Genomic DNA, 57,671 nt, shown 5'->3' with positions numbered 1-57,671 from the left:
CTTAATATTAAAGGACTTGCTGTAAAATCTTACGTCGAAGACGAAAAGACAATTGAACTTGATGTCCAAGGTCCAGCTGAAGTTACTGCTGGAGACATCTTGACTGATAGCGACATTGAAATTGTTAACCCTGATCATTATCTTTTCACTATCGCTGACGGCGCTTCTTTGAAAGCGACTATGACAGTAGCTACAAACCGTGGTTATGTTCCAGCAGATGAAAACAAGAAAGACGATGCACCAGTGGGAACATTGGCTGTAGATTCAATCTACACACCAGTGAAAAAAGTCAATTATCAAGTTGAACCTGCCCGTGTAGGTAGCAATGATGGTTTTGATAAATTGACAATCGAAATCATGACAAACGGAACAATCATCCCTGAAGATGCCCTCGGTCTCTCGGCTCGCGTTTTGATTGAACACTTGAACTTGTTTACTGACCTTACTGATGTTGCTAAAGCTACTGATGTAATGAAAGAAACTGAAAAAGTGAACGATGAAAAGGTGCTTGACCGTACCATCGAAGAACTTGATTTGTCTGTACGCTCATATAACTGTTTGAAACGTGCCGGTATTAATACCGTTCATGATTTGACAGAAAAAACTGAGCCTGAAATGATGAAAGTCCGTAACCTAGGTCGCAAATCTCTTGAAGAAGTCAAAGTTAAGTTGGCTGATCTTGGACTTGGACTCAAAAACGATAAATAATAATATAGGAGGATAACATGGCTTACCGTAAACTTGGACGCACAAGCTCACAACGTAAAGCGGTTCTTCGTGATTTGACTACAGATCTTATCATTAACGAAGCAATCGTTACAACTGAAGCACGTGCTAAAGAAATCCGTAAAACAGTTGAAAAAATGATCACTCTTGGTAAACGTGGTGATTTGCATGCACGTCGTCAAGCAGCTGCATTTGTACGTAACGAAATTGCATCTGAAAGCTATGATGAAGCAACTGATAAATATACATCAACAACTGCTCTTCAAAAACTTTTCTCAGAAATCGCACCTCGTTATGCTGAACGTAACGGTGGATACACTCGTATCCTTAAAACAGAACCACGTCGTGGCGATGCTGCCCCAATGGCAATCATCGAACTTGTTTAATTTTTATCAATTTTGTTGAGTGTTATGATGATGGAATAGCTTAGCTTTTCTTAGTCTAGCTCTGGTCTACCGCTGGGCATACGCCTAGCGGGAACACTCATCATAAAATGGGAATAAATAAGCATGTAACGCTTGTTTACGAAAGGTAATACGGTTATTTTTCGTAAGCAGGCGTTTTTTTGTCTATAAATCGTCTGAATATTTTGATATAATGGAATAAGCTTATTTTAAAAAGGGGGACATTATTTTGACAACAGCCAAGAAACTGCTTAAGCAAAGGTACTATGAGCCAATTAAGGAGCAACCCGAATTATTTGTGGGGATTGAGTTGGAATACCCAGTTGTTAATTTGAGTGGTAATGCTACAGATGTCTCTCTTACAAAACAGTTACTAGTCCATCTCTTGGATAATTTTGATTTTCAAGCTGATAAGTATGATTCTGATAATAATCCTATTCAGCTTATCGATAAAGCTTCTGGAGACATGATTCTTTTTGAAGTTTCGTACAATACGATCGAGTTTGCTTTTGCAAAGGCTGAGAGAATTTCTGAGGTTGAGGAACGTCTGGATACTTACCTCAGTATAATCCAACCCTATCTTCAGAATCATAATCATGAGTTGCAAGGTTGGGGAGTGAATCCAAACTGGGCAAAAAATGACAACAGACCTGTTAAATCTCCTCGTTATGAAATGCTTATGGATTTTCTCGAACTATCTAAAGCAAAGAACGATCCTTTCTTTCATGATTATCCAGAATATGCTTCTTTCATCTGTGGGAGTCAGGTACAATTAGATGTTTCAAAAACGTCCTATTTAAGAGTCTTAAATGCTTTTAACCAAATAGAGGGACCCAAGGCAGTATTATTGGCAAACTCTGAGTTTTGTGGTTCTGATTGGGATTTAGCGCTTTCCCGTGATGTTTTCTGGGAGAATTCCATGCATGGTGTGTTTGAGGAAAATGCAGGAGTATTTCCTAAGGTATTTAAGAATGAAGATGACTATTTTTCTTACTTGTCTGAGACAGCCATTTTTACTGCTAAGCGTGGTGACGAAACCTACTATTTTGAACCAATACGTGCTAAAGACTATCTAAGTACGCCATCTATCAAAGCACACTCTATTCGTGGCGAAGTTGTCACTATTGAACCAAGTGAGGAAGATTTTAAGACTCATCGTTCTTATCAATTCCAAGATTTAACGACACGAGGGACTATTGAGTTTCGTAGTGTATGTACCCAACCTTTCTCATTAACCTTTGCGCCAGCAGCCTTTCACCTTGGTCTTTTAGTCAATTTGGTAAATCTAGAAAATATTTTGAATGACTCACCTTTTTTTGAAGCATTTGACTATGATTACCCTAGAATTCGTCGTTTATTTTCGAAAAAAGATATTTCTGCTACAGACCTCAAAATGATTTTACCTTTGACTGAATCGTTATTGTCTTGTGCTGAGGATGGCTTAAAATCGCGTGGTTTCGGAGAAGAAGTTTACTTAGCTCCCCTTAGAGAGAAATTAGATAGGCTGAATAAGAGTTTAGATTAACCTTTGACAAGAGATATGATAGATAGTTTTTGCTAAAAAATTTAAAAAAAGTCAAAAAAGTATTGACGTCAGCAAACAATAAATGGTATTATATAATAGTTGTTTCGAAAGAGACAAGAGAAAGTTATTAAAAAACTTTCAAAAAAGTATTGACACGAGTTATCAATCTTGATATAATAACTAATGTTGTTAGCGGAAATGGCGGAATTGGCAGACGCGCAGGACTAAGGATCCTGTGACCGCTTTAGGTCGTGAGGGTTCAAGTCCCTCTTTCCGCAGAGTAACCAGTCACATGACTGGTTTTTTTGTATTAAAAAATCAAAACGCTTACAAATTGTAGAAAAGCTAGTTTTTTGAGTTCAATTGTGATAGAATAAACTTGTAAACGGGTTCAAACCCAAAAAAATATAGGAGGCCTTTATAATGGCAATCGTTTCAGCAGAAAAATTTGTCCAAGCAGCTCGTGATAATGGTTACGCAGTTGGTGGATTTAACACAAACAACCTTGAGTGGACTCAAGCTATCTTGCGTGCAGCAGAAGCTAAACAAGCTCCAGTACTTATCCAAACTTCTATGGGTGCAGCTAAGTACATGGGTGGTTACAAATTGTGTAAAGTCCTTATCGAAGAATTGGTTGAATCAATGGGTATCACTGTACCAGTTGCTATTCACCTTGACCACGGTCACTACAATGACGCTTTGGAATGTATCCGTGTAGGTTACACTTCAGTTATGTTTGACGGTTCACACCTTCCAGTTGAAGAAAACCTTGAAAAAGCAGCTAAAGTTGTTGAATTTGCACACGCTAACGGTGTATCAGTTGAAGCTGAAGTTGGTACAATCGGTGGTGAAGAAGATGGTATCATCGGTGATGGTGAATTGGCACCAATCGAAGATGCTAAAGCTATGGTTGCAACTGGTATCGACTTCCTTGCAGCAGGTATCGGTAACATCCACGGTCCTTACCCAGAAAACTGGAGCGGACTTCACCTTGACCACTTGCAAAAATTGACAGAAGCTGTTCCTAACTTCCCAATCGTATTGCACGGTGGATCAGGTATTCCTGATGATCAAATCCAAGAAGCTATCAAACTTGGTGTTGCTAAAGTTAACGTTAACACTGAATGTCAAATCGCATTTGCTAACGCAACACGTAAATTTGTTGCTGAATACGAAGCAAATGAAGCAGAATACGACAAGAAGAAACTCTTCGACCCACGTAAATTCTTGAAACCAGGTTTCGAAGCTATTACAGAAGCTGTTGAAGAACGTATCGACGTATTCGGTTCAGCAAACAAAGCTTAATTAGACTATATAAGCTTGAAATGAAAGGGTTTGTCCAATATGGACAAGCCTTTTTCTTATGTTTTGCCACAGATTTGCCACACTTTCTAAATGTCAGTCCCTTTTGATTATAGATGTAGTGCAAACAAAGCGCAATTAGGCTATTAAAACAAGGTCCTTTCTGGGTCTTGTTTTTTTGTACCCAAATAAATAGTTAGTATCTGCGAATCAATCTGTGATTGAGAGGAAACAAATTTTAAAGATTGGATATCACTTAGGTCGATAGATTCTATTTCCTAACTTTTTAAGATATGCTATAATATGAATATGTTTGATAATTATATTGTACCTGTATTTTTTGGTGGTGGAGCTCTTGCTCTACTAGGTTTAGTGTTATTTGGTTGGGCCTTGCCTTCATTTTTGAAGGGTAAGTGGTCTTATTTGATTTCTTTGCTAGGTTTAGGTTTGGTTGCTTTTGCCTATTTTGATGCGGCGATTGTTATCACTTATAAAATCTGGCTTGGATTGCTAGGTGTCATCATGATTGGTTGGGGACTTCCTTTTAACAATCGCAAGGGACGCCGTGCGATGACTATTTTCTGGGCTGTCATGGCAATCGTTGTAGGTATTGCTGCTATTGCATTCACTATTGCTTATGGTGTCATTAACCGCCACTAACATGAAACTGTAAAACATGCTATAATAATGGCATGTTTTATTTTATGACCCTATCATTTATTATCATGCCTGCCTTGGGCTGCTTCTTAATAGGCTTGGCTTTTGCTAAATCAGATCGTTGGGAGTTTTCTTGGATATTATCCTTAATAGGTTTGGTGGCCTTTATTTCTTCTTTTTGGCATATAGCACGTGTAGATTTATGGTTTATGCTAAGTTATAGTGTTGGTCCTTTTTTGATGGGATTTGGTTTCTCCTGGGACCTAAGTAAGAAACGCCGTGGGCAGTTATTATTATTAGGGGTATTTTTCCTTATCTTTTTTGTGATTCTGTACTATCTTATTGTGCGAATCCTGAATACAGCTGTTGTCTAGAGGAGGGCTGTTGTGATGTTGCTAGATTTAGAAGAGAAGACACGTGTGCTTGTAGAAGATATTGTTGAACGTTCCGCTATTGGGCGAGGAGCTATCTTTGTCTTGGGATTGTCTTCCAGTGAGGTCGCTGGTGGGATAATCGGAAAAGCCTCTAGCCGTGAAATTGGCCAACGAATTGTGAAAACGATTCTTGAAGTTTTGGAACCTAAAGGAATTTACTTGGCTGTTCAAGGCTGCGAACATCTGAATCGTGCTTTGGTTGTTGAGCGTGAGCTCGCCATGGCTAAAGATTTGGAAATTGTTAATGTTCTTCCGACCTTGCATGCTGGGGGAAGTGGTCAGCTGGCTGCTTTCGACTATATGAAGGATCCTGTTGAGGTGGAGGAAATTGTCGCTCAGGCTGGTATCGATATTGGGGATACCTCTATTGGTATGCATGTGAAGAGGGTCCAAGTTCCTCTTCGCCCGATTACTCCAGAATTAGGTGGTGCTCATGTGACTGCTTTGGCGAGTCGTCCTAAGTTAATTGGTGGAGCTCGTGCTGAGTATCTAGCAGATCCTATCCGTAAAAACTAAAAAGTATCGGACATTCTTGTCCGATACTTTTTCTGTTAGCAGAGCCCTTTCTTTCAATGACGACGCTTGGCATAATCGACAAATTTGAATTTTTCAAGTTTGTGGCGACTTTCCGTAAATTGGAACTGTTTTCCATTAGTTAAATAAACTTTAGAACGGATACAAACAACGTGCTGGTCTTTACCTAGGTCGATAAGAATCTTATCTTGATCGGTAGCATTATCAATAGTGATTTCTTTAAAGGCGTGGGAAATGCTAAGGTTGAGCTGATTCTCGATGTAGTCGTAAATAGAGTGTTCAGCAATGTTACGGTTTAGTTGAGGAACAAGGCTAGTATTTAGGTAATCAATATCTATAACAGAGGCGCAGCTATCAACGACTCTTTGACGAACAACACGCCAGACCTGTCGGCTATTTGAAAACCCAGTTCTTTCTGAGAGTTTGGAATCAACGATGATTTTATCCAGAGAAATAACGTTGGTTTGCGAATTAAGGCCTTGTTGTACTATTAGCTCCTGGTAACTAGTAAGGTCAGACACAGGAAAGTTGATTTGTTCCTGGTTAATAACCTGGGAGCCAGAGCCATGAATCTTTTTGACCAAGCCTTCTTCAACGAGTAAGGTTAATGCTTTTCGTATAGTGTCTCGACTAACCTGGTAAGATTGAACCAGTTCTTGCTCGGTCGGGAGAAAGTCTCCCACTTGATATTTTTGATCATGGATAGCTTTCTCTAAATCCTTATAAATAATCTGATATTTTTTCATTGTTCTCCTCGTTTGTAGGTAAAAAAACATACAACTAATGTTTTTTTCAAAAAATATGTTTAAAAAATTCCGGAACACTTGCAGACAAATTTGTAATCGTTTACAATTAGTTTATCAAGTTAATCAGATATTGTCAAAAAAGAAAAGGAGATTCAAATGGGTAAATTTGAACAAGAAGCCAAAGATTTGCTTGCTGCAATCGGTGGTAAAGAAAATGTGAGTGCTGTTACTCACTGTGCGACGCGTATGCGTTTCGTTCTTGGTGATGACAAGAAGGCAGATGTGAAAACAATCGAAGCCATTCCTGCTGTTAAGGGGACTTTCACCAATGCAGGTCAATTCCAAGTTATCATTGGTAATGATGTGCCAATCTTTTATAACGATTTCACAGCTGTATCAGGGATTGAAGGTGTTTCTAAAGAGGCTGCTAAATCAGCTGCCAAGAGCAACCAAAATCCAGTTCAGCGTGTTATGACAACCTTAGCGGAGATCTTTACACCTATTATTCCAGCCCTTATCGTTGGGGGATTAATTCTTGGTTTCCGTAATGTTCTTGAGGGTGTGCATTGGTCAATGCTTGACGGTAAGACAATTACCGAGGTTTCGCAGTTCTGGTCAGGTGTGAATCATTTCTTATGGCTACCTGGTGAAGCTATTTTCCAATTCTTGCCTGTAGGTATTACTTGGTCTGTTTCTCGTAAAATGGGAACTAGCCAAATTCTTGGAATTGTTTTGGGGATCTGTCTGGTGTCACCACAATTGCTTAACGCTTATTCAGTAGCATCGACACCAGTGTCTGAAATTGCTAAGAATTGGGTTTGGGATTTTGGATTCTTTACTGTTAATCGTATAGGTTATCAAGCGCAAGTTATTCCTGCCCTTCTTGCTGGTTTATCACTTTCTTATCTTGAAATTTTCTGGCGTAAACATGTACCAGAAGTAGTATCAATGATTTTTGTACCGTTCTTGTCGTTGATTCCAGCCCTTATTTTGGCTCATACTGTTTTAGGTCCTATTGGTTGGACTATTGGCCAAGCCCTCTCAACAGTGGTTCTTGCTGGTTTGACAGGTCCTGTAAAATGGCTTTTCGGTGCTGTTTTTGGTGCACTTTATGCGCCGTTCGTTATTACTGGTCTTCACCACATGACCAATGCTATCGATACTCAGTTAATTGCAGATGCTGGTGGAACAGCTCTTTGGCCTATGATTGCTCTATCAAATATTGCTCAAGGTTCAGCTGTTTTTGCTTACTATATTATGCATCGTCATGATGAACGTGAGGCTCAAATTTCACTTCCAGCTACTATTTCAGCTTATCTTGGTGTTACAGAACCAGCCCTCTTCGGGGTTAACGTCAAATATATTTACCCATTTGTTGCGGGTATGATTGGTTCATCTATCGCAGGTCTTCTATCAGTAACCTTTAACGTTACAGCGGCCTCTATCGGTATTGGTGGTTTGCCTGGTATCCTATCAATTCAACCTAAATATATGATTCCATTTGCAGCAATCATGCTTGTTGCTATCATTGTACCTATGGTCCTAACTTTCTTCTTCCGCAAGGCGGGTCTCTTTACTAAGACAGAAGATGATACAGAACTTAAGGAAGAATTTGCAGCTCAAGAAGAGGCTGAATTTGCATCACATACTGCAACTCCAACAGTTCTTGCTGAATCAGCAGAGGTTGTTAGCCCACTTGCTGGTCAAGTTAAACCACTTAGCCAAGCCACAGACCCAGTTTTCTCATCAGGTGTCATGGGACAGGGGGTAGTCATCGAACCAAGTCAAGGCGAATTGGTTTCACCAGTAAATGGTACAGTGACAGTACTCTTCCCAACTAAGCACGCCGTAGGCATCGTTTCTGAAGAAGGTGTTGAAATGCTAATGCACATTGGTATGGATACTGTTAGCCTTGACGGAAAAGGTTTTGTGGCTCATGTTGAACAAGGTGATAAAGTTGTTGTTGGTCAACAATTGATTAGTTTTGATATGGATGTTATTAAAAAGGCTGGTTTGGTCACTGAGACTCCAGTTATCATTACAAATCAAGATGATTTCCAAGCAGATGTTGAAGGGGATCTTCCACGTGATATCAAACGTGGTGATGCTCTCATGATTGCTCATCGAATAAAATAAGCTAAGGGGTGGAGGCGTTATGGTTCCACCTCTACATATAAAGGACAAAAGAGGAAAAATCACATGGCATTAGATAAAACAAAGGTTGTATACCAAATTTATCCAAAATCATATAAGGACACTACAGGAAATGGAATTGGTGATTTCAGAGGCATCATTGAAAAAATTCCTTATCTATCAGAGTTAGGCGTGGATATGGTTTGGCTCAATCCTTTCTATCCGAGCCCACAACGTGACAATGGTTACGATATTTCAGACTATACAGCCGTTAACCCTGTCTTTGGAGACATGACTGATTTTGAAGAACTGGTCTGTGTCGGAAAAGAGCACAAGATTGATTTCATGCTAGATATGGTGCTCAACCATTGCTCAACGGAGCATGAGTGGTTCCAAAAAGCTTTGGCTGGAGACCAGTATTATCAAGATTTCTTCTTTATTCAGGACCAACCAACCGATTGGTTGTCTAAATTTGGTGGTTCTGCCTGGGCTCCTTTTGGAGATACAGGGAAATACTATCTTCACCTCTTTGATGAAACACAGGCGGACCTTAATTGGCGCAATCTCAATGTCCGCAAGGAGTTGTTCAAGGTGGTCAACTTCTGGCGTGACAAGGGAGTCAAAGGCTTCCGTTTCGATGTGATCAATTTGATTGGGAAAGATGAAGTCTTGGTAGATTGCCCTGAAAATGAAGGGAAACCAGCTTATACGGATAAACCAATTGTCCATGACTATCTTCGTATGATGAATGAAGCGACCTTTGGTTCTGATGGTAGCTTTATGACAGTTGGAGAGATGTCATCGACAACAATTGACAACTGTGTTCTTTATTCAGCACCGGAGCGTCACGAGTTGTCTATGGCCTTTAACTTCCATCATCTTAAAGTAGATTATGAAGATGGACAAAAATGGACTATTACTCCCTTTGATTTTGAAGAGCTCAAACGTCTTTACCATACATGGGGTAAGGAAATGAGTGAACGAGGTGGTTGGAGTGCCCTTTTCTGGAATAACCATGACCAGCCACGTGCTTTGAATCGCTTTGTGGATATCAAGAATTTCCGTAATGAAGGAGCGACCATGCTAGCAGCTAGCATCCATTTGTCACGTGGAACTCCGTATATCTACATGGGCGAAGAAATCGGCATGATTGATCCAGACTATGATTCCATGGCAGACTATGTGGATGTGGAATCCATCAATGCCTACCAGATGCTTTTGGATCAAGGTAAGTCTCCTGAGGAAGCCTTTAAGATTATTCAAGCCAAGTCACGAGATAATTCGCGTACACCCATGCAATGGGATGCTTCTGAGAATGCAGGTTTTTCAACAGGCACTCCATGGTTGAAAGTCGGTAAATCTTATAAAGACATCAACGTTGAAAATGAAATCGATGGACCAATCTTTAAATTCTATAAAGAATTGATTCGCTTGCGCAAAGAAATGCCTATCATTTCAGAAGGAAGCTACCTGCCAGCATTGGAGGACAGTCAAGAAGTCTATGCCTTTGAACGCCACTTAGACGGTCAAAAACTCTTGGTACTCAATAATTTCTATGGAAGTGAAGCTGAAGTGGAGATTCCAGAAGAATACCAAGCAGGGCGCGTGCTCTTGTCAAACTATGACGATGCAGAGCTTGCTGAAAAGATAATTTTGAAACCTTATCAGACCCTAGCAATCTTAGTAAAATAAGCCAAACTTTCCTCAGTAAATGCTTTTGCTGGGGAATTTTGTTATAATGAAAGCACTTTTAATGTTGATGGAGGAAGTGTAATGACACGCTTACAAGATGATTTTTATGATTACGTCAATGGGGAATGGGCTGAGACAGCAGTCATTCCAGATGATAAACCTTCGACTGGTGGCTTTATGGACTTGGATCGAGATATCGAAAACTTGATGTTGGATATCACTGGAAAATGGCAAAGAGGAGAAGAATTGCCTGAAGATAGCATTCTGCAAAACTTTGTCAAATACCACAAGATGGTAGCTGATTTTGATGCACGAGAAGCAGCTGGTGTGGCTCCAGCCATGCCCTTGATCAATGAAATCAAGGCTCTGTCTTCTTTTGAAGACTATACCAGCAAGTTGGGCACCTATGAACTAGCTGGCAAACCTAATCTCATGCCATTTGGCGTGTCACCAGACTTTATGAATGCGCAAATGAATGTCCTGTGGGGAGAAGCGCTTAGTTTGATTTTGCCAGATACAACCTATTATGAAGAAGGTAATGAAAAAGGTCCAGAATTGTTGGCTATCTGGCGCCAGATGATGGAAAAACTCTTACCAAAATTTGACTTCTCAGAGGCAGAAATCAAGGATATCTTGGATAAGGTCATTGCAGCGGATGTAGAATTGGCAAAGTATGTCTTGTCAAACGAAGAAAAATCAGAGTACAACAAACTCTATCATCCCTATGAATGGGCAGATTTTAAGGCCTTGGTTCCAGAATTGCCACTCGATGCTTTCTTTACGGAAGTCATTGGACAAACACCAGATAAAATTATCGTCCCAGAAGAGCGTTTCTGGAAGGAATTCGCGCCAAAGTTCTACTCAGCAACCAACTGGGAGAGCATTCATGCCAAATTGAAACTCGGTGCAGCTCTTTCTTGGACTTTATTCTTGACCGAAGAAATCCGTGTTTTGGCTGGTGAATATAGTCGTACGATTGCAGGTATTCCAGAACCTCGTCCAAAAGAAAAAGCAGCCTTATCAATAGCAGAAGTACCATATAGCCAAGCGCTTGGACTCTGGTATGCAGGTGAAAAATTCTCACCAGAAGCAAAAGCAGACGTGGAGCATAAAGTAGCGACCATGATTGAGGTCTACAAGGATCGTCTAGAAAAAGCAGACTGGCTCGCTCCTGAGACTCGTAAAAAAGCCATTGTCAAGCTCAATGTCATCACACCTCATATTGGCTACCCTGAAAAATTACCAGAAACGTATGCCAAGAAGATCATCGACGAGAGCAAGACCTTGGTGGAAAATGCTCAAGCCCTTTATGAAATTTCAATTGCTCATAGCTGGAGTAAGTGGAACCAACCAGTTGATCGGAGCGAGTGGCACATGCCAGCAAATATGGTCAATGCCTACTATGATCCGCAACAAAATCAAATCGTCTTCCCCGCTGCGATTTTGCAGGCACCTTTCTATGACCTTCATCAATCTTCCTCAGCTAACTACGGTGGAATTGGTGCGGTCATTGCTCATGAAATTTCACACGCCTTTGATACCAATGGTGCTTCCTTTGATGAGAATGGTAGCTTGAAAGACTGGTGGAAGCCAGAAGATTACGAAGCCTTTACCGCTCGTACCCAAAAAGTTATCGATCAGTTTGAAGGCCAAGACTCTTATGGTGCTAAGATTAATGGGAAATTGACTGTTTCTGAAAACGTAGCGGACCTTGGAGGCATCGCTGCAGCCCTTGAAGCCGCTAAGAAAGAGGAGGATTTTTCAGCAGAAGAATTCTTCACCAACTTTGCTCGCATCTGGCGCATGAAAGCTCGGACAGAATATATGCAACTTCTTGCAAGTGTTGATGTCCACGCACCAGGAAAACTCCGTACCAATGTTCAACTACCAAACTTCGACGAATTCCACAAGGAATTTGACGTTAAAGAGGGCGATGACATGTGGCGTGCCCCAGAAGATCGCGTGATTATTTGGTAATAATGATGAAATCTGTCCAAAAATGGCCGGATTTCTTTATTTTTATCGTTGTAAGGGTTTACATAGCGACTAGAAAACGCTATAATATACTTGTGTTAAAGATTGTGAAGTTTTTAACAAGTATTCAAAGGAGTTTCATATGACTAAACAAACTAAAGATGTTCAAACAGTAATAGATGAATTGGCAACAAAAGGGGTTGAAGCCCTTGATGCTATGGCTAACTTTACGCAGGAGCAAGTGGACCATATTGTTCACCAAGCTGCGATTGCTGCTCTAGATAAACACATGTATTTGGCAAAATTGGCCGTTGATGAAACAGGGCGCGGTATTTACGAAGATAAAGCCATAAAGAACATGTATGCTTCTGAATACATTTGGAATAGTATTAAATATGACAAAACTGTAGGCGTTATTGCTGAAGATAAAGAACAAGGTTTGGTTTCTATCGCTGAGCCGGTTGGTGTTATCTGTGGGGTTACACCAACAACTAACCCAACTTCAACAACCATTTTCAAAGCCCTCATTGCTCTTAAGACACGTAACTCTATCATCTTTGCCTTCCACCCATCAGCTCAGAAATCATCTGCAGAGGCTGCTCGTATTGTTCGTGATGCGGCTATTGAAGCAGGTGCACCTAAGGACTGCATCCAGTGGATTGAAGAGCCATCTATCGAAGCAACTGGTCTTTTGATGAACCATCCTAAGATTGCCACAGTACTTGCGACTGGTGGACCTGGAATGGTTAAGGCTGCTTATTCAACTGGTAAACCAGCGCTTGGTGTAGGAGCCGGAAACGTCCCATCTTATATCGCTGCTGATGCTAAGGTTAAACGTGCGGTCAACGATATCATCGTTTCAAAAACTTTTGATAATGGTATGATTTGTGCGTCTGAACAAGCAGCTATCGTTGATGCAGCTATTTATGACGAAGTTAAGGCTGAATTTGAAGCACATCAATGTGTCATCATTTCTAAAAAAGCTGATATTGCTAAATTGGAAAAAGTCGTTCTTAATGAAGCGCGTACAGCTGTAAATGGTGCCATTGTAGGTCACTCAGCTATTGAAATTGCTGAAAAAGCTGGCCTTAAAGTTCCTGCAGGTACAAAAATGCTTTTGGCAGAAATTCCAGATGCAACAATGGAACACCCACTTGCCTTGGAAAAATTGTCTCCAGTACTTGCTCTTATCAAATCTGATGGCGTTGAAGATGGATTCAAAAAAGCAGAAGGTATGCTCAATTTGGGTGGTCTTGGACACACTGCTGTTATCCACACTGAAAATGAAGAGCTCCAACTCCAATATGGTATCCGCATGAAAGCCTGCCGTGTCTTGGTTAATAGCCCATCAGCTGAAGGTGGTATCGGTAATATCTACAATAACATGATTCCATCATTGACTCTTGGTTGTGGTTCACACGGTCATAACTCAGTGTCACACAATGTTAGCTCATTTGATCTCTTGAATGTTAAAACATTGTCAAAGCGCCGCAATAACATGCAATGGTTTCGCGTCCCACCAAAAATCTTCTTCGAAAAAGATTCAATAACTTACTTGCGTCACATTGAAGCTGAGCGCGTGATGTTGGTTTGTGACCCTGGTATGGTTCAGTTTGGTTATGCAGACTTGGTTAAACGCCAATTGGAACTTAACCGCCACAGACCGGCAGTAGATGTTTTCTCAGATGTTGAGCCAAACCCATCTACTAATACCGTTTATAAAGGTTTGGAACGCTTTGTAGATTTCCAACCAGATGTAATCATCGCTCTTGGTGGTGGTTCTGCAATGGACGCTGCTAAGGCTATGTGGATGTTCTTCGAACACCCAGATGTAAGCTTCTTCGGTGCTAAACAAAAATTCTTGGATATCCGTAAACGTACTTACAAGATTCCTTACGCTCAGAAGACACAATTCATCTGTATCCCAACAACTTCAGGGACAGGTTCAGAGGTAACGTCATTTGCGGTTATCACTGATAGTGAAACTCATATCAAGTACCCATTGGCAGATTATGCTTTGACTCCGGACATTGCTATCGTTGACCCTGCTTTGGTTATGAGTGTACCTGCCAGCGTTACAGCAGATACAGGTATGGACGTTTTGACTCACGCCATTGAATCTTATGTATCAGTCATGGCTAGCGACTATACACGTGGGCTTTCACTTCAAGCGATTAAACTTGTTTTTGAAAATCTTGAACATTCTTACCGCTTTGGTGATGAAGAATCACGTGAAAAAATGCATAATGCGTCAACAATGGCTGGTATGGCCTTCGCCAATGCCTTCCTTGGTATCAACCACTCACTAGCTCATAAGGTTGGTCCTATGTTTGACATTCCACACGGACGTACTAATGCGATTTTGATGCCTCACGTTATCCGTTACAACGGTCGTGATCCTCAAAAACACGCTATGTTCCCTAAATATGACTACTTCCGTGCAGACAAAGATTACGCAGATATCGCTCGTTTCATGGGATGGGGCACTGACAAGCAATCAGATGCTGAATTAGTTGAAGTTTTGGCACAAAAAGTATACGAATTGGGTATTGCCGTTGGTATTGCCATGAACTGGAAGGGGCAAGGTGTTACTAAGAAACTTCTTCAAGACACTGCCTATACTTTGGCCGAACATGCTTATGAAGACCAATGTACAACAGCTAATCCGAAAGAACCACTTATTTCAGAATTGAAAGAAATCATCGAAATTGCCTTTGATTATAAAGGATAAGCGATAGACTAAAGTAGCTCTATAAGGGCTACTTTTTTTGCTAGAAACCTTCTATATTAGAGTGTTTATCCAAATTAAAAATAAAGTACTTTCCCGAATAAGATAGAAAAACGCTTTAAGAATTGTTATAATAACCTTACAGCGAGATAAGGAGATTCCTATGACAAAAGAAGAAGGGCTTAGTTTGGGTGAAACAGCACATCCTCTCAAGTCTCGTGAATTGAGGCCACCAGTGGCTTCTGCAGCAGGGAATAGAGCGACTAATAAGTTTAAAGAGTTTAATGCTGATAGGATGGTGAGTGTTCAATTCAATCCTAGTCAACAAGTAAAAGAATCAAAGGAGCCAGTAACCGCAAAGAATATTGTGGGGATGGTATCAGGTGTGATTGCAGCGATACTCACCATACTTTTGATTGTTTGTCTCGTGATGGGATACCGTTATCGAGCCGCAAGCATTGAGGGCGATTGGACAAGCCCAACCTTTAGTGAGAAAATGTTAGCCACTCTGAAAGATACTGCTAATACTAAGAATAAAGTTAGTAATGCTTTACCACAAGGTCAAGATCTTATCACCGATATCAATACAGTAATGAGTATTACTGACAATAAGGCTCACTTAAAAGTGAGCTTTGTTTACAATCGTAAAGGTCTTTATCAGGCTTACCAGAGTAGAGTTACTGAATTGAAAGGTCAGTACGGCGAGGAGTTCTCGGAGGTTTTTGATAGTTATTCATTGTCAGAAAAAGACTACTATAAACAGTTTGATGAGACAGTGAAGAAAGAACTTCCAAAGAGTTATACCTACGATGCCAAAACCGGTCGTGTCACAACAACTGCTTTTACGGGTGATATTAACCGTTGGGAGCAAACAATCACTGTGGATAAGGCTGGAGATTCAGATGCTTTTAAAAAAGGTGATGTATTAGATTATACGCCTAACAATGGAGGCTTTACTATTAAGGCACACAGTGAATTTGGTGACATTAGCTTTACAAAAAATAAATAAAAAAGGAAATTAAAGGGGAATATAAATGACAAGAGCAGAATGGTTGGACTATTTTGAAACGGTAAACGGACGTAAGCCGAGTGTTCAGGAAATGGCGGATGCTTTGAAAGCTGGGGAGTTTGTTAATGAAGCACCGGCTAAAACTGAAGATACAGCTACTACTGAACCTATTAAGGTTGAGGCAGAAATCGTCGAGACAAGTACTAGTCCTCTAACAACTGAAACGGCACCAGTAGTAACAGCAACTGCACCTTCTACGGTTCCTTTTCCAGAAGGACAAGCAGCTATGGCAAATTTGGCTCCTAAAAAACCAATGGATCCCAAAAAGAAAAAACGCATCCTAGTCTCAGTTTTGTCAGCAGTAGTCCTTGTCTTCTTATGTATCGGTGGCTTTATGACTTACCGTTATGTGACAGGTAATATTGATGGCAAATGGTACAGTAGTTCTCTAGGTAGAGAGTATAGCTCAAGCATGTCTGAAAGTTTGACAGACTTGGATAGTAAGGAGCTTGAAAAGTACTTTAAAGATACTGCTGTAACCATGAAAGTAAAGGGTAGCAATGCCAAGGTGACTGCTAGCTATACTTTTGATAAGAAAACCTATATCAAGGACTATCGTGAGAGGGTTCAGAAGTCCTTCTCAGCCTTTGGAGATTTATTTAAAGCCTTCTATGGAGATTCTTTTGAAAACTATTATAGTGAGGAAACCATAGAAAAAGAACTTGATGAAGCTCTTGAAAAAGCTGCGAAAGATAATGGTCAAAAGTATGATTCGAAGACAGGCGAAACAACGACAACCCTTTTCAAAGGAAAGGTTAGTCGTTTAGGACATAAGATGACTGTTACTTCTGTCAACAAAGATGTTGATATCGATGGTCTCAATGTGAAAAAAGGTCAAGAGCTAAAAGTGACTAAAAAAGACAAGAAAGTAACGCTTAGTGGTGATGGTAAATCAAAAGATATTACTTTCTCAACTAAGAATGACACCAAAGATAAATTTTAAAATGACATCCGGAATCGCTATTCCGGATTTTTTCATGTCGTTGAGGGAAGAGAATAAGGTGATATCCGAATGATTTTCTCACAAGTCACAATACGTGTAGAAATATTCTGACAATTATGCTACAATAGAGCCACACACTATCTAAAAAGAGGATTTACCATGACACTTGTATACCAATCAACACGTGACGAAAATAATAAAGTAACTGCTAGTCAAGCTATTCTTCAAGGTTTGGCAACAGATGGTGGCTTGTTCACACCATTGTCAACACCTGAGGTTGCTTTGGACTTTGATCAATTGAAAGATGCTTCTTACCAAGAAGTTGCTAAATTGGTCTTGTCAGCTTTCTTGGATGATTTTACGGAAGAGGAATTAGATTACTGTATCACAAATGCTTATGACGACAAGTTTGATACAGCTGCTATTGCACCAGTAGTTAAACTTAAGAACCACTACAACCTTGAACTTTTCCATGGTTCTACTATCGCTTTCAAAGATATGGCCCTTTCAATCTTGCCTTACTTGCTAACAACATCAGCTAAAAAGCAAGGTGTTGATAATAAGATTGTTATCTTGACAGCGACATCAGGTGATACTGGTAAGGCTGCTATGGCTGGTTTTGCAGATGTTCCTGGAACTGAAATTATTGTCTTTTATCCAAAAGACGGTGTTTCAAAAATCCAAGAATTGCAAATGACCACTCAAACAGGAGCTAACACTCACGTTATTGCTATTGATGGTAACTTTGATGATGCCCAAACCGATGTGAAACGTATGTTTAATGATTTTGACTTGCGTGAGAAATTGTTGGCTCATCATACGCAATTCTCATCAGCTAACTCAATGAACGTCGGTCGTTTGGTACCACAAGTGGTTTACTATGTATATGCCTATGCGCAGTTGGTTAAGGCAGGTCATATCCAAAACGGAGATAAGGTTAACTTCACAGTACCAACAGGAAACTTTGGTAATATCTTGGCGGCTTATTATGCACGTCAGATTGGTGTTCCGGTTGGCAAATTAATCTGTGCCTCTAATGAAAATAACGTCCTCACAGACTTCTTCGCAACGGGTACTTATGACAAGAAACGTGACTTCAAGGTAACGACAAGTCCTTCTATGGATATCTTGGTATCTTCTAACTTGGAACGCTTGATTTTCCACCTTCTTGGTAATGATGCTGCTAAGACTAAAGAGCTCATGGATGCGCTTGTGACTAAGGGTGAGTATACTTTGGCGGATGCAGATAAAGATATTCTTGACTTGTTTGCAGCAGGATTTGCAACTGAGGATGAAACAGCTGCTGAAATCAAACGTGTTTATGAAGAAGACAAGTATATCGAAGATCCTCATACAGCGGTTGCCTCAGCGGTTTACGAAGCATATGTTCAAAAGACAGATGACCACACCCCTACAGTTATCGCTTCAACAGCTAGCCCATATAAATTCCCACGTGTGGCTATTTCAGCTGTCACTGGTAAAGACAGTGGGGATGATTTCAAAGCAGTAGAAGATTTGCACCAACTTTCAGGTGTAGCTATCCCAGCTGCTGTAGATGGACTTGAACATGCGGAAGTTCGCCATAAAACAGTTGTTGCGGCAGCTGATATGCAAAAAGCAGTTGAAAGCTATCTTGGTGTATAAGAATAAAAAAAATAGGAGCTGAGAAATCAGCCCTATTTTTATCAATATAGAAGAGAATATTATGACAGAAACAAAGAAAATTCTAAACATAGCCTTGCCTGCTATGGCCGAAAACCTTCTACAAATGTTGATGGGGGTTGTCGATTCTTACCTAGTGGCTCAGGTTGGTATTGTCGCCATATCAGGGGTTTCCGTAGCCAATAATATAATCACGATTTACCAAGCTATCTTCATTGCTCTAGGAGCCTCAAGTGCCAGTGTCATTGCTAGAAGTCTAGGGAAGGGAGATGTTAAAGCGACTAACCGAGACACCTGGGATGCTATTATTATTACCCTTGCTCTTAGTCTCATTCTTGGTTTACTTTCCATTTTTGGTGGTGGGGCCATTCTTAATCTTTTAGGTACTGAGCAATCTGTGACTCAGGCTGGTAGTCTCTACCTTGCTCTTGTCGGTGGAGGAGTGGTCTTCCTAGCCTTAATGACTACTTTTGGTAACATATTACGGGCCAAGGGACGGCCTCGTATTTCCATGGTCGTCAGTCTTTTGACTAATGTTCTTAATGCTATTTTATCTTCTTTAGCTATCTTTGTGGGACATTGGGGGATTATTGGGGTCGCAACGGCTACGGTTTTTTCTCGTCTGGTTGGGACAGTGATACTGTGGCAAGCGATGAAACTGGATGTGAAGCAGCTTGAAGTTACCAAACCTTTCAACAGGGAGTTGTTGGGGATTGCTCTGCCAGCAGCAGGTGAACGACTGATGATGCGTGCTGGAGATGTGGTCATTGTGGCTATTATTGTTACCTTTGGTACAGCCGTTGTCGGTGGTAACGCCATTGGTGAAAACCTCACTCAGTTTAACTATATGCCCGGTATGGGAGTCGCCACGGCTACAGTTATCTTGGTTGCCAATAGTCTGGGACGAGGGGATAAGGCGCAGATGAAGCGTATTATACGAGAGTCTTATTGGATTTCAACCTTCTTGATGGTTCTGGTTTCAGGGGGTATCTTGCTTTTTGGACAAGGATTATCAAGTCTCTTTACAGATAATAAAGCAGCTATTGCGGCTAGTCAGGTAGTTATTCTTTATTCTTTCCTTGGGAATCCCGTGACTTCGGCGACTCTAGTCTACACTGCAGTTTGGCAAGGTCTGGGTAAGGCTAAGATGCCTTTCTATGCGACAACTATTGGGATGTGGATTATCCGAATTTTCTCAGGCTACTTCCTAGGAGTGAGTTTGGGAATGGGTCTTGCAGGCGTCTGGATTGCAACCGTTGTTGATAATGTATGGCGTGCGGTCTTCCTCTATGTGATGTACCGTCGTTATCTCATAAAGAGAAAGTTTTAATGATAAATATTGAGGAGATACTCTTATTCAAAGGGTATCTTCTTCTTATTTTTTACAAGTAAGCTCGAATATGGTAAAATAAGCTGATAAAAACTTTTTGAGGTAGTAATTATGACTGTAAAAATCAATACAAAAGATGGTCAAATCGAATTGTCAGATGATGTCATCGCAACAGTAGTTGGCGGTTCAGCAACAGAAATTTTTGGCGTTGTCGGTATGGCAAGTAAGAGTGCTATCCGAGATAATTTTCAAGCACTTCTTGGAAAGGAAAACTACGCAAAAGGAGTTGTCGTGAAATCTACTGATGCAGGTATTACTGTGGATGTTTACACTGTTATGAGTTACGGTGTTAAGATTAGTGAGGTTTCAAAAAATATTCAAGAACGTGTGAAATTTAATCTTGAGAATCAACTCGGTATCAAGGCTGAAACAGTAAATGTTTACGTTCAAAATATTAAAGTCGTAGGAGAAAACTAGTGTCTAAAATTACAACAAGCTTGCTTCAGGAGATGGTCCAAGCGGCAGCAACACGTCTAGGTAAGCAAGCAGAATATGTGAATTCACTCAATGTCTTCCCAGTACCAGATGGAGATACTGGAACAAACATGGGAATGACTATGGATAACGGAGCTAAAGCTGTCGCAGATCAATCAGCTTCAACAGTTGGTGAAGTTGGTCAGATTTTGTCTAAGGGTCTTTTGATGGGTGCCCGTGGTAACTCAGGTGTTATCACGTCACAATTGTTCCGTGGATTTGGTCAAAGTATCAAGGATAAAACGGAACTTGATGGTCAAGATTTAGCTCACGCCTTCCAAGCAGGTGTTGAAGTTGCTTATAAAGCTGTTATGAAACCTGTCGAAGGAACAATCCTTACAGTATCACGTGGTGCAGCTTCAGCAGCGATTAAGAAAGCTGAATCTACGAATGATGCTGTTGAGGTTATGCGTGCAGCTCTTGACGGAGCTAAGGCTGCCTTGGCTAAGACACCAGAGATGCTTCCAGTTTTGAAAGAAGTTGGAGTAGTAGACTCAGGTGGTCAAGGTTTGGTCTTTATTTATGAAGGTTTCTTGTCAGCCCTTACAGGTGAGTATATCGCTTCAGAGGACTTCCAAGCGACACCTGCTACGATGACAGAGATGATCAATGCAGAACACCATAAGTCAGTTGCTGGTCATGTTGCCACAGAAGACATTACCTTCGGTTACTGTACGGAAATCATGATTGGTCTCAAACAAGGTCCGACTTATGTGAAAGACTTTGACTATGAAGAGTTCCAAAATTACTTGAGTAACCTTGGGGATTCTCTCCTTGTGGTTAACGACGATGAAATTGTAAAAGTTCACGTCCATACAGAGGATCCAGGTCTTGTCATGCAAGAAGGTCTTAAATATGGGGCTCTTGTCAAAGTTAAGGTTGACAACATGCGTAACCAACACGATGCACAAGTTCAAAAAGAAGAAGCTATCCAAGCTGCACCTTCTGCTCCTAAAGACTTTGCCCTTATTGCAGTTGTTGCCGGAGATGGACTTGCAGATATCTTCAAATCACAAGGTGTTGACTATGTGATTTCAGGTGGTCAAACAATGAACCCATCAACAGAAGATATTGTTAAGGCTATTGAACAGGTCAATGCTAAGAATGTAATCATCTTGCCAAACAATAAAAACATCTTTATGGCAGCGCAATCAGCTGCTGAAGTAGTAGATGTCAATGCGGCTGTTGTTGAAACACGTACAGTTCCACAAGGATTTACAAGTTTGCTTGCTTTTGATCCTAGCCAAAGTATCGAAGCTAATGTTGAAGCTATGACAGCTAGTCTTTCAGATGTAACAAGTGGTAGCGTGACATTGGCGGTACGTGATACAACTATTGATGGTCTTGAGATTCATGAAAATGATATCCTTGGTATGGTGGATGGTAAGATCCTTGTGTCTACACCAGATATGGACCAAGCCCTTCTTGATACCTTTGACAAAATGATTGACGAAGACAGTGAAATTGTTATGATTTACGTCGGCGAAGAAGGTAATCAAGAACAAGCTCAAGCACTTGCGGAAAAATTGGAAGAGGCTCACGAAGATATCGAAGTTGAAATCTTCCAAGGAGACCAACCAGTTTATCCATACCTCTTCAGTGTTGAATAATTTTGAATAATCATTTAGGAAGTCTTAGGGCTTCCTTTTTGTTTTGTCAGTTTTGATATAGCAGGGATATCTTTTCGGAATTACAAAAATATTCTGAAAATTCCTTGACATTACTTTCCAAAGTGGTAACATATGTTGTAAGAAATTTTATAGATTGAAGGTAACATCATGAGAAGTGATATGATCAAAGTTGGTGTTGATAAGGCACCAGCACGCGGACTTTTGTATGCGACTGGGCAAGTTAAATCTGCCAATGACATGCAAAAGCCCTTCATTGCTATTTGTAACTCTTATATTGATATTGTTCCAGGGCATGTTCACTTGCGTGAATTAGCAGATATTGCCAAGGAAGCTATCCGTGAGGCTGGCGGTATTCCTTTTGAGTTTAATACCATTGGTGTGGATGATGGGATTGCCATGGGGCATATTGGGATGCGTTACAGTCTTCCATCTCGTGAATTGATTGCCGATTCTGCAGAAACAGTTATTAATGCCCACTGGTTTGACGGGGTTTTCTACATTCCTAACTGTGATAAGATTACACCAGGGATGATTTTGGCGGCCATGCGTACTAATGTGCCAGCAGTATTTTGTTCTGGTGGCCCTATGAAGGGTGGCGTTGACATGACTGGTCACCAAGCGACGCTATCAAGTTTGTTTGAAGCTGTAGGTACCTATCAGGCTGGAGATATGAGCAAGGAAGAGCTCGATTATTTGGAGAAAAATGCTTGTCCAACTTGTGGTTCATGCTCAGGAATGTTTACCGCTAACTCAATGAACTGTTTGATGGAAGTTTTGGGCCTTGCCCTTCCAGGTAACGGTACTATCCTAGCCGTTTCAGATGAACGCCGTGAATTGGTTCGTCAAGCAGCCACAAAATTGATGGATAACATCAAAAATAATGTTCGCCCACGTGATATTGTGACCAAAGAAGCCATCGATGATGCGTTTGCTCTAGATATGGCCATGGGTGGTTCAACCAATACTGTTCTTCATACGCTTGCTATTGCGCGTGAGGCCGGTATTGACTATGATCTTAAAGACATTAACGAGATTGCCAAGAAGACACCTTATCTCTCTAAAATTGCACCTTCAAGTGTTTACACTATGCATGATGTCCATGAAGCTGGTGGTGTTCCAGCCATTATTAATCAGTTGATTAAAAAAGGAGCCATTAAGGGTGATCGTATTACAGTTACTGGTAAGACTTTGAAAGAAAACGTAGCTGGTGCTGAAATCAAAAATGAAGAAATTATCCATCCAATTGAGCATCCTATCTCACCAGTTGGTGGTTTGTCTATCCTTTACGGTAATATTGCTCAGGATGGAGCTGTTATCAAGGTCGGTGGTGTAGATCCATCTGTTAAAACTTTCCGTGGTAAAGCTATTTGTTGTGATTCACAAGATCAGGCCCTTGAGTTGATTGATAATGGAACAGTTAAGAAGGGCCATGTCGTTGTCATTCGTTACGAAGGTCCTCAGGGTGGACCTGGTATGCCAGAAATGTTGGCACCAACTTCTAAGATTGTCGGACGCGGTCTTGGTAAGGATGTGGCTCTGATTACGGATGGTCGTTTCTCAGGAGCTACTCGTGGTATTGCTATTGGTCACGTTTCTCCAGAAGCAGCAGAAGGTGGTAATATCGCCCTAATCGAAGATGGGGATGAAATCGTGATTGACCTACCAAATCGTACCCTTGATCTGCTTGTCGATGAAGCAACCCTTGAAGAACGCCGCAAACATTTGAAACCTTTCAAATCAAAAATTTCAAGTGGTTGGTTGCGTCGCTATACAGCCTTTGCTAAATCAGCCAATGTCGGCGGGACTTTGATGAGTGACGAAGAATTCGAAGAACGTAAAGCAGAACGTCAAGCACAAGAAAAAAACTAAGAACATTCTTTCCGAAGAGTTTGTGATATTTTTCTCCGAAACCCTTGCAAATTTGGTTAAAAATGTTATCATAGTATACAAGGTTTTGAATTTTTAGACAATTCGAAAAAAACAACTACTAAAGGAGGTCCATGTGAAGAAAATTGAACTTGAAGAAGCACGCTCTGGTGCTGATTTGATTCTAGATACACTTCTTGAACTTGGGATTTCAACTATCTTTGGATATCCTGGCGGAGCGGTTCTTCCTTTGTATGATGCTATTTACAAAAATGACAAGATTAATCATATTTTATCTCGTCATGAGCAAGGAAGTCTGCACGAAGCTGAAGGTTATGCCAAATCAACTGGTAAACTCGGTGTTGCTCTTGTAACGAGTGGTCCTGGTGCCACTAATGCTATTACAGGGATTGCAGATGCTATGAGTGATAGCGTACCTCTCCTAGTTTTTACTGGTCAGGTCGCAACACCAGGTATTGGTAAGGATGCCTTCCAAGAGGCTGACATTGTCGGAATTACCATGCCGATTACAAAATACAATTATCAGATTCGCGATACAGCTGATATTCCTCGTATTATTAGGGAAGCGGTTCATATTGCAACAACTGGCCGACCTGGTCCAGTTGTTATCGACCTCCCTAAAGATGTCGTGGCTAAGGAAACAGCTTTCATCAACGATCCTGAAATTAATCTTCCAAGTTACCAACCGACGCTAAGACCAAACGAAATGCAAATCAAGAAAATCTTGAAGCAGTTGGGTAAAGCTAAGAAGCCGGTTATTGTAGCTGGAGGTGGGGTGTCTTATTCTGAATCTGCTAAGGAGCTAGTTGCTTTTGCAGAACGCTACCAAATCCCAGTTGTTACAAGTCTTTTAGGTCAAGGGACAATTGCTACTAGTCACCCCCTCTTCTTGGGTATGGGTGGTATGCACGGTTCATATGCAGCTAACATTGCTATGACCGATGCTGACTTTATGATTGCCATTGGTTGTCGTTTTGATGACCGTTTGACAGGTAATCCTAAAACATTTGCTAAGAATGCCAAGGTTGTCCATATTGATGTGGATCCAGCTGAGATTGGTAAAATTATTGCAGTGGACCTTCCAGTTGTTGGTGATGCCAAGCAAGCTCTTGAAATGCTCTTAGCAGAACCAGTGGTTAAGAATAACACTGAAAAATGGATTGAAAAAGTTACAAAAGACAAAGAGCGTGTACGTTCTTACGATAAGAAAGAACGTATGGTACAGCCTCAGGCAGTTATCGAGCGTATCGGTGAATTGACTAAGGGTGACGCGGTTGTTGTTACTGACGTTGGTCAACATCAAATGTGGACAGCTCAGTATTATCCATACCAAAATGAGCGTCAATTGGTGACCTCAGGTGGTCTTGGAACAATGGGGTTCGGTGTTCCAGCAGCAATTGGTGCTAAAATTGCTAATCCTGATAAAGAAGTTATCCTCTTTGTTGGTGATGGTGGTTTCCAAATGACGAATCAAGAATTGGCTATCTTAAATATTTACAAGGTGCCAATCAAGGTTGTTATGTTGAATAACCACTCACTTGGTATGGTACGTCAATGGCAAGAGTCCTTCTACGAAGGGCGTACATCAGAGTCTGTCTTTGATACCCTTCCAGATTTCCAATTGATGGCTCAAGCTTACGGCATTGAGTCTTACAAGTTTGATAATCCAGAGACAATTGATCAGGATTTGGAAGTTATCAAGGAAGACGTGCCAATGTTCATCGAGGTGGATATCTCTCGTAAAGAGCATGTCTTGCCAATTGTTCCGGCTGGTAAGAGTAATCACGAAATGTTGGGGGTGAAGTTCAATGCGTAGAATGTTAACAGCTAAACTTCAGAACCGTTCAGGTGTCCTTAACCGCTTCACAGGTGTTCTTTCACGACGTCAAGTTAACATTGAAAGTATCTCTGTAGGGGCTTCTGAGGATCCTAATGTTTCACGTATTACGATTATTATTGATGTGAATACTCAAAATGAAGTGGAACAAATCATCAAACAGCTTAATCGTCAGATTGATGTGATTCGCATCCGTGATATCACGGATCAGCCACACTTGGAACGTGAAGTTATCCTAGTTAAGGTATCAGCACCAACCTCTAAACGTGCTGAAATCTTGGCGATTATTCAACCTTTCCGTGCTTCGGTGGTTGATGTGGCACCAAGCTCTATCACTATCCAGATGACTGGTGATGCTGAAAAGAGCGAGGCGCTTCTACGAGTTATTCGTCCTTACGGAATCAAAAATATCGCTCGTACGGGTGCTACTGGATTTACCCGTGATTAAAAAATCCAACTTAAATTTGTTAACCCAGCCTTAAAAAGGCAATAAATTATTTTTTTAGAAAAGAGACATATTACTATGGCAGTTCAAATGGAATATGAAAAAGACGTAAAAGTAGCAGCACTTGACGGTAAAAAAATCGCCGTTATCGGTTACGGTTCACAAGGTCATGCGCATGCACAAAACTTGCGTGATACAGGTCACGATGTGATCATCGGTGTTCGTCCAGGTAAATCATTTGATAAAGCTAAGGAAGATGGTTTTGATACTTACACAGTAGCAGAAGCAACTAAATTGGCTGATGTTATCATGATCTTGGCTCCAGACGAAATCCAACAAGAACTTTACGAAGCAGAAATTGCTCCAAACCTTGAAGCTGGTAATGCTGTTGGTTTCGCACACGGATTTAACATCCACTTCGAATTCATCAAAGTTCCTAAAGATGTTGATGTCTTCATGTGTGCTCCTAAAGGACCTGGTCACTTGGTACGTCGTACATTTGAAGAAGGTTTTGGTGTTCCTGCACTTTACGCAGTATACCAAGATGCTACAGGTAACGCTAAAGACATCGCTATGGACTGGTGTAAAGGTGTTGGTGCAGCACGTGTTGGTCTTCTTGAAACAACATACAAAGAAGAAACTGAAGAAGATTTGTTTGGTGAACAAGCAGTTCTTTGTGGTGGTTTGACTGCCCTTATCGAAGCTGGTTTTGAAGTCTTGACTGAAGCTGGATATGCTCCAGAATTGGCTTACTTTGAAGTGCTTCACGAAATGAAATTGATCGTTGACTTGATCTACGAAGGTGGATTCAAGAAAATGCGTCAATCAATTTCAAACACTGCTGAATTCGGTGACTACGTATCAGGTCCACGTGTTATCACTGAACAAGTGAAAGAAAATATGAAAGCAGTTCTTGCTGACATCCAAAATGGTAAATTCGCTAACGACTTCGTTAACGACTACAAGGCTGGACGTCCAAAACTTACTGCTTACCGTGAAGAAGCTGCTAACCTTGAAATCGAAAAAGTTGGTGCTGAATTGCGTAAAGCAATGCCATTCGTTGGTCAAAACGACGACGACGCATTCAAAATCTATAACTAATGTGATAGTCTCGAAAACCAGCCTAGTGCTGGTTTTTTGTGTTCTGAAGAGAGTAGTTGGGAATCAATCCTACTGCTCTTTTTGGTAAAAAAAAACTCACTCCATTAAGGAGTGAGAATAGCCATAAATTAGTACGTCAAGACAAAGTTTTTCTTCTTACCACGACGGATAACAGTAATTTCATTATCAATTTTATCTGTGTCTGAGAGAGTGTAATCCAAGTCTTGTACACGTTCACCGTTGATGTAGATAGCGCCGTTTTGGACATCTTCACGTGCTTGACGTTTAGATGGTGAAATTTTTGCATTGACGAGAAGTTCAACGATGTTCAGATTTTCATCTGCTGAAATTTCATATGTTGGGACACCGTTGAGGGCAACTTTAAGGTCGCGTGCTGAGAGAGCTTTAAGGTTACCAGCGAAGAGTTGTTCAGTGATGTGAACAGCTTGTTCGTAAGCTTCTTTACCGTGAACCAAAGTAACAACCTCACGAGCCAAAACCTTTTGTGCCAAACGTTGGTGACGAGCTTGGTCAAATTCTTTACCGATCTCTTCGATTTCTTCAAGTGACAAGAAAGTGAAAATCTTCAAGAAGCGAACAGCGTCATCATCCATAACGTTGAGCCAGAATTGGTACATTTCGTAAGGTGTTGTTTTAGTAGCATCAAGCCAGACAGCGTTACCTTCAGATTTACCGAATTTTTTACCAGTTGAATCTGTGATAAGTGGTACAGTGATGACATGTCCAGATTTATCTGCTTTACGACGCAAGAGCTCAGTACCTGCTGTCATGTTACCCCATTGGTCAGAACCACCAATTTGGAGGGTTACGCCGTACTTATCGTTGAGTTCATAGAAATCGTAACCTTGCATGATTTGGTAGGCAAACTCAGTGTAAGAGATACCTGTTTCTATACGTTTCTTAACAGATTCCTTACTCATCATGTAGTTAACCGTGAAGTATTTACCTACGTCACGCAAGAAATCAATGAAGCTGACTGAACCAAACCAGTCATAGTTGTTGACCATAACGGCCTTGTTGTCACCATTTTCAAAATCAAGGAAACGAGAGAGTTGTCCTTGGATTTTTTCAACCCAACCTTCAACAGTTTCTTTGGTTTGCAGGCTACGTTCAGCATCTTTAAATGATGGGTCACCAATCAAACCTGTTGCACCACCAACGAGGGCGTAAGGTTTGTGTCCAGCCAATTGAAGTCGGCGACTTGTAAGGATAGCGACAAGGTGTCCAAGGTGGAGACTGTCTGCTGTTGGGTCATAACCAGTGTAGTATGAGACTGGTCCCTCTTCAAAGGCTTTTACAAGGGCTTCTTCATCAGTGGTTTGAAAAATCAAGCCACGTGCTTTTAGTTCTTCAAAAATTGTCATGATATTCTCCAGTAAAGTATATTCTGCACCATTATACCAAAAGAAAGCAACCCTATGCAAGCTTTGTCAAAGTTTGTTATAATAGGCTTTGAGGTATTTCTATGAATTTTGAAAAAATAATAAATTATTTTAGGCGACTAGGGCAGACTATTCGTACAAAGTTCGCTGGTTCTAGGTCTAAAAGAGGAGATAAATCTTTTAAAGAAAGGAAAGCTACGACTGGATCTAAGTGGAATCGTAAGCAAGCACGTAAGTCGCCTGAGGATGGGATGACACTCTTAGACATGGGTGATGTTTTCTTAAAAACCTTAAAGCTCTTGTCTGATTTCTTTTATGTGGTTATTATCGTTCTTACCTTATTCGGTGCAGGAATTGGTTTGGGTTATCTGGGGAGTCAAATTGAGTCTGTTCCGTCGATTAAGGACAAAACCTTGTTGAATCAGATTAGTGAGGTTAGTTTGGTATCTTCGATGAGCTATTCCGATTCCAAGAAGATTGCGGATATTGATACTGACTTGCTGAGAACACCTATTGAGAGTGATGCTATTTCTAACAATGTCAAAAATGCCATCATTGCGACTGAGGATGAAAATTTTAAAAAGCATAAGGGTGTTGTACCAAAGGCAGTTTTTAGGGCTTTGGTGTCATCAGTTTTGGGGGTCGGCTCTTCAAGTGGTGGTTCGACGCTAACGCAGCAGTTAATCAAGCAACAGGTAACAGGCGATGCGCCAACCTTTAAACGTAAGGCGGCAGAGATTATCTATGCCTTACAATTGGAGCGTCGCGCTTCTAAAAATGAAATTTTAACCGATTATCTGAATGTTTCCCCTTTTGGACGTAACAACAAGGGGAAAAATATTGCTGGTATTGAGGAGGCTGCTCAAGGTATTTTTGGGGTATCTGCAGCGGATTTGACAGTTCCTCAGGCGGCTTATCTGGCAGGTTTGCCACAGAGCCCGATTGTCTACTCACCTTATACAGCTGACGGTCAATTAAAAAATGCAGAGGATCTTTCTTATGGCTTAGCACGTCAGCAAGATGTACTCTACAATCTTTATCGCGGTGGCTATCTAGATAAGTCGCAGTATGAAAGCTATAAGGATTATGATATCACTAAAGATTTCAAGGCTGGTGAGAAGTCTGATGCTGTAAGTCATGACTATTTGTACTATTCTGTCATGTCTGAGGCTCAGGATGTCATGTATGATTATCTCGTTAAACGTGACAAGGTATCGAGTCAAGATTTGAAAAATGATAAGACCAAGGAAAGCTATCGTGAGAGGGCCCTACAAGAGCTACAAACCGGTGGCTACAGCGTTAAGACAACTATTGATAATGCAGTTTATAATGCGATGCAAGATGCTGCGAGTCAATATGGTGGCCTCCTCGACCAAGGTGGAAATAGTGGAGTTGAAGTCGGAAATGTGCTCATGGATAATGCGACTGGAGCAATTCTAGGATTTGTTGGTGGCCGTAGTTACGAAAATAATCAAAATAACCATGCCTTTGATACGGCACGCTCCCCAGGCTCATCTATTAAGCCTATTATTGCTTATGGAATTGCTATTGATCAAGGTTTGATGGGTAGCTCAAGTATCCTTTCTAACTATCCAACTAATTTTACGGGTGGAACGCCTATTCTCCATGATGGTGATAAGGGTACAGCTATGATGAACCTACAAGAGGCACTCAATACCTCGTGGAATATTCCAGCCTTTTGGACATATCAAATGCTTCAACGTCATGATGTTGACGTTGAGGGTTACATGACCAAGATGGGTTATAAGATTGCTAACTACAATATCGAGAGTTTACCTCTTGGCGGGGGAATTGAAACCACGGTTGCCCAGCAAGTAAATGCCTATCAGATGCTTTCAAATGGTGGCGTCTATGAGAAGGGTCATATGATTGATAGTATTACTGACCGGACTGGCGAAGTTATCTATCAGCATAAATCTGAAGGGGTTCAAGTCTTTTCAAGAGCTACGGCTAGCATCATGGATAACCTGCTCAAGGAAGTTGTGGTTAAGGGAGCGACAACTCAATTTCATTCTGAATTGAAAAATGTCAATGGTGCAGCAGCCTCAGCTGACTGGATGGGTAAAACAGGAACGACAGATAACTTTGCGGATGCTTGGTTGATTGTCTCAACGCCTGGTATTACTCTTGGTGGTTGGGCTGGTTATGACAATAATACACCAACCAATTCTAAAACGGGTTACACCTACAATACGCAATATATGGCTCGTTTAACTTCCGCCATCTACAATGCCAATCCAGGTATTTTTAAAACGGGAGATAAGTTTAATATCGATTCAAGTGCTATTAAGGCAAGTGTACTCAAATCAACAGGTCTTAAACCAGCAACAGTGTCTGTCAATGGTCGTAATGTTTCTGTAAGTGGTGAAATGGTTGATACTTACTGGGCTAAAAATGGACCTGGAGATACGACTTACAAGTTTGCTATTGGTGGAACTGACAGTGACTATCAAAAAGCCTGGTCTAGTATTCTTGGAGGGCATTAGGAATTTCCAGTATGTGTCCTGAATTGGGAGAATTAGATAAATAACATTAAGAGAACGTGGAAAGCGTTCTCTTTGTTTTTTCTCATACTAACTCTCGGAGGTTCAATTATGAAATCAAATCAGAAAAAATTACGTGCTAAACAAAGACAATCAAGAAATATGGTTATTGTGTCATTGATGAATGATACAGGATGGTCACGTGAAAAAGTAGTTGAATCTTTGAAGGAACTTGAAGAGTATAACTTGATTAAGTTTCCTAAACAAGGTGGTATGATGCTGAAAGTTGGGGAGGTAAGGTAATGGCTTACGGTAGAATTTCTTTAGAGCAGGCTTTGAATAGCGACAATTTCTATCAACTTCCAAAAGTGGTTATTAAATCTAAGTATTACCGCAAACTGAAAGCAGAAGCTAAGTTGATGTTTATGCTTTGCCGTGACCGTTTAAGTGCTTCGCTTGATAGCACTCGTAAAGGTGACTTACGATTCGTGGATGACTTGGGCGATATTTTTATTTATTACAACATTGAGGACTTGTCTGAAGACCTTGGTTGTGGTCGAGATAAAGTCATGAAGTTGAAAAAAGAGTTAATTAAATATGGGCTGATTGATGAAGTTAGACAAGGTTTAAATAAGGCTAATCGCATCTATGTCAAGAACGCTATCACAGATATTCAAATTCTTAATATGGAATTTGAGGAAGCTCAACAGCTCTTAAACCCAGTGAAATCAACGGAAGTCGAAAAAGCCGACTTCCGGAAGTCGGAAAATACGACTTCAAGAAGTCGTGAAATCAGACTTCAAGAAGTCGCAAATTACGACTCAACTTATACTAAAGTGAGTGAGATTAAAGAGAGTAATAATAAAGTCAGTCATTTTGATGATGATGATGAAATGGCTCACTCTAGTCAAGATGATAAATATCAAAATACGCTAAACCGCAAAGTTGATGAAGCAACACAGTACGATAGAGATTATATTTGGGGACTTGTATATGACCGTCTAAGACAAGAGAGGTTCTCAAAAGCTTCAGCAGACTTTGTAATGCGCCACTTTGATGAACGTTATCAATACGCCCTGGAAAATATGCGTTACGCATCCTCTACAGAAAAAATTGCAGAATTTGTTTTTAATGGCATTCTAGCTGTTTTCAATCAAGAGAGACGAAAACAAGAAAATACGAATGGATGACCTGGCGAATATAACGCAAGCACCTTCTTGAGAAGCATGACCTGGATAAGTCGTTAAACTGTCACAAATGTTTTCAGGAGGTAGCAAAATGAAATTTGCTAACAAACTTATGCTTGCAGTCACTCTTCTTGGAGTGGGTGGTGCAACAATCAGTGCTGTTCAGCACAAGACAGGTGATAATGTTGCACACGCAGATACTCCAGTGAGACGTTACTATGAGTACCGCCGAATTCGTGGAAGACTCTATTACCGTAGTGTCCTAAAAGGCTATGCTAACGGAGTTGGATGGGTTTACGACAGCGTTGGCCCTTGGATTTCAACTGGTATGTAACAAGCTGCTTTAGCTTTGACCTTAGCAGGTCTTAAAACTGCTTGATGTTCCTTGAAAACTGAATAATAATCTTTCGTCCTGATTAGTGATACTCAAGGCATAAAATAAAGAAATGGGGGCGAAAGCGTAGCTAGTAGAAGTATATCTAGCGCCTGGTATCAAGTATAACAAAGGCACACTTACAGGAAGTAAGTGCTAACGAGGTAGGACCCACAGTTAAAATTGTGTGGTTGGTCAAGCGGGCCGTGGCTACCAGCCTTAATGAGTTCGAGGTGAACAAAGCTATAAACCTTACGTCAAAATGCAGATTTAACTATTTTGGGTTAAACAAAAGCAAAAAAAGGAGTTCGAAATGAATGATACTCTTTTGAGATTATCCGATCTCAGGCAACTCGGTCTTGAAGGTGGTGTAATGCTATATCTTCAAGACGGTACCGTTGCCAAATGTCGACCAAAGTTCGCAGCAATTCAAAAAAAAGAGCGAAAAAATGGACGACTTGTAAACGTGGAAGAGATTGTGCCTTTTGCAACTATATTTCAAGCAATATCAGTCGTTAAACGGAATAATTTAGTTATTGCAAGAAAATTTGTGCAAAACAACCAATCCTTCCTTCGCTTAAGCGGTGTCGGTTATCACCGCAAGGAAAAGAAAAGAGAGGTATGAGACTTTGAATAAAGCGAAATTTATTTCACTTATCTCAACAGCAGTGCTTGCAACTGCATCATCAGGGGTTTTCGCTGATGAAACAACGCCTGTTATTGACGGGTCAACTAGCCCAACGGTTAGCGTGACGCCTACTGTTCCAACAGACAAGGTTCCTGATACAAGTGCTAGTCATGTGTCAGACGGGACTTCTGGTATTACAGCACCTACCACACCTGTAACGCCAACTCCTCCGACAACAACAAAGTCTGAGGAAAAACCATCTACTTCTAAGACGAAGAAGTCAAAAACAACTGCTTCTAACAGTCAAATTCCTGATCCAAATAAGGTAACGGATAAAGCCCCTGGAGCTAAACCGTCAACTGACAAACAAGCAGTAGCCGCTGAAACAGAGTCGTTACCACACACTGGTGATGATACCGCCCTTACAGTAAGCCTTACAAGCCTAGGCGCATTTCTTATTGCAGCAGGACTTGGTTTCTTGCCAAAACGTAAGAAGGACTAGATGGATTACCTAAAACCAATTCTAGGAATTCTTTTATCATTTGTAATTTTAATTGGTCTTAATATGCTATACATTTTAATCGGCCGTTATATTACAAATTTTAAAAAATTATCAGGACGGTTTGAATGGCTTGATAAACCCGTCTTAAAGAAGAGGTCTTCAGCAACCTCTACACAAAAAAACCCCGACGGCCATCGGGGTTAGTTAAAAATTTATAAAAATTTAAAACTTACATCGACATTATAGCATAATAATGTCAGAAAATAAATAAACCTAATCATTAAAATACAAGCCAGTTAGATTTCATTTAACCAAGAACTACGATAAGACATTGGTTAGTAGCGAGTGCTTTTAGGAGCGTAACGGGGTTCGATTCCCTGGCTCGTTATTTGTTTGAATATTGACCTAGATAAGTCAATAAACTGTCTATGAAATCTAACTGTCCTTTGTATAGATGGAGGTTCTATCATGATTGAATATAAACAAGAAGCTCCACAAGTCATCTTACTAGAAGATGAACCTTGTGTGATTATTGAAGAAGACTAACTAGAGGCTGATGCCTCTTTTTTGCGAAACAAAGGAGAAATAAAAGAATGGAAGTTGTTACAAAAATTATTACTGTCATGGGTGCATTGGTCGCTATTGGTGGCCTAGGATGGGCATTTGTAGGTGCAATTGAGTTCTTCCAAGGAAAAAAGAACCAAAACCCACAGCAAACCGATAACGGAATGGCGGGGATGGTTTATGGTGGCGGACTAGCTGCTGTATCAGCAAGTATTGCAGCTGCAATTGTTGCTGCAATCAACTCAATTCAATTTTAAAAGATATTTAGAGAGATACCAAAGCGTTAATAATTATGATACAATAAGAAAAAGATTAGGAAAGAGGTTGATGATTATGAATAGAGAAGAATGGATTGACTATTACGAAAGTATCAATGGTCATAAACCATCTATTTCAGAGGTTTATGAAGCCGAAAAAAATGGTGATATTTTTGTAATTTCTGAGTCATCTACTCCTTTAACTGTCGAAAGTCAGGATTATATTTCAAATCATAGTCCTAACTATCGCAAAAAATCAGCCTGGAGAAGCCTTTGGAATGCACTGACATTTATCATCAGTGTTTTATGGGGGTTGGTAAAACTTGCTTTCTCACTTGCTTTATTTATAGTTAATATTATTTTGACCATTTTCTTCTTTTTTGTACGTATCATAGGTTTTGTTTTTCTCTTATCACGTTAATATTTATCATGAAGTGTTTCAGACACTTCTTTTTTTATCCTTAAAGTATGAAGGGAGGACTATGGACGAACTTATAAAAAACATGACAAAAAGTTTAAGGCAATATAATAGCGCTGCAAACCAAGCTGTTATTGGTATTAATAAAAGTTTTGTTGTAGTAGGTTATATTATTGTTAGTTTCTTTTTGTTAGTAGAAATGATGTCCTGGTACAAGTATCTTAAGCAACAAGGCGGAGAACTGACTTATCGTCTCATGTTAGAAGTTGCTTTAAAGTATCTTATTGCATACTTTCTAGTAGCCCTGTCAAGCCAAATTGTTGTTGCTATTATGCAGGTTACTAGTCTATTGATACGTATGGTTGGAGCTAACGTATCGAATGATCTTTTTGAATTTACAGCTCTTAAAAAAGGAAATTGGGTCATTAGGGCGGTTGTAAATGCACTAGCATATCTTTGCGGTGCCACAGCCTTGATGCTAACAAATATCCTAGTATTTATGAGATTTATTGAACTTTATCTCTACAGAGCCGTATCACCTTTAATCGTTGCTTTTTGGATGTCTGATGACACAAGAAGCATTGCGACTAATTTATTGAGAAAGACTACCGCAGCTGCCCTCCAAGGACTTTTGATTGTCATTTTATTGGTTATTTGGCATGCCTTCGGAGTGCAAACCGATATTGACCTAGCTAATGCAGATTGGATAAAAACATTTGCATCAGGTTTTTCTTATATTGGAAAGTGCATTTTATTTGTTTGGTTGCTCTTAGGTTCACAACGGATGGCAAGATCACTTCTCCAAGCTAACTAAATGGAGGTATACAGTTGAATAAAAGTAAATTAGGGTCGATTTTCCTAAAAGAAATTGATCAGTATGAAAGATCGGTTGTAGGCGGTATGACGGCCCGCATTTTTATAATGGTCTTAGGTGTAGGAACTGTCGTTATGATTGGTGTCTTACCAACAGTTTTTTGGTCTATTCCTGACCTATATATGTATATGGTGGTTGTTCTAGGAACACCACCTTTTATCGTCTATGGGCTTAAGTTGGACGGGATTGTTAAAGAACGAATGCTATTTATATTAACAATTCAAGAAAGAAGCTATCAAACTGATGATGATTTCACAGCATTTGGAAATAACATGGAGGTAACTTATGGCAATTCTGCCTTTTCACAAGCAAAAGATGTCCACGAATGGAATTAAGCCAACTCTTACACAAGAGGAGCTAGCGGAACTTTTTGAAGAAGCCGAAGTTTGGAAGCTTGGACTTAATCGTCAACGTGATTTGAATACACCTTCAGGTGTTATTCTTGGGAGCTCAGGAAGTGGTAAAAAGGTAACAGTTAGTTCAATGGAAATAATTCCAACTTTATTTAAAAACATATATGATAGATGATGATTTCACAGCATTTGGAAATAATAAGGAGGTAACTTATGGCAATTCTGCCTTTTCGCAAGCAAAAGATGTCCACGAATGGAATTAAGCCACCTCTTACACAAGAGGAGCTAGAACGTGGGAAACAGCTACAAAAAGCATTAAAAAAATCAACTCAAAATACAATTAAGTACACGAGTCTTTTTGAAGATGGACTCATGCACATTACAGGTCGTGAGTTTTCACGGACCTATGCCTTGGGTGATGCTAACTACATTACCGCTAGCGATGACGAAAAATCAGATATTATAGATTATTATGCTGATGCTTTAAATGTCTTAGACAGTGATAACACCTACCAACTCACGGTCATTAACCGTCCTTTACCTGACAATGCTGTAGAGCAAATTTCTTATGATAGAGTAAATGATGGTTTCAATGATTATCGTGATGAATACAACAAAATAATTAAAGATCGTTTTGATAAGGAACAAAATAACTTTGAGGTTAAAAAATTTGTTACAGTTTCTACAATAGCTGAAGATAGAAAAATGGCCTACCGTAGGCTTAATGACGTTGAAAACAACTTTACAGCTCAATTCCAGGCGGTAGATGTTGATTTCAAGGTATTAAATGGCTCAGATCGATTAAATATCTTCTCTGATATTCTTAGAGGTAATCCATACTTGAACCTTGATTACCGTGACCTTATCCGAAGTGGTCTTGGTACCAAGTCATTTATTGCACCTGGTTCAATTTGGTTCCAACCTAAAATGATGAAGATTGATAATCAATTTGGACGTGTAATGTTTGTCAGAAATTATCCGAATTTCCTTAATGATCGTTTGATTAAGTCGCTTGTTGATGTTGGTATTGAATTAGTTATCAATGTTTTAGCACGTCCTTACGATGTAGGTGAGTCCTTGAAAAAAATCAATAATGCAGAGGCGGCTATCAAAATGGATATGGTCAAAAGTCAAAAAGCAGGGGCTCGTGATGGTATTTCACAGGAACTTGCTACTGGTGGGGTTGCTGCGGAACTTGCTGAAGAAGCCGAAGTTTGGAAGTCTGAAATACAGGATAATGACCAAAAAATTTATTCAGGCATTTTTACAGTCTTCTTTAAAGCGGATAGCGAAGAAGAGCTAGAAGACTTTACAAGTCGAGTTAAGGCTGCTGGACGTAAGCATGGCGCAGAATTTGATGTAGCCTCTTACCAACAAGAAAATGGTCTTAATTCAACTTTACCGATTGGTATTCCGTTCCTTGAAGTGAAACAAAACTATATGCGTGACATGACAACCTCTAATATTGTGACACAGGTCCCTTTCACGAACGTTGACCTTCAAAGTAAGAGCCCCTGGGCAGTCTATTATGGGCAAAACCAATTAAGCCATAATTCGATTACCCTTGATCGTCAACGTGATTTGAATACACCTTCAGGTGTTATTCTTGGGAGCTCAGGAAGTGGTAAGTCGGTAACAGTTAAATCAATGGAAGTAATTCCAACGTTATTGAAAAACATATATGATAGAGTCATCATAGTAGACCCTGAAGACGAGTATAGTGATATCGGACGAGAATTTGGAGCGCAGATGATAGATATTTACCCAGGTTCTCAGACTCACCTTAACCTACTAGATTTGCCTGATATGGATAAACTGGATGCTGAAGATGGAGATCCAATTGCTCAAAAATCTTCATTGTTGATTGGTTTCTTTGAAAACGTACTTACAGAAGTTACAGATGCTCAGGTGTCTATTATTGATCGTGTAACTCACTTAACTTACGAACGTTTCCAAGATAAAGGACGTATGCCAACCCTTAAAGATTGGCATGATATTATGTTGGATCAACCAGAACAAGAAGCTAGAGATATGGCAATTGCTTCTGAAACCTATGCTAAAGGTTCTCAGGATATTTTCTCTTATGAAACAAATGTGGATATCAATGACCGCTTTGTTATCTTCAATTTGAAAAAACTTGATGGGAAATTGAAGCCTTTCGCACTGATGGTTATTCAAGACTATATTTGGAATATGGTTGTTAATAATCAAGGAAAATTCACTACACGTATTTACTTTGATGAAATGCAAAACCAATTTCAAACTGATAATCAGGCACTATTTTTCACTAACCTGTACGCCCGTGTCCGTAAATATGGGGCTATTCCTACGGGAATTACTCAGAACGTGGAAACGTTGCTTGATCGTACTGAAGGACGTAAGCTGTTAAACAACTCAGAATTTGTTGTACTTTTGAAACAAAAAGGGTCTGATGCTCGTGAATTGGCAGCTATGTATGAATTGACAGAAAGTCAATTAAGATACGTAACGAAACCTAAAGCAAAGGGAACAGGTCTTATTATTGCAGGCGGAACTGTGGTTCCTTTTGAAAACCCAATCCCAAGCACTACGAAATTATTTAAACTAATTGCAACAGATGCTTATTCTGAAGCAGGTGCATAGAGGTGATAGATAATCACCTCTTTTTTCATATCTAAATAGAAAGGGGTGATTATTTCTTGAGTAATAATCAATCGTCAAAAAGTAGATACTCTCAAAGAAAACAAGAAATCAGTCAGGCTGTCCAAAGGCATAATAACAATAGAGGCCGAATTGCACAGCGAGGTGCGAATAAAGAGTATAAAAAAGCTAAGGCCGCTTATCGGGAAGCTGCTAAGAACTATCGTGAAGGAGGAGGAGCTGAAGCTCTCAAACTCAAGAAGAAGAGTAAAGAAAACTTAAGGATTGCTCGTAAAACAAAGAAGATAGTTAAAAAGACAAACCCGACAAAGACCCAGAAGATTACAAGAGCTGTTGCTCACACAGGTACAAGTGCTGTCACTTCTTATATTTCATCAGGTCTAAGTCAAGACGAAGATTTAGAAGAAATTGTAAAGCATACGAGAACGTCAAAAAATGCCCTTCGCAGTGCCAAAAAAGGTGCTAGAGGTATCGGAAGAGTATCTAAAGCAACAGGTAGAGGTGTTGTTAAGGGCTCTCGTTTTGCCAAACGTTCAACGAAATCAGCGGGAAGAGTCGCAAAAAGGACTGCTAAGAATGCTAGGCGTGCTGCTCAGGCAAGTGTCAAAGGAGCCAGAAGAGCCTTGCAAGTGGCTCAGCTAGCTATTAAGGCTGCTGCTGCTGCTGTCAACGGAGCGATTGCTTTCTTTGCGACACCAGTTGGTTGGGTGGTTGCTGTAATTCTAGCTTTAATGTTACTTGTGGTCATGGTCACTGGTGTATTCTCGTCAAATATTGTTCAACAAACAGATTTCAGTTTAAATGACTCTTGGGTCCAATTATCTAAGACAGACCGTAAAAAATCGAATGATAAGGTTGAATACTACACAGATATTGATGAAATTCTACTATACATGAATTACCGTTACGGAGGAGAATGGGAACCATCTGCCAAGTGGGAAGATGGTAATGGTGGCAAATGGGCAGGAAAATTTGGTCTAAACCATTTTTCAGATGCTCTTGATGATATTTGGAAACAGGAAAACGAAGACCCAAATAACCTGAAGACAATGAAAGATGTCTATACAAACGGGAAAGAGTGGACCAAACTCAGTAAGTCTGATCGTGAAGAATATGAAGAAATTCTTGAAAATGCAAAGGAGTCAGGGAAATATCCTGGAATGCAAGAGCTTCAAAACCCTCTGTATAATGCTGCTGATGATAAAAGTCAGTCTGAAGGAGTCATGATAGAAAAACGTTATGGTTATACAGCAAAAGATAAGTTTAGCTATAACACAACTATTAAGGCCTCTTCAGGTCAAAAACTTTATGCGCCTATGGACGGAAAAGTTGAGGTTGGAAAATCTACACTAAAGACCTTCAAAACGAACCTTCCAAAGGATAAAAAGGAAAGCGAAGAAAAGAAACAGAAGACTAATATCATTATCTATACAGATGATGCGGAGTTTATTTTCTATAACGTTTCAGGAGCTCGTGTTAAGTCTGGAGACAAGATTGAAGAGGGGACTGAATTAGGGTCTGTTCAAGGTAACGGACAAGAAATTGCCTATGCTAAACGCAAAGAGACTTTGGACAAAGACGATAAAGACGACAAACGATATTATGATGAAGCCAAATATCTTGAGAAACGTGATGAAGATAATGAGGATGCCAGAACCTTCACCCGTAACGTAGATAAAAAAGGGAAGAAGATTGATAAATGGCAAATCGTCAATCCTGGTTTTTACTTTCCCTTTGTTGCTTACAGCCAACATACCCAAGTGACAACGACAGAGACAGCAGGTGAAATGAGTGGACGAGCAAAACAACTTTATGATTTAGTCAAGAAGTCCCTTCCTGAAGCAACCGACAACGGAATTGCTGCAATGGCAGGGTGTTTTGGTGTAGAGTCTCAAATTGAGCCTAAACGTGCTGAAGGAGATTATCTCTCCCCTCCCGTCGGAGCTTCTGCCGACTCATGGGAAAATGAGGAATGGTTGAATATGGGAGGCCCTGCTATTTATGGTGGAGGTTTCCCAAACATTCTTCACCGTGGACTTGGTCTAGGTCAGTGGACAGACACAGCAGATGGCGCAACACGCCACACACTTTTACTTGAATATGCCAAGAAGATTGATAAAAAATGGTATACACTTGACGCTCAAATCCGTTTCATGCTTGAAGGGGATAACCCCTACTATATCAATATTTTGAAAAGCGTATTGACAAGTAATGATGATGTAGATACTCTGACGAGTCGTTTTCTTTCTCAATGGGAAGGTGTTCCAGGTGATAAAATCAGCGAACGTCAAAAGATTGCGAAACAGGCTTTGACCTGGTTCCATCAAACACCTAAGAGTTCAGGAACAGGTTCAGGGCCAGGAGGCACTAAGGCCTCTTCTTGGGACTTCCCTAGTGAATACGAAGGAAAACTAAAATGGGGTCAACCGTCTAGCAACACTGTCACAGGTTACCCAGGAAACAATTATCCTGCAGGACAGTGTACTTTCTATGTTTGGAACCGAGTACACGAAACTTGGGGGCTTGATGTAGCTCCACAACTTGGGAACGGTCAAGATTGGGTTGCTAACCTTGTTGCTCAAAACGGTTGGCATACAACCTCAACCCCTCAAGTTGGGGCCGTATGTTCAACTGCTGGTGGCTTTGACGGTACTTTAGGTATCTATGGTCATGTAATGTTTGTTGAGCACGTTAATGATGATGGGTCATTCTTGATTTCTGAGCTTAATTATACTTTTGTCCAAGATAAAGTCCATTGGAGGGTTGTCAATAATGCAAGCTACTATAGTTTTGCTATGCCTCCTGGACAGTAAAATACAACTAAAGAAAGGTTTATTATGATTGATACATTTAAAGTTAAAATTTTAAAAGGAGTAGGAGTTGCTATTATAGTAATTCTGATCTTTGTTATTGGGTTCGGTGTTGGACATATTGGTAAGTCAACACAGAAAGTGTCAGCCCCTAAAACAAAAAAAGTTGCTGAAGGAACTGAATTGACCCAGGACTATATCAGGAAATTCTTGATTGCTTATTATACGAAGAAGGACCTGGAGGAGAACCGTTCTCGTTATAAACCTTTTATGACTGATGGTCTATATACGTCTGTTGTCAATATGGAAAACGAACCCGTTAATCAAACTTATAAAGGTTATGTAGTTGACCAAGCTTTCAAATCAGCCGATATCTTTATTGATGAAAAGAACAATACGGCCATTGCCACAATCAACTACACAAATACACTCCTAAAAAATAAGGGTGACTATAAAGATGCTCAGAAAAATGTTGCTAGTAAAAATACATTGCGCCTAACATTTACTAAAGATGGTAAAAAGTTTAAGGTCAATAACATGAGCTACCTTATTGTCACAGACTCAGCAAATGTTACAGACACTACTAATAGCTATGGCACACTAGAGAGTGCTTCAAGCTCTGGAAGTAATGCCTCTGCTTCTACTGGTACTAGCGGAAGCGGAAATGCTACTTCACCAACTTCTACAGACTCTTTAAACAGCGAGGAATAATTAGATGGAATTTAAAGATTTTAAACAAAGGCTTGATGAATTATCCAGAACGTTACCGAAACAGTATAGGGATGAGAACAGGGAAGGAGTACAGGCTTTAATTCCTTATGGTACTGGTTATATCCAATTTGAGATGTATCTAGGTGAGTGTCCAAATCTTTATATGGTTGTTAAGGGGCAGAAAGTGCTAGAACGTCTTTATGATTACATTATAGAGGCGTGGGAGGACGATAATCTGGACTACAATGAACCAAACTTGGAATTTAGTGAAAACAACACAGTGATTAGGATGAGCGTACTCATTTCTAACAGTGGCTTGTTAAAACCACGAACAGCTAACAGGCTAAAACAGGCTTGCGATCAACTTGAATGTTTGCTAGTAGATGTAGATGAAGGCGGTGCAGTTTTATTAAACTATGATGCCGATGAGTTTTTATTTAATAATAAGTATGTTCACCCAGAAGGACTAGCTGATGATCCTGTTTTTGCTAACTGCAATATCATGCTTGAACGTAAACAATGAAAGGAAATATAAACAATGAACGACTATCAAGAAAAACTACAAGAAGAACAAACTGAACAAAAACCTAAACGCAAAAAGAAAACAATTCAAGAACGCTTAGATAGGGCTTTAGAATTGAAAGCAAAGACGGAGAAACAACTTGCTGCCATTCAGAAGCGCCTGGATGGTTATAATAAGCAAGTTGAAGAGCTCCAAGTTGAAGCACGTCTTGAAGTAATCAAGCGTTATGATATGAGTCCTGAAGAATTAGATGCTGCTCTTAAGAATTACAAGGAGGGTGATTGATAATGACATTTCAAGTTACAAACCTAAATACAAACAAAATTAGCGAATTTGCAAATCGTGCTCAATTTCTCTATGAAATGGAGCAGATTGAAACAAGACACCTGGCCACAAACACTATGGGGCGCTATAAATTAACTCATTTAAACGCTAAAACAAATGAAGTACTAGAAGAGAAGACTGTAGAAATTCCCCCAACGGAAGGCGATCTTGAACAATCTCTGAAAGACTTTGGTTTAGCCACTGAAGGAGGAGGCTTGTTTAGTCGTCGGAAACCTAAACAAGCCCTAAAGGTTCCTCCTCAATCAGTATCAGAACCAGAAGAGAGTAACCCAGTGAATATTGATGAAGAGGAACAAGTGTCACCTATTTCAGACACAAAAACAAATTTTCCTACTAGCAATAATGTTGTTCCTTCATCATCTTATACAGGAAGCAAACTTAACATTGTAAGTTTTGGTAAAATTGTGGCTTGGTTGGTGGTTCTCTTCTTAGCACTCTATGGAGCAGGTGTTTCACACACTATTGCAGTAGGTCTTAAAACGGGAGCAATTAAAACAACACAGTCTACACCAAAACAAACTTCAACTGTTAGTGATATGTCAGATGAACATGAAGTAGATGTTTTTAGTCGCTACTTTATTGGAGCATATCTTACAAATAGTGACCTTGATAATTTCATTAGCTCAAAGGTTTCTAACAAACCTTTTGACAAGGTGACTACAACAGCGGTCCTGCTTGAAAAGGCACAAACCAAAGATAAGCAGACTTATGAAATGACTTACGTTGTTAGTTACAACAAAGATGATAAGACTAAATCATCACGTTTCAAATTTACTGTAAAAAAAGCCAAAAAGGCTATGTATGGCTATGAGGTAACTAAGTTGCCGAAAGAGTCAGATTATCCAGGATAAAGGAGAAGAAAAATGGTTGTAGATCAAGAAGGTGCCATTAGAGAATTTAAAAATCAAGGGGTGATGACTGCCAGACTCCTATTCAATATCAGTTCCGTTCTAGCAAAATCATTAGCAGATGGAGCTGTTGATATAAGTAAGAAGGTTTCTGCTAAAATTGAGGCACGTCCTGGCGAGAAAAAATCTATAGATGCCCTAAAGAAAAGAGGCGATACATTAGATTATAAGCAATTCTCAAATAATGAAATGAACCTAGACAAGTTAAAAGCCTATTTGAAGGAATATGGCATTCAATTTCATGCAGAAGAGTTAGCAAATGGCAATTATAACTACTGGTTTAAATCGAAAGATCAAAAACAATTTCAAGCAGCTCTTGAAAGAGTAAAAGAAGATATTATTAACGACAAAAAACAAATTAAATCTCTTCAGAAGACTCCTAAAGACTTAAAACCTCAAGAACAAATTGCTAAACATAAGGCAGCAGCGCCAAAACAATCAGTAGGAACTAAAATTAAGAAGCCTACGAAGTCAGTTTAGGAGGGGCTTATGCAAAATAAAAAACCTAAATTCTGGCCATTTGCAGTGTTAGGGCTTGTCTTTGCTCTAGCTTTAAACCGTGGCTACACACTTTTTTCTATGTCCCCACCTGTAACGGCAGAACACTTATTCATGCCTTATGAGTATACAGTAACAAACTATTTCAACTCTCCTTATTTTCTCTTTAGTTCCAAGCCTTTAGGGTTTGCTGCAATGGCTATAGGTTTCTTTATTGCTCTTGTTCTTTATAGTAAAATGAGTACCACAAAAAATCTAAGATCAGGAGAAGAAGCAGGGTCGGCCCGCTTTGCGACTCCAAGAGAACTTCAGGGGTTTCAGGACAAAGAGCCTGAAAATAATATGCTTTTCACTCAGAATGTGAAGATGGGGCTTTACAACAAGCGCCTCCCCTTTGAGTGGCAACTAAACAAGAATGTTCTTGCCTGTGGTCTTCCTGGTGATGGTAAAACCTTTACTTATGTTAAGCCTAACCTGATGCAGATGAACGGTTCTTATGTCGTTACTGACCCTAAAGGGTTGCTAGTGCATGAAGTGGGTACAATGTTGGAAAAACATGGTTATCAGGTTAAAGTGTTTGACCTGGTAACTTTATCAAATTCAAATACGTTTAACCCTTTCAAGTATATGCACTCAGAACTAGATATAGACCGAGTAACTGAAGCTATCATTGAAGGAACTAAAAAATCAGATTCCCAGGGGGAAAATTTCTGGGTACAAGCCAACTTGCTTTTAACTAGGGCCTTAATTGGTTATCTCTATTTTGATAGTCAGGTTCGAGGATATGAACCTAACTTATCTATGATTGGGGATCTCTTGCGTAACTTGCAGCGCAAAGAGGATGATGTTCCTGCTCCTGTAGAACTAATGTTTGAAGAGTTGGAAGAGGCACTCCCTGGGAACTATGCTTGTCGTCAATGGGACCTTTTTAATGCAAATTTTCAAGCAGAAACAAGAAACTCAGTGCTTGCTGTGATGTCTGCACAATATAGTGTATTTGACCACCAAGCCGTGACTGATATGATTAAGACAGACTCAATGGATATTGACACATGGAATACTCAAAAGACGGCCGTCTTCATTGCAATTCCAGAAACAAATAAGGCTTTCAACTTCTTAGCCTCAACGTTCTTTGCAATTATGTTCGAGGAATTAACACATGGTGCTGATGCAATTATCCAGGGAAGACGTGAAGGCTACAGCTACGAGGATCTTCTTCACGTTCAATTTATTATTGACGAATTTGCCAACATTGGCCGTATTCCTAATTTCAATGAAGTCTTGGCCTCTGTGCGAAGCCGTGAAATGTCCATTAAGATTATTTTACAAGCCATTAACCAACTAAAGGCCTTGTATAAGGATGACTGGAAAACAATCTTAAATAACTGTGCGACTCTGCTTTATCTAGGTACCAATGATGAAGACACCATGAAGTATTTCTCAATGCGTGCAGGGAAACAAACAATTGATATTCAGAACTATTCTGAAAGCCGTGGACGTGGTGGCTCAAGTAGCACGTCTCACCAGCGCCAAGGCCGTGACTTGATGACACCTGACGAGGTTGCACGTATCGGTATTGATGAAGCCTTAGTCTTTATTGCTAAGCAGAATGTTTGTCGAGATAAAAAGACAAGTGTCAACCTCCATCCTATGAAAGACTGGCTTGCGGACAGTCCTTCTGATAAAAACTGGTATGATTATGTCCGCTATGGGTCTGATATTGAAGAATTTTTGGCCAATATCGAATATGAAACAGTCGTTGATTTGACCTCTGAACTAGAAGCTGAAATTGCTAAAAATGAAGCTCAAGCAAGCAACGAAGAAGTAGAGACTAACCAAGCTGCAATGACCTCTGAAGATAATGCTGAGATTGCCTCTGAGAGTGCATTTCAAGAAACCGCCTTACCAATTCATCATGAAAAAGTCATAGAAGACGACCTAGAAGAAACTGAAGATGTTCTGCCTTTTGCATGGGATGAAGATTGATAGTGATATAATACAAGAAACGGAGGTGATTATATGACTGAAGATATCAAACAAAAACCACGAGGTTTTAAGGGCCTGATGGAAGATTTAGGGGTAAGTACCTTTGATGAACTTATTGACTATATGCAAAACAATCCAACTGATCCACTTGTCCAGGAGTTGGAAGAACTTTTAAATAAATTTTATTAGTCTAACTAAAGATAAAAGCCAGGTCAATTAAGACTTGGCTTTTTCTATTACATAAAAAATGGAAGGAATAACAAATGAGCTTATATGATTACTTTGGCGTGACGACTGCCCAAGAACTTTATGACCTGGTTACGAACGACGATCCACGAGTTGATGACCTTCAGAATTTCTTGACTTATGCGAAACAAGAACTTGAATATGATACAGCAAAAGTTTTTAATTCTGATGCGTTGCTTCGTTTTGTAAATCAGGAGCAAGTGGTTCCAGGAGAAAACGAAGCCTATATTATTGGTTTCTCGACTCAACTCCACCCTACATATTACGCTAAAATTTCTGCGGATATGTCAGATAAAGAAGTCCTAAATACAGCATTTAAAGCAGGTATTAGGTCTTACGCTATTGTAGATCACCCTAATATCTTTTCTAAAGAAGGTTTAAGCCAAGATATAAAAAATAAAATAAATTTACTTGAAGCAGTTTATGAAGATACTACTAGAGTTTGTATTGATAGAATATCAATCTTGGGTGAAGAAGGGGTACTTCCGCTAAGACTCTATTCTCAGGAAGCTGATTCATCTGAACCATTGGACTTTAAAGGATATGAACATACGACTGATTATAAAGAATTTATTATAGGAAATGATAGTATTTATGACTTACCTGAAGAGTTAACAGAAGCATCCGAACTCAGTGACTTTGTTGGTTACTATGTAGCAAAAGAACTCGAAGGTTTAAACGTCTATTATGATGAACAAAAAGTTGAGTCATTATTGTGTATGAAGGCCACTATGAATAAGCAGGAGATTTTCACAGTTATTACCTATGACGACCAATTGAACATTAACGGTGTTAAGGATATGTTTATGGGTACCTATAATAATACAGCCGTTGACCTTGCTTTTATTATGGACCAAGTCAATAAAGACCAAAATAAAGGATTTATCGTTAGTCATAACCACCCTTCTGGCGGATTAGGTGCATCTAAAGCTGACCTAGAAACTACAGAAGCTCTAGGTCGTTTAGGTGAATTATTTGAAAAGCGACTTTACGATCACTATATTGCATCAAGTCGGGGAGTAATATCATTAGCTGAAGAAAATACTATTGGTAATGAACCTAGAATGCGATTTCTTGCAAAAGCTAAAGAAAGAGAGGTAGATAAGTATTTGGTCAAACTTGCAGATACTCTTGAGAAACAAAGCGCTAAACTACAAGATAGCCCTAAAAAGAAACAAGGGCGGAGCATCTAAGGGAGGAGTGAAATGAAAACAATACTACTCTTAGCAGAAAAGCCCGATCAGGCAAAAAAATATGCTAATGCTTTGGGGACCCCTAAGAAGGCTGATACTGGTTGGGATGTTTATTCCGATCAACTATCTGCCCAGGTTCTTGTCCGTCCTGCGGTTGGACACTTGGTTGAACGGTCTAACCCCTGGACTAATTTTGAAAATTGGGAAAGCGTAGACCGTCTTCCAATGTTCCCCGATCATTTTGAATTTGACATCAAAAAAAATACCAAGAAGAATTTCAACGCCATCAAGAATGCTATTAAGAACGTTGACAGTATTATGATTGGAACGGACCCAGACCGTGAAGGAGAAGCCATTGCCTATTATATTCTCAACAAGATACCAGGTAGTTTGAAAAAGGTTAGTTATCGTTTATGGGCCAACTCACTAACTCAAAAAGGGCTAGATATGGCATTTAGAAACTTAAGAAGACCTGAAGAAACAGTCAACTATTACCATGAAGCAGAAGCACGAGGGGAAGCCGACTGGCTAGTAGGTTTTAATTTGAGTCCATTTACAACTCTTATGATGCGAGATCATGAACTTATTCCTGAAAAGTCCAAAGGAATGACGGTCGGACGAGTACAGACCCCTATTGTTTCGCTAATTGTTAAAAATAACGAGGAAATAGAGAATTTTGTTTCAAAACCATTTTGGCAACTCCGATTATTTGACCAGACAAACCAGGTCGCTTTCTCTCATGAAGCCAAGTTTGAAACTGAAGCAGAAGCTGTAGAAGCCCTAGAATTATTGTCAGATAGGGCAACGATTACCCAGGTATCTTCTGAGAAAAAATCAAAGACAGCTCCTAAACTCTATAACCTTACAGATATTCAAGCTGAAATGTCTAAACTCTATAAATTTGATGCTGATAGGACAAAAAGTATCATCCAAAGTCTCTATCAAAAAGGTTATATGTCCTATCCACGGACAAACTCAAATCTTATCACAACTAATGAATTTGATTACCTAGTAGAGCATATTGACGACTATCAAGCAGCTATTGGTAAAACCATAGAAACGCCAAACAGAAGCCCTAGAAAGTCTTTTGTCAATGATAAAAAAGTGGTGGAACACTATGCTATTATTCCTACTGAGATTATCCCAGATATGGAAGAACTAGAAAAAGAAGAACGTCTGATTTATCAGATGGTGACCTTCAGAACATTATTGATGTTTGCGCCAGATTATGAGTACACGTCAACAAGTATTACCCTGGATAATAACGGACAGGAGTTTAAAACAACTGGCTCTGTGACTTTATCTAAAGGTTGGCAGGTCTATCTTCCTAGTCAAAGTAAGGAACAGGTTTTACCTCCATACCAGGAGGGACAGGAAATTGCTGTAGAACGTCAACTGAAAGAAGATGCAACAAAACCTCCTCAACGTATCACTGAAAACAGCCTTTTGAAAAAATGGCTACCTAAGTATAGCTTGGGAACACCTGCTACACGGGATGCCATGATTAAGTCTGTCCAGGATAAAGGGTATATCACAAAGGACAAAAAGAGTGGCCAACTATTCCCAACCGAACGAGGAATATTGCTAATTCATTATTTGGATAAGCTCAATATAGCTTATACCAATCCTGAAACAACTGGTAAATGGGAAACAGCACTTGCCAAGATAGGTGAAGGGAAAATGAAAAAAGAGGACTTTGTGGCCAAAGTGAGACTGGCCATAACAAAACAAATTGAACGAGGGAAAGAAATCGGATAGAAAGGAAATTAACCTATGTCAAATGCAGCAGAACGAGGACAAGCACTATCAAGCCTACTATCAAACAAGCAACGTGACGAAGCCAAAGCTAAAGATATTCTGGCTGTTGCTGAAGGTCTTGGAATGAAACTTATTCCAGAACGTGGAAACGTCTATCATTGGGAAGAGCACGACTCTTTGAAGCTCTATCCAGATCGAAACACTTTTAGATGGTGGTCTCAAGAAACAGGTGGTGACACTATTAACCTGGTACAAGTTATTCAAGAATTAAACACTGGAAAACGTCCAAATTTCAAAGAAGCTGTCAACTACCTAATTACAGGAGAGTTTGAAACAATTGAAGTCGAACCTCTACCAGAAAGAGAACCATTTAACTATTATCTTAAGCGTTTTGAGTCAAAAAACTTTGACCTGGGACGTGATTATCTAAAAAATGAAAGAGGGCTATCAGATGAAACGATAGACCTCTTTTTAAAAGCAGGAGTCTTGGCTCAAGCTAATCATAAGACAGGAGATTTGATTGAGCCTGTAATAGTCTTTAAGTCTCTTGATATAGATGGTTCGCTTAAAGGAGCAACACTCCAGGGAATTGAAAATCATCCCGATATTCACGACCGAGGGCGCTTGAAAAAAATCATGACTCACTCTGACGGAATGATGGGTTTAACACTTGATATTGGCCAACCTAAACGCTTGGTGTTTGCAGAAGCCCCTATTGACCTTATGAGCTATTACGAGGTCCACAAGGAAAGTCTGAAAGATGTCAGACTTGTTGCTATGGATGGGCTAAAAAAGGCCACTGTGAGCCGTTATGTGGCTGATATGGCCTCTTCTGACCCAACTGGACCCAATCGCCCGTCACAAGTCCTAAAGGACAATAGAAGGGAGCTGGGACAGCTTATTGATCGTCTACATATGCTTGATAACGTTTCTCAACGCTTAGAAGATGGTTTAATTACTCTAGCCGTAGATAATGACGAAGCAGGCCGAAAATTTATAAAAGAAAAATTTCAAGATATGAATATTCCTGTTAAAGTCGATATTCCCCCACTTGCAGACGGTCAAAAGAAAAACGACTGGAACGACTATCTAAAAGCTAAAAAAGGACTTATCAAACTCGATAAAAAAGCTCCTGATAAGACTCAGGAGCATACAAAAAAGGCTGAGAACGAATTCGGGGATTTACCTGGAAACCAGGAGGCAGCACCTCTACCTGAAGCGGAAAAACCGCAACCGTTGAATGAGTCGTCACCGACTCAAACTCAGTCTCAACCTTTACTTAATTTTACCATACCTGAAGAACCAAAGTCAATTTATAAACCACACTATCACCCTATTAGTAGCAAGGAATTACGTAAATTAAACCGCTATGCACAACAGCTTCAAGAAGTGGCCAAGTGGTATGATGAAACACTTGCAGGAAGTAAAGTAACTTATTTTGTCAAAGATAAGGATGAAGTTAAGTCTATTGAGATCACCTTTGAAAAAGAGCATTTTATGCACTTAACAGGTATTTATCTTATCAAGCAAGGTATCACCTCTAGCATAGCCCTAGACAATATTGTTCAAGGTCAAGGACACTTTGACAATATCTATCTTGCTAATAAAGGGGCTGCATTCTCAAAACTTCAAATTATGCCTGACCTTAAAGCTATAATTGACTCAAGTTCTTTCTATTTCAATGATGTAAGTGATATTGAAAAGTTCCATAGGTTGGATGTATCAAAGGCAATCCGTACAGAAGATAGCGATTTGGTACTTGCATTTAGGACAGATGATGGCGAAACGTTCCCTGCTTCTTTGATGAAGCCTGGTAAAACCCTAAATTTACAAATGGATGAAATAGCTGAAGAGAGGGCTATTTTGGGGGTTTATCGTAAGAAAGGAGAACAAATTGATACGCTTTCTATTAACAAGCATTATATCAAGGATGGTGGTAAAGAGATGTTAGATATCATGAATAACAATGATTTTAGTCCGATACAGTCTAAATCACAAGCAATTAAGCGAGAACAATCATTAGCAACACTCGACTCTGATGGTGATGGTTTAAGTGATGAAGTAGAAATTGCAAGAGGCACTAACCCTTATTCCCCTGACACAGACGGTGATGGAGTGCTTGACGGTCAAGAGGTTTCAGAAGGCACTGATCCACTTAACGCTACTGATAATAGCTACACTAAGCAGCAACGTGATATGACTGTAACCAACATGATTAAGAATAATGATATCAAGGCTCTTAACGAGCATTTGAAAGAAGGGATTAAGTCCTATTTTAATTCGGACAATTACAAAGAATTCCTCAACGGTATGGCCGACTTTAACAATTATTCTCCTAGAAATATCCAACTAATAAAAGCACAACTTCCTCAAGCAACATTGGTTGCCTCTTTCAATCAATGGAAAAAGCGTGGTGGTTCTGTTAAAGGACAAAAGGCTATTTATATTCAGGCACCTGTTAAAGTAACAATCAAAGATAAATACGGGAACCCTAAAATTGATCCTGAAACAGGTGAAGAACTTAAGCGATTGATTTTTAAAAGTGTCCCTGTATTTGATGTGTCTCAAGTAACACCACAAGAAGGAAAAACATTAGATATTCCAAGTATGAGTGGGGATGCTACAACACCACTCAGCAAAGAAGACTATAACAATATGTATCGTAGTCTAAAAGAAATCTCTCAAGGCAATGGTGTTCCAATTCGGTTTGACCAAACAGAACCAGGTGTAGGTGGCTTTTATGATACAAAAAGAAATGAGATTGTTATTTCTAATCAGGCAAAACGACAACCTGCACAAGTGATCGGTACACTTATCCATGAAATGGCACACTCAGAATTACACAACGACAAAACGATTGCTGAAAATTATCCTGACCTTAAATATTCGACTGGTGAATTACAAGCTGAGTCAGTTGCCTATGTCGTTTCAAGACACCTAGGTATTGATATGGGTATAGAGCGAAGTTTTGGTTATCTAGCTTCATGGGCTGTTGCCGAAGGTGGTTTGGAAAGTTTGACTGCTCAACTAGAGATTGTTCAAAAAGAAAGCGCTAGTTTGATTGAGCGTATTGATCACGCTATGACCAAATACCAAAAATTATCAGAAGATAAGGTTGTTAGCCGTGATAAGGTATCAACTAAAGAAAATACCTTCTATGATAGCCTAGCACAAGCAAAAAAGCGCACTAGCGGAAAAACTGCAGAAGAAGACGAAGCCCCAAAAAAATCACAAGGAATTCAAATGTAATGTCCCGCAAGAATTCCTTAACAAGAAGGGACAGAACAAAAACACTGACACAAATTGAAAGAAGAGAGGAAGAGAAAGATGACGATTACTAAAGAACAAGAAACAACTGTTGAAATGACACTAATGGATTATCTTCTTGATATGGAAGATTTTATCCAAGGTCAAAAGACACTTAATGCTATGAATGTTCGTAGACCTAAAGCAGCACTAGTTAAAATCATACAAGCTGACCTAGACGATTTTAAACAAAACGGCTTTGAAGATGGGGGTGAAGATTTCGCCGAAAATCTTACACTAACTATAACAGCTCTTGAAAATATGACCGATGCTGAATATACCAAAATCAAGCAAGATATCCTTGAGTTTGAACCTGGCGCTTAAATGGGAAATATATTTTAAATGGTCATCTTAAAAAGATGTCCAGATTGTCAAAGTGTGCAAGTTGTAAAACTGCACACTTAAAAAGAGTGTACAGTTTAGAAAAGTGTCACTCGTTAAAGAGAGCGCAAGCGACAAAATCAGGGGTTTGGGGTCTTCCCCAAGATTAAAAAAGTATCGCAAAAACAGGGCCTAAAATGGGGGCCTAGTTCGAGCGATTTCTTTTTTATTTCAGTATGTGGGGCCCCACATACTAATCTTGCCAGATAGAAAGTATACCCCTATATCATGGGGTTTGTCCATCGCTCTATATCCATAGATTCAGCATAACCAAAGTAGAAAAAGCCTGGTTCCTTTTTACAATAAATAAATAATGAAGAATGGTTTTATTTAGGTTTAAGACACATGATAATAACTAAAAGATAAGCAAATATGAAAGGATGTAACAAATGGTAAAGCGTGAAAGATACATAGAATGCAAACTACGACTAAACCCTAAAGAGGTTAAAGAATTAAAAAAACGTGTAGAACAATCAGGAAAAAGTCGCCAACAATTTCTATTAGAGTTAGCACTTAACGGAAAAGTCAATAACTATGACTATTCCGAACTTATGCAACTACGTCAAGAAGTTAATGCTATTGGGCGTAACGTTAACCAAATTGTTAGATACATTCATGAAACAGGAACAGTTGAACCCGAAGCCTTCGAGATGTTACGTCAAGAGATAAAAGAAATGAATAAGGTTATCATGACTGAATTTAAAGAAGGGAATTTATTGAAAGAAAATGCCAATTACGAAAGTACTACAAATCAAGAAGACTGAGAACCTAAAGAGGTCTATCAACTATATCACACAAGATGCAAAGACGTTAAAATCAGAAACTAGCACGTCAGAACAAGAGTCATTTCCTATGGAGCTTGTTGATGGAACTTTGTGTAAACGTCTAGTCAGTGGTCATAATCTTACTGATGAGTCTGATGCAGAAAATATATTTGACGACTTTGTTTTGATGAAAGAAAGTGCAGATATATTTAATGGCCGTTCTGGATTAAACGCCTATCAATCTGATTTACATGATCCAAAAAAAGTTTTAGCACACCACATTATTCAATCATTTTCACCCGATGACAATTTAACCCCAGAAGAGGTACATGAAATAGGACGTAAAACTATTATGGAATTAACGGGTGGACAGTATCAGTTTGTTATTGCAACTCACATGGATAAAGGACACTTGCATAACCATATTATTTTAAATACAACAAATAGTGTTACTATGAAGAAATTTCAATGGAAGAAGAACACAGCTAAAATGTTGTATGAGATTTCAAATAAGCATGCAGAGATTGCAGGTGCCAAAGTTATTGAACCAAAACTAAATAATAGCTATACAAAATATTCTGCCTGGAGAAGACAAAACGTCTATAAGGTTGAAATAAAAGAACGTCTTGACTTTTTATTGAGGCACTCTCTTTCCTTGGAAGATTTCAAGGAAAAAGCAAAGAGACTAAATGTAACCGTTGATTTCTCGGGAAAGTATGTTAAGTATCGTTTAGATGACAAGGGGCAACAAAAGTTTACCCGTGATCGTACACTTTCCAAAAAAGGAAAATATTCTTTAGAGGAGATTAAGAAGGCTTTAGCAAAGAATGAAGTTGTTTATTCCAAAGAAGATGTTGCTGCAATGTACCAGGAAGAGCAAGAACAAAAAGAGGAAGACTTTGAGTATAAGTTAGATATCGAAGAGTGGCAAGTTGATGAAGTGACCTCACAAGGTATCTTTGTAACAGTTGATTTTGGTATTGACCAAAAAGGTCAAATCAAAATACCTGCACGGATGCTAGATCAGAACGAAGACGGAACTTTCACAGCTTACGTTAAACAAAAAGATTTCTTTTACTTTCTCAATCCTGACCACTCAAGTCAAAACCGCTATATCACAGGTGGAACTGTTATGAAGCAACTCTCACAAAAGAGTGGTGACCTCTTGCTTAAGAAAAACAAATACATTTCTAAGTTGGACCGCCTGGTGGATGAATTGAACTTTTTATCAGATAACAATGTCACTAACTCACAACAATACGAAGACCTGGAAAATAAACTCCTGGAACAATTAGAAGAAACCGACTTTGAGTTGGACCGTTTAGATGACCGTCTTTCAGAAGCTAACAAAATTATTGGAGCTTTATCAACTTATCAAGGCCAGTTGGCTAATGTAGAGGTTGCTGAAGAGATACTTGAGAAAAACCATATTGATAAGAATACAGACCCTTATCAAATGAAGAAAGTCTTGGAAGAAGTACAGTTAGAAAGAGCTGCTCTTAAAGAAAAACGTGATACGGTAGTAGCTAACTTAACCAAATACAAAACAATTGAGCAAGAGAAACAGCAGCATCAAAACAAAGAGAAGAAACAACAGCTTTAAAATATATCATTCAATAGGAATTGAAAACTGAATGGGGTATAATAACATAATGAATAATACAAATTTGAAAAAAACGATTGTTTTGATTGCTTTATTGACTGTGTTTTCGTTTATTACCCCCTTACTTTTAGATACTTTTCTTGGAGGACTATCTTTAGGAGAATTGTTGTCGTTTTATGCATCAATTTTTGGAACACTAATAACCTTAGTAGGTGTTGTTATGACCTTGAATTATCAAACACGACAATCAATGAGTGATGACGAGATCAAATATAAGCCTATCCTGAAAATTGATTCTGTTCCAACGGAATGTAAGGATTTTATTGGGAGGCGAGAAGTTCCTATTCTGTTTCCACCTAGTTATTCAATAAATGAATTTGATCAAGGAGATTTGAAGGATCCGTACTATTATCAATACAATGAAAACACAGAATTTCATATGATTATAAAAAATAAGGGTAGAGGGGAGGCAACGGCAGTTTCCCTAGACTCAGCAAAAATAGAGGACGTTAGTTGGGATGAGGAAAGTCATTTATATATTGGCACAAGTTTGCCGCTTTCCTTAGGTGATGAACTCTTAATAGATGATCGAGTTGATATAATTGTGACTTTCCCAAAATTTTTATTTTTGAAAAAAGATGAAGACTATAATCGTATCTTTATTGAGTTGACGTTGTCTTATGATGATATGTTTGAGAGGAATAGACGAAAGTTGACAATATTATCAGAATTTCGGATAGAACCTTTAGAAAAAGAAAACACTCCTCTCTTTTATAAAGACGGTTATGACTATTATCAGGTAGAGGTTAGATATATGGGGTCACAACAAAAAATAGAAGGACAGTAGGCTGTAGCCTATTGTCCCTTTTTTATTTTATTGTTATGATAGGCTTTGATAGACGGACAATAGGGTTAGGCAAAACAAGGAGGACAAAATGGCAAGAATTGGTTACGCTAGAGTAAGTACAATCGATCAGAATTTAGACCGACAGCTTGAACAACTGAAAGATACAGAAAAGATATTTAAAGAGGCTGCAAGTGGAGCGAATAAAGAACGTCCGCAGCTTAAAGCCTTACTAGATTTTATTCGTGAAGGTGATATTGTTGTTGTGACTGAGTTGGAAAGACTAGGCCGTAATAACAAGGATCTAACGTTTATAATGAACTATATTCAAGAGAAGGGGGCAACTCTGGAAGTTTTAAACCTTCCAACTCTTAGAGGGATTGAGGATGACAATTTAAGAAGGCTGCTTAACAACCTGATCTTGGAAATATACAAATACCAGGCACAGGCAGAAAGAGAACGTATTAAGGAACGTCAAGCCCAGGGAATTGCTCTAGCAAAAGCTCAAGGAAAGTACACAGGTAGAAAAGCATTATTTACAGAAGATGATGAACGACTTAAGCACGCATTTGATCTATATTTATCGGGTTATTCAGACAAAGATGTTGCCTCTATGACAGGGATCAATGAAAGAACCTTCAGAAGGTATAGAGAGAAGTACAATATAGTAAGATAATTTTTCTAAGAGCTGCGTTTCTATTTTTCAACAGTAGAAGAGATATAATCGTCTTGCTATCCCTTTAGGAACCCCCAAGCTCACAAGCTTGGGGGTTATGCTTTCCGTTATTTACTATCTTC

General features: G+C 39.5%; 50 protein-coding genes, 1 tRNA gene and 1 pseudogene (1 of these 52 running past the window's edge). 50 read left to right on the top strand and 2 right to left on the bottom strand.

Features of this window, described 5'->3' with window-relative positions; genetic code table 11:
• The 8 genes from HMPREF1517_RS03225 to HMPREF1517_RS03195 all read left to right on the top strand — a co-directional run.
• Positions 1-708, top strand: the 3' portion of a protein-coding gene (locus tag HMPREF1517_RS03225; RefSeq protein WP_002885793.1) for a DNA-directed RNA polymerase subunit alpha. 231 nt of this gene lie to the left of the window's left edge; the window shows 708 of its 939 coding nt (coding positions 232-939); the start codon falls outside the window, past its left edge; it ends in the stop codon at positions 706-708.
• Positions 709-725: 17 nt separating this feature from the next.
• Positions 726-1,112, top strand: a complete 387-nt coding sequence (rplQ, locus tag HMPREF1517_RS03220; RefSeq protein WP_002885709.1) for a 50S ribosomal protein L17 — start codon at positions 726-728, stop codon at positions 1,110-1,112.
• Positions 1,113-1,359: 247 nt separating this feature from the next.
• Positions 1,360-2,655, top strand: a complete 1,296-nt coding sequence (locus tag HMPREF1517_RS03215) for a glutamyl-tRNA synthetase (RefSeq protein WP_037599319.1) — start codon at positions 1,360-1,362, stop codon at positions 2,653-2,655.
• Between the two features lie 192 nt (positions 2,656-2,847).
• Positions 2,848-2,933, top strand: a tRNA-Leu gene (locus HMPREF1517_RS03210).
• Positions 2,934-3,078: 145 nt separating this feature from the next.
• Complete coding sequence (locus HMPREF1517_RS03205; RefSeq protein ID WP_002885816.1) at positions 3,079-3,960, top strand: class II fructose-bisphosphate aldolase; 882 nt, start codon at positions 3,079-3,081, stop codon at positions 3,958-3,960.
• A gap of 300 nt (positions 3,961-4,260) precedes the next feature.
• Entirely contained in the window at positions 4,261-4,617 is a 357-nt protein-coding gene (locus HMPREF1517_RS03200; protein WP_002892073.1) for a hypothetical protein, read from the top strand.
• Between the two features lie 32 nt (positions 4,618-4,649).
• On the top strand, positions 4,650-4,988 hold the full coding sequence (locus HMPREF1517_RS10205) for a hypothetical protein (RefSeq protein ID WP_073689700.1): 339 nt from the start codon (positions 4,650-4,652) through the stop codon (positions 4,986-4,988).
• Positions 4,989-5,003: 15 nt separating this feature from the next.
• Entirely contained in the window at positions 5,004-5,564 is a 561-nt protein-coding gene (locus tag HMPREF1517_RS03195; RefSeq protein WP_014632528.1) for a TIGR01440 family protein, read from the top strand.
• A gap of 53 nt (positions 5,565-5,617) precedes the next feature.
• Here the strand turns inward: HMPREF1517_RS03195 and treR are convergent, their stop codons facing one another.
• Positions 5,618-6,328, bottom strand: a complete 711-nt coding sequence (gene treR, locus HMPREF1517_RS03190) for a trehalose operon repressor (RefSeq protein WP_037599318.1) — start codon at positions 6,326-6,328, stop codon at positions 5,618-5,620.
• Positions 6,329-6,484: 156 nt separating this feature from the next.
• On the opposite strand from treR, the gene treP reads away from it, so the two are divergent.
• The 14 genes and pseudogenes from treP (at position 6,485) to ilvC (ending at position 27,294) form a co-directional block, all read left to right on the top strand.
• Positions 6,485-8,464: a PTS system trehalose-specific EIIBC component gene (gene treP, locus HMPREF1517_RS03185; protein ID WP_037599317.1), complete on the top strand. Its 1,980-nt coding sequence runs from the start codon at positions 6,485-6,487 to the stop codon at positions 8,462-8,464.
• Between the two features lie 63 nt (positions 8,465-8,527).
• Positions 8,528-10,153 carry an alpha,alpha-phosphotrehalase gene (gene treC, locus HMPREF1517_RS03180; protein WP_037599316.1) on the top strand — a complete coding sequence of 542 codons (1,626 nt, stop codon included), beginning with the start codon at positions 8,528-8,530 and terminating at the stop codon, positions 10,151-10,153.
• A gap of 81 nt (positions 10,154-10,234) precedes the next feature.
• Positions 10,235-12,130, top strand: coding sequence for a M13 family metallopeptidase (locus HMPREF1517_RS03175; RefSeq protein ID WP_037599315.1), 1,896 nt, complete (start codon positions 10,235-10,237; stop codon positions 12,128-12,130).
• Positions 12,131-12,245: 115 nt separating this feature from the next.
• A pseudogene (adhE, locus tag HMPREF1517_RS03170) lies at positions 12,246-14,858 on the top strand (bifunctional acetaldehyde-CoA/alcohol dehydrogenase); the annotation flags it as partial.
• 160 nt (positions 14,859-15,018) lie between these two features.
• Positions 15,019-15,864: a hypothetical protein gene (locus tag HMPREF1517_RS03165; protein WP_037599313.1), complete on the top strand. Its 846-nt coding sequence runs from the start codon at positions 15,019-15,021 to the stop codon at positions 15,862-15,864.
• Positions 15,865-15,889: 25 nt separating this feature from the next.
• Positions 15,890-16,867 carry a hypothetical protein gene (locus HMPREF1517_RS03160; RefSeq protein ID WP_037599312.1) on the top strand — a complete coding sequence of 326 codons (978 nt, stop codon included), beginning with the start codon at positions 15,890-15,892 and terminating at the stop codon, positions 16,865-16,867.
• A 159-nt stretch (positions 16,868-17,026) separates the two neighbouring features.
• Positions 17,027-18,511: a threonine synthase gene (gene thrC, locus HMPREF1517_RS03155; RefSeq protein ID WP_037599311.1), complete on the top strand. Its 1,485-nt coding sequence runs from the start codon at positions 17,027-17,029 to the stop codon at positions 18,509-18,511.
• A gap of 61 nt (positions 18,512-18,572) precedes the next feature.
• Positions 18,573-19,859, top strand: a complete 1,287-nt coding sequence (locus HMPREF1517_RS03150; protein ID WP_002885805.1) for an MATE family efflux transporter — start codon at positions 18,573-18,575, stop codon at positions 19,857-19,859.
• Positions 19,860-19,970: 111 nt separating this feature from the next.
• Positions 19,971-20,336: an Asp23/Gls24 family envelope stress response protein gene (locus tag HMPREF1517_RS03145; RefSeq protein WP_002885694.1), complete on the top strand. Its 366-nt coding sequence runs from the start codon at positions 19,971-19,973 to the stop codon at positions 20,334-20,336.
• A complete protein-coding gene (locus HMPREF1517_RS03140; RefSeq protein ID WP_014635125.1) occupies positions 20,336-22,003 on the top strand; it encodes a DAK2 domain-containing protein in 1,668 nt (555 codons plus the stop codon). The genes HMPREF1517_RS03145 and HMPREF1517_RS03140 overlap by 1 nt, the downstream gene beginning before the upstream one ends.
• A 168-nt stretch (positions 22,004-22,171) precedes the next feature.
• Positions 22,172-23,893: a dihydroxy-acid dehydratase gene (gene ilvD / locus HMPREF1517_RS03135; protein WP_037599310.1), complete on the top strand. Its 1,722-nt coding sequence runs from the start codon at positions 22,172-22,174 to the stop codon at positions 23,891-23,893.
• A 133-nt stretch (positions 23,894-24,026) separates the two neighbouring features.
• Positions 24,027-25,727, top strand: coding sequence for an acetolactate synthase large subunit (locus HMPREF1517_RS03130; protein ID WP_037599309.1), 1,701 nt, complete (start codon positions 24,027-24,029; stop codon positions 25,725-25,727).
• The gene (gene ilvN, locus HMPREF1517_RS03125; RefSeq protein WP_002892046.1) at positions 25,720-26,196 is read left to right on the top strand and encodes an acetolactate synthase small subunit; all 477 of its coding nucleotides are present in this window, start codon (positions 25,720-25,722) and stop codon (positions 26,194-26,196) included. Before HMPREF1517_RS03130 ends, ilvN begins: the two co-directional genes overlap by 8 nt.
• Before the next feature lie 75 nt (positions 26,197-26,271).
• Positions 26,272-27,294 (top strand): ketol-acid reductoisomerase, encoded by a 1,023-nt coding sequence (gene ilvC, locus HMPREF1517_RS03120; protein ID WP_002885764.1) that lies wholly within the window; start codon positions 26,272-26,274, stop codon positions 27,292-27,294.
• 128 nt (positions 27,295-27,422) lie between these two features.
• Here the strand turns inward: ilvC and tyrS are convergent, their stop codons facing one another.
• Positions 27,423-28,679 carry a tyrosine--tRNA ligase gene (tyrS, locus tag HMPREF1517_RS03115; protein WP_003092098.1) on the bottom strand — a complete coding sequence of 419 codons (1,257 nt, stop codon included), beginning with the start codon at positions 28,677-28,679 and terminating at the stop codon, positions 27,423-27,425.
• Between the two features lie 101 nt (positions 28,680-28,780).
• On the opposite strand from tyrS, the gene pbp1b reads away from it, so the two are divergent.
• The 28 genes from pbp1b to HMPREF1517_RS02975 all read left to right on the top strand — a co-directional run bounded on the left by pbp1b (position 28,781) and on the right by HMPREF1517_RS02975 (position 57,549).
• A complete protein-coding gene (gene pbp1b, locus HMPREF1517_RS03110) occupies positions 28,781-31,204 on the top strand; it encodes a penicillin-binding protein PBP1B (RefSeq protein ID WP_037599308.1) in 2,424 nt (807 codons plus the stop codon).
• Between the two features lie 108 nt (positions 31,205-31,312).
• Entirely contained in the window at positions 31,313-31,504 is a 192-nt protein-coding gene (locus HMPREF1517_RS03105; RefSeq protein WP_037599306.1) for a hypothetical protein, read from the top strand.
• Complete coding sequence (locus tag HMPREF1517_RS03100; protein ID WP_037599305.1) at positions 31,504-32,391, top strand: replication initiator protein A; 888 nt, start codon at positions 31,504-31,506, stop codon at positions 32,389-32,391. Before HMPREF1517_RS03105 ends, HMPREF1517_RS03100 begins: the two co-directional genes overlap by 1 nt.
• Before the next feature lie 88 nt (positions 32,392-32,479).
• The gene (locus HMPREF1517_RS03095; protein WP_037599304.1) at positions 32,480-32,722 is read left to right on the top strand and encodes a hypothetical protein; all 243 of its coding nucleotides are present in this window, start codon (positions 32,480-32,482) and stop codon (positions 32,720-32,722) included.
• A 352-nt stretch (positions 32,723-33,074) separates the two neighbouring features.
• Complete coding sequence (locus HMPREF1517_RS03090) at positions 33,075-33,386, top strand: hypothetical protein (protein WP_037599303.1); 312 nt, start codon at positions 33,075-33,077, stop codon at positions 33,384-33,386.
• 4 nt (positions 33,387-33,390) lie between these two features.
• Positions 33,391-33,891 carry an LPXTG cell wall anchor domain-containing protein gene (locus tag HMPREF1517_RS10065; RefSeq protein ID WP_051411995.1) on the top strand — a complete coding sequence of 167 codons (501 nt, stop codon included), beginning with the start codon at positions 33,391-33,393 and terminating at the stop codon, positions 33,889-33,891.
• 593 nt (positions 33,892-34,484) lie between these two features.
• Positions 34,485-34,712, top strand: a complete 228-nt coding sequence (locus tag HMPREF1517_RS03075; protein ID WP_037599300.1) for a hypothetical protein — start codon at positions 34,485-34,487, stop codon at positions 34,710-34,712.
• Between the two features lie 76 nt (positions 34,713-34,788).
• On the top strand, positions 34,789-35,133 hold the full coding sequence (locus HMPREF1517_RS03070; RefSeq protein WP_142236167.1) for a hypothetical protein: 345 nt from the start codon (positions 34,789-34,791) through the stop codon (positions 35,131-35,133).
• 61 nt (positions 35,134-35,194) lie between these two features.
• The gene (locus HMPREF1517_RS03065) at positions 35,195-35,944 is read left to right on the top strand and encodes a hypothetical protein (RefSeq protein ID WP_037599298.1); all 750 of its coding nucleotides are present in this window, start codon (positions 35,195-35,197) and stop codon (positions 35,942-35,944) included.
• Between the two features lie 14 nt (positions 35,945-35,958).
• A complete protein-coding gene (locus HMPREF1517_RS03060) occupies positions 35,959-36,339 on the top strand; it encodes a hypothetical protein (RefSeq protein ID WP_037599297.1) in 381 nt (126 codons plus the stop codon).
• Positions 36,320-36,532, top strand: coding sequence for a hypothetical protein (locus tag HMPREF1517_RS03055; protein ID WP_037599295.1), 213 nt, complete (start codon positions 36,320-36,322; stop codon positions 36,530-36,532). Before HMPREF1517_RS03060 ends, HMPREF1517_RS03055 begins: the two co-directional genes overlap by 20 nt.
• A gap of 38 nt (positions 36,533-36,570) precedes the next feature.
• Complete coding sequence (locus HMPREF1517_RS03050; RefSeq protein WP_232219556.1) at positions 36,571-38,979, top strand: VirB4-like conjugal transfer ATPase, CD1110 family; 2,409 nt, start codon at positions 36,571-36,573, stop codon at positions 38,977-38,979.
• Positions 38,980-39,035: 56 nt separating this feature from the next.
• Positions 39,036-41,810, top strand: coding sequence for a phage tail tip lysozyme (locus HMPREF1517_RS03045; RefSeq protein ID WP_037599294.1), 2,775 nt, complete (start codon positions 39,036-39,038; stop codon positions 41,808-41,810).
• Positions 41,811-41,834: 24 nt separating this feature from the next.
• Complete coding sequence (locus HMPREF1517_RS03040) at positions 41,835-42,518, top strand: hypothetical protein (protein ID WP_037599292.1); 684 nt, start codon at positions 41,835-41,837, stop codon at positions 42,516-42,518.
• 4 nt (positions 42,519-42,522) lie between these two features.
• Positions 42,523-43,041, top strand: coding sequence for a hypothetical protein (locus HMPREF1517_RS03035; protein WP_037599291.1), 519 nt, complete (start codon positions 42,523-42,525; stop codon positions 43,039-43,041).
• A gap of 15 nt (positions 43,042-43,056) precedes the next feature.
• Positions 43,057-43,326, top strand: coding sequence for a hypothetical protein (locus HMPREF1517_RS03030; protein WP_037599289.1), 270 nt, complete (start codon positions 43,057-43,059; stop codon positions 43,324-43,326).
• 2 nt (positions 43,327-43,328) lie between these two features.
• The gene (locus tag HMPREF1517_RS10060; protein WP_051411994.1) at positions 43,329-44,237 is read left to right on the top strand and encodes a hypothetical protein; all 909 of its coding nucleotides are present in this window, start codon (positions 43,329-43,331) and stop codon (positions 44,235-44,237) included.
• Between the two features lie 12 nt (positions 44,238-44,249).
• Positions 44,250-44,774, top strand: coding sequence for a DUF3801 domain-containing protein (locus tag HMPREF1517_RS10055; protein WP_051411993.1), 525 nt, complete (start codon positions 44,250-44,252; stop codon positions 44,772-44,774).
• Between the two features lie 9 nt (positions 44,775-44,783).
• On the top strand, positions 44,784-46,778 hold the full coding sequence (locus HMPREF1517_RS03015; RefSeq protein WP_037599288.1) for a VirD4-like conjugal transfer protein, CD1115 family: 1,995 nt from the start codon (positions 44,784-44,786) through the stop codon (positions 46,776-46,778).
• 33 nt (positions 46,779-46,811) lie between these two features.
• On the top strand, positions 46,812-46,967 hold the full coding sequence (locus tag HMPREF1517_RS10430; RefSeq protein ID WP_156921844.1) for a hypothetical protein: 156 nt from the start codon (positions 46,812-46,814) through the stop codon (positions 46,965-46,967).
• A gap of 74 nt (positions 46,968-47,041) precedes the next feature.
• Positions 47,042-48,217 (top strand): JAB domain-containing protein, encoded by a 1,176-nt coding sequence (locus HMPREF1517_RS03010; RefSeq protein WP_037599287.1) that lies wholly within the window; start codon positions 47,042-47,044, stop codon positions 48,215-48,217.
• Between the two features lie 12 nt (positions 48,218-48,229).
• Entirely contained in the window at positions 48,230-49,975 is a 1,746-nt protein-coding gene (locus HMPREF1517_RS03005; RefSeq protein WP_037599285.1) for a DNA topoisomerase, read from the top strand.
• A 15-nt stretch (positions 49,976-49,990) separates the two neighbouring features.
• Positions 49,991-53,224, top strand: a complete 3,234-nt coding sequence (locus HMPREF1517_RS03000; RefSeq protein ID WP_037599284.1) for a PBECR4 domain-containing protein — start codon at positions 49,991-49,993, stop codon at positions 53,222-53,224.
• Between the two features lie 78 nt (positions 53,225-53,302).
• On the top strand, positions 53,303-53,605 hold the full coding sequence (locus tag HMPREF1517_RS02995) for a hypothetical protein (protein WP_037599283.1): 303 nt from the start codon (positions 53,303-53,305) through the stop codon (positions 53,603-53,605).
• A gap of 446 nt (positions 53,606-54,051) precedes the next feature.
• Entirely contained in the window at positions 54,052-54,426 is a 375-nt protein-coding gene (locus tag HMPREF1517_RS02990) for a plasmid mobilization protein (RefSeq protein WP_037599282.1), read from the top strand.
• Entirely contained in the window at positions 54,389-56,029 is a 1,641-nt protein-coding gene (locus tag HMPREF1517_RS02985; RefSeq protein WP_037599280.1) for a helical hairpin domain-containing protein, read from the top strand. The genes HMPREF1517_RS02990 and HMPREF1517_RS02985 overlap by 38 nt, the downstream gene beginning before the upstream one ends.
• Before the next feature lie 49 nt (positions 56,030-56,078).
• A complete protein-coding gene (locus tag HMPREF1517_RS02980) occupies positions 56,079-56,876 on the top strand; it encodes a hypothetical protein (RefSeq protein ID WP_037599391.1) in 798 nt (265 codons plus the stop codon).
• Between the two features lie 88 nt (positions 56,877-56,964).
• Positions 56,965-57,549, top strand: a complete 585-nt coding sequence (locus HMPREF1517_RS02975) for a recombinase family protein (protein WP_037599279.1) — start codon at positions 56,965-56,967, stop codon at positions 57,547-57,549.
• Positions 57,550-57,671: the final 122 nt, after the last annotated feature.

The organism is Streptococcus sp. ACS2 (assembly GCF_000525585.1).
Lineage (GTDB): Bacteria > Bacillota > Bacilli > Lactobacillales > Streptococcaceae > Streptococcus.
The sequence above is the reverse complement of the archived record's forward strand: the minus strand, read 5'-3'. Positions and strand labels throughout refer to the sequence as shown.

What these genes read in the sequence shown, in the direction of transcription:
- rplQ (WP_002885709.1), top strand. Translation starts at nt 726, where the DNA reads ATGGCTTACCGTAAACTTGGACGCACAAGCTCACAACGTAAAGCGGTT.
- HMPREF1517_RS03205 (WP_002885816.1), top strand. Translation starts at nt 3,079, where the DNA reads ATGGCAATCGTTTCAGCAGAAAAATTTGTCCAAGCAGCTCGTGATAAT.
- HMPREF1517_RS03200 (WP_002892073.1), top strand. Translation starts at nt 4,261, where the DNA reads ATGAATATGTTTGATAATTATATTGTACCTGTATTTTTTGGTGGTGGA.
- HMPREF1517_RS10205 (WP_073689700.1), top strand. Translation starts at nt 4,650, where the DNA reads ATGTTTTATTTTATGACCCTATCATTTATTATCATGCCTGCCTTGGGC.
- HMPREF1517_RS03195 (WP_014632528.1), top strand. Translation starts at nt 5,004, where the DNA reads ATGTTGCTAGATTTAGAAGAGAAGACACGTGTGCTTGTAGAAGATATT.
- treR (WP_037599318.1), bottom strand. Translation starts at nt 6,328, where the DNA reads ATGAAAAAATATCAGATTATTTATAAGGATTTAGAGAAAGCTATCCAT.
- treP (WP_037599317.1), top strand. Translation starts at nt 6,485, where the DNA reads ATGGGTAAATTTGAACAAGAAGCCAAAGATTTGCTTGCTGCAATCGGT.
- treC (WP_037599316.1), top strand. Translation starts at nt 8,528, where the DNA reads ATGGCATTAGATAAAACAAAGGTTGTATACCAAATTTATCCAAAATCA.
- HMPREF1517_RS03175 (WP_037599315.1), top strand. Translation starts at nt 10,235, where the DNA reads ATGACACGCTTACAAGATGATTTTTATGATTACGTCAATGGGGAATGG.
- HMPREF1517_RS03165 (WP_037599313.1), top strand. Translation starts at nt 15,019, where the DNA reads ATGACAAAAGAAGAAGGGCTTAGTTTGGGTGAAACAGCACATCCTCTC.
- HMPREF1517_RS03160 (WP_037599312.1), top strand. Translation starts at nt 15,890, where the DNA reads ATGACAAGAGCAGAATGGTTGGACTATTTTGAAACGGTAAACGGACGT.
- thrC (WP_037599311.1), top strand. Translation starts at nt 17,027, where the DNA reads ATGACACTTGTATACCAATCAACACGTGACGAAAATAATAAAGTAACT.
- HMPREF1517_RS03150 (WP_002885805.1), top strand. Translation starts at nt 18,573, where the DNA reads ATGACAGAAACAAAGAAAATTCTAAACATAGCCTTGCCTGCTATGGCC.
- HMPREF1517_RS03145 (WP_002885694.1), top strand. Translation starts at nt 19,971, where the DNA reads ATGACTGTAAAAATCAATACAAAAGATGGTCAAATCGAATTGTCAGAT.
- ilvD (WP_037599310.1), top strand. Translation starts at nt 22,172, where the DNA reads ATGAGAAGTGATATGATCAAAGTTGGTGTTGATAAGGCACCAGCACGC.
- ilvN (WP_002892046.1), top strand. Translation starts at nt 25,720, where the DNA reads ATGCGTAGAATGTTAACAGCTAAACTTCAGAACCGTTCAGGTGTCCTT.
- ilvC (WP_002885764.1), top strand. Translation starts at nt 26,272, where the DNA reads ATGGCAGTTCAAATGGAATATGAAAAAGACGTAAAAGTAGCAGCACTT.
- tyrS (WP_003092098.1), bottom strand. Translation starts at nt 28,679, where the DNA reads ATGACAATTTTTGAAGAACTAAAAGCACGTGGCTTGATTTTTCAAACC.
- pbp1b (WP_037599308.1), top strand. Translation starts at nt 28,781, where the DNA reads ATGAATTTTGAAAAAATAATAAATTATTTTAGGCGACTAGGGCAGACT.
- HMPREF1517_RS03105 (WP_037599306.1), top strand. Translation starts at nt 31,313, where the DNA reads ATGAAATCAAATCAGAAAAAATTACGTGCTAAACAAAGACAATCAAGA.
- HMPREF1517_RS03100 (WP_037599305.1), top strand. Translation starts at nt 31,504, where the DNA reads ATGGCTTACGGTAGAATTTCTTTAGAGCAGGCTTTGAATAGCGACAAT.
- HMPREF1517_RS03095 (WP_037599304.1), top strand. Translation starts at nt 32,480, where the DNA reads ATGAAATTTGCTAACAAACTTATGCTTGCAGTCACTCTTCTTGGAGTG.
- HMPREF1517_RS03090 (WP_037599303.1), top strand. Translation starts at nt 33,075, where the DNA reads ATGAATGATACTCTTTTGAGATTATCCGATCTCAGGCAACTCGGTCTT.
- HMPREF1517_RS03075 (WP_037599300.1), top strand. Translation starts at nt 34,485, where the DNA reads ATGGAAGTTGTTACAAAAATTATTACTGTCATGGGTGCATTGGTCGCT.
- HMPREF1517_RS03070 (WP_142236167.1), top strand. Translation starts at nt 34,789, where the DNA reads ATGAATAGAGAAGAATGGATTGACTATTACGAAAGTATCAATGGTCAT.
- HMPREF1517_RS03065 (WP_037599298.1), top strand. Translation starts at nt 35,195, where the DNA reads ATGGACGAACTTATAAAAAACATGACAAAAAGTTTAAGGCAATATAAT.
- HMPREF1517_RS03055 (WP_037599295.1), top strand. Translation starts at nt 36,320, where the DNA reads ATGTCCACGAATGGAATTAAGCCAACTCTTACACAAGAGGAGCTAGCG.
- HMPREF1517_RS03050 (WP_232219556.1), top strand. Translation starts at nt 36,571, where the DNA reads ATGGCAATTCTGCCTTTTCGCAAGCAAAAGATGTCCACGAATGGAATT.
- HMPREF1517_RS03040 (WP_037599292.1), top strand. Translation starts at nt 41,835, where the DNA reads ATGATTGATACATTTAAAGTTAAAATTTTAAAAGGAGTAGGAGTTGCT.
- HMPREF1517_RS03035 (WP_037599291.1), top strand. Translation starts at nt 42,523, where the DNA reads ATGGAATTTAAAGATTTTAAACAAAGGCTTGATGAATTATCCAGAACG.
- HMPREF1517_RS03030 (WP_037599289.1), top strand. Translation starts at nt 43,057, where the DNA reads ATGAACGACTATCAAGAAAAACTACAAGAAGAACAAACTGAACAAAAA.
- HMPREF1517_RS10060 (WP_051411994.1), top strand. Translation starts at nt 43,329, where the DNA reads ATGACATTTCAAGTTACAAACCTAAATACAAACAAAATTAGCGAATTT.
- HMPREF1517_RS10055 (WP_051411993.1), top strand. Translation starts at nt 44,250, where the DNA reads ATGGTTGTAGATCAAGAAGGTGCCATTAGAGAATTTAAAAATCAAGGG.
- HMPREF1517_RS03015 (WP_037599288.1), top strand. Translation starts at nt 44,784, where the DNA reads ATGCAAAATAAAAAACCTAAATTCTGGCCATTTGCAGTGTTAGGGCTT.
- HMPREF1517_RS10430 (WP_156921844.1), top strand. Translation starts at nt 46,812, where the DNA reads ATGACTGAAGATATCAAACAAAAACCACGAGGTTTTAAGGGCCTGATG.
- HMPREF1517_RS03010 (WP_037599287.1), top strand. Translation starts at nt 47,042, where the DNA reads ATGAGCTTATATGATTACTTTGGCGTGACGACTGCCCAAGAACTTTAT.
- HMPREF1517_RS03005 (WP_037599285.1), top strand. Translation starts at nt 48,230, where the DNA reads ATGAAAACAATACTACTCTTAGCAGAAAAGCCCGATCAGGCAAAAAAA.
- HMPREF1517_RS03000 (WP_037599284.1), top strand. Translation starts at nt 49,991, where the DNA reads ATGTCAAATGCAGCAGAACGAGGACAAGCACTATCAAGCCTACTATCA.
- HMPREF1517_RS02995 (WP_037599283.1), top strand. Translation starts at nt 53,303, where the DNA reads ATGACGATTACTAAAGAACAAGAAACAACTGTTGAAATGACACTAATG.
- HMPREF1517_RS02990 (WP_037599282.1), top strand. Translation starts at nt 54,052, where the DNA reads ATGGTAAAGCGTGAAAGATACATAGAATGCAAACTACGACTAAACCCT.
- HMPREF1517_RS02985 (WP_037599280.1), top strand. Translation starts at nt 54,389, where the DNA reads ATGCCAATTACGAAAGTACTACAAATCAAGAAGACTGAGAACCTAAAG.
- HMPREF1517_RS02980 (WP_037599391.1), top strand. Translation starts at nt 56,079, where the DNA reads ATGAATAATACAAATTTGAAAAAAACGATTGTTTTGATTGCTTTATTG.
- HMPREF1517_RS02975 (WP_037599279.1), top strand. Translation starts at nt 56,965, where the DNA reads ATGGCAAGAATTGGTTACGCTAGAGTAAGTACAATCGATCAGAATTTA.